At 40.7% G+C, this 57,671-nt stretch carries 50 protein-coding genes (1 of these 50 running past the window's edge); 27 read left to right on the top strand and 23 right to left on the bottom strand.

Annotated elements, in window-relative coordinates; all coding sequences use genetic code 11:
• From L0951_RS08985 to L0951_RS08940, 10 genes are all read right to left on the bottom strand, one after another.
• Nucleotides 1–1,607, bottom strand: partial view of a cation:proton antiporter gene (locus L0951_RS08985; protein WP_234110897.1) — the 5' portion only. Its footprint begins 655 nt before the window's first position; 1,607 of the gene's 2,262 nt are visible here — the first part of the coding sequence; the start codon lies at nt 1,605–1,607; its stop codon lies beyond the left edge, outside the window.
• Between the two features lie 201 nt (nt 1,608–1,808).
• A complete protein-coding gene (locus tag L0951_RS08980) occupies nt 1,809–3,773 on the bottom strand; it encodes a TonB-dependent receptor plug domain-containing protein (RefSeq protein ID WP_234110896.1) in 1,965 nt (654 codons plus the stop codon).
• Between the two features lie 79 nt (nt 3,774–3,852).
• On the bottom strand, nt 3,853–4,602 hold the full coding sequence (locus L0951_RS08975) for a hypothetical protein (protein WP_234110895.1): 750 nt from the start codon (nt 4,600–4,602) through the stop codon (nt 3,853–3,855).
• A 187-nt stretch (nt 4,603–4,789) separates the two neighbouring features.
• Nucleotides 4,790–5,368, bottom strand: coding sequence for a hypothetical protein (locus L0951_RS08970; RefSeq protein ID WP_234110894.1), 579 nt, complete (start codon nt 5,366–5,368; stop codon nt 4,790–4,792).
• Nucleotides 5,369–5,402: 34 nt separating this feature from the next.
• Nucleotides 5,403–8,090, bottom strand: a complete 2,688-nt coding sequence (mgtA, locus tag L0951_RS08965) for a magnesium-translocating P-type ATPase (protein ID WP_234110893.1) — start codon at nt 8,088–8,090, stop codon at nt 5,403–5,405.
• A 140-nt stretch (nt 8,091–8,230) separates the two neighbouring features.
• The gene (locus L0951_RS08960; RefSeq protein WP_234110892.1) at nt 8,231–8,713 is read right to left on the bottom strand and encodes a hypothetical protein; all 483 of its coding nucleotides are present in this window, start codon (nt 8,711–8,713) and stop codon (nt 8,231–8,233) included.
• Nucleotides 8,714–8,817: 104 nt separating this feature from the next.
• Nucleotides 8,818–9,525, bottom strand: a complete 708-nt coding sequence (locus L0951_RS08955) for an alpha/beta fold hydrolase (RefSeq protein WP_234110891.1) — start codon at nt 9,523–9,525, stop codon at nt 8,818–8,820.
• A gap of 96 nt (nt 9,526–9,621) precedes the next feature.
• Entirely contained in the window at nt 9,622–12,201 is a 2,580-nt protein-coding gene (locus L0951_RS08950) for a phosphatidylglycerol lysyltransferase domain-containing protein (RefSeq protein WP_234110890.1), read from the bottom strand.
• Nucleotides 12,194–12,814, bottom strand: a complete 621-nt coding sequence (locus L0951_RS08945) for an MFS transporter (protein WP_234110889.1) — start codon at nt 12,812–12,814, stop codon at nt 12,194–12,196. Before L0951_RS08945 ends, L0951_RS08950 begins: the two co-directional genes overlap by 8 nt.
• Nucleotides 12,815–12,860: 46 nt before the next feature.
• Nucleotides 12,861–16,298 carry a polysaccharide deacetylase family protein gene (locus L0951_RS08940; RefSeq protein ID WP_234110888.1) on the bottom strand — a complete coding sequence of 1,146 codons (3,438 nt, stop codon included), beginning with the start codon at nt 16,296–16,298 and terminating at the stop codon, nt 12,861–12,863.
• A gap of 229 nt (nt 16,299–16,527) precedes the next feature.
• On the opposite strand from L0951_RS08940, the gene L0951_RS08935 reads away from it, so the two are divergent.
• Nucleotides 16,528–16,839, top strand: coding sequence for a hypothetical protein (locus tag L0951_RS08935; RefSeq protein WP_234110887.1), 312 nt, complete (start codon nt 16,528–16,530; stop codon nt 16,837–16,839).
• A gap of 681 nt (nt 16,840–17,520) precedes the next feature.
• On the opposite strand, the gene L0951_RS08930 is transcribed toward L0951_RS08935, so the two are convergent.
• The 7 genes from L0951_RS08930 to L0951_RS08900 form a co-directional block, all read right to left on the bottom strand.
• On the bottom strand, nt 17,521–19,311 hold the full coding sequence (locus L0951_RS08930; RefSeq protein ID WP_234110886.1) for an acyl-CoA dehydrogenase family protein: 1,791 nt from the start codon (nt 19,309–19,311) through the stop codon (nt 17,521–17,523).
• 216 nt (nt 19,312–19,527) lie between these two features.
• A complete protein-coding gene (locus L0951_RS08925; RefSeq protein ID WP_234110885.1) occupies nt 19,528–20,709 on the bottom strand; it encodes an acetyl-CoA C-acyltransferase in 1,182 nt (393 codons plus the stop codon).
• A gap of 21 nt (nt 20,710–20,730) precedes the next feature.
• The gene (locus L0951_RS08920) at nt 20,731–23,124 is read right to left on the bottom strand and encodes a 3-hydroxyacyl-CoA dehydrogenase NAD-binding domain-containing protein (protein WP_234110884.1); all 2,394 of its coding nucleotides are present in this window, start codon (nt 23,122–23,124) and stop codon (nt 20,731–20,733) included.
• Nucleotides 23,125–23,577 (bottom strand): MarR family winged helix-turn-helix transcriptional regulator, encoded by a 453-nt coding sequence (locus L0951_RS08915; protein ID WP_234110883.1) that lies wholly within the window; start codon nt 23,575–23,577, stop codon nt 23,125–23,127.
• Nucleotides 23,578–23,740: 163 nt separating this feature from the next.
• Complete coding sequence (locus tag L0951_RS08910; protein ID WP_234110882.1) at nt 23,741–24,664, bottom strand: ABC transporter ATP-binding protein; 924 nt, start codon at nt 24,662–24,664, stop codon at nt 23,741–23,743.
• A gap of 46 nt (nt 24,665–24,710) precedes the next feature.
• Nucleotides 24,711–25,682 (bottom strand): iron ABC transporter permease, encoded by a 972-nt coding sequence (locus L0951_RS08905; RefSeq protein WP_234110881.1) that lies wholly within the window; start codon nt 25,680–25,682, stop codon nt 24,711–24,713.
• Nucleotides 25,683–25,753: 71 nt separating this feature from the next.
• Nucleotides 25,754–26,326, bottom strand: coding sequence for a TlpA family protein disulfide reductase (locus tag L0951_RS08900; protein ID WP_234110880.1), 573 nt, complete (start codon nt 26,324–26,326; stop codon nt 25,754–25,756).
• 32 nt (nt 26,327–26,358) lie between these two features.
• Here L0951_RS08900 and L0951_RS08895 point away from each other — a divergent pair, with 32 nt between their 5' ends.
• From L0951_RS08895 to L0951_RS08795, 21 genes are all read left to right on the top strand, one after another.
• Nucleotides 26,359–27,483, top strand: a complete 1,125-nt coding sequence (locus L0951_RS08895) for a 2Fe-2S iron-sulfur cluster-binding protein (RefSeq protein ID WP_234110879.1) — start codon at nt 26,359–26,361, stop codon at nt 27,481–27,483.
• Nucleotides 27,484–27,596: 113 nt separating this feature from the next.
• Nucleotides 27,597–28,217: a vancomycin high temperature exclusion protein gene (locus tag L0951_RS08890; protein WP_234110878.1), complete on the top strand. Its 621-nt coding sequence runs from the start codon at nt 27,597–27,599 to the stop codon at nt 28,215–28,217.
• A gap of 74 nt (nt 28,218–28,291) precedes the next feature.
• The gene (gene udk, locus L0951_RS08885) at nt 28,292–28,927 is read left to right on the top strand and encodes a uridine kinase (RefSeq protein WP_234110877.1); all 636 of its coding nucleotides are present in this window, start codon (nt 28,292–28,294) and stop codon (nt 28,925–28,927) included.
• Nucleotides 28,911–29,264, top strand: a complete 354-nt coding sequence (locus tag L0951_RS08880) for an FtsB family cell division protein (RefSeq protein WP_234110876.1) — start codon at nt 28,911–28,913, stop codon at nt 29,262–29,264. Before udk ends, L0951_RS08880 begins: the two co-directional genes overlap by 17 nt.
• A 107-nt stretch (nt 29,265–29,371) precedes the next feature.
• Nucleotides 29,372–30,538 carry a methylmalonyl-CoA mutase family protein gene (locus tag L0951_RS08875; protein WP_234110875.1) on the top strand — a complete coding sequence of 389 codons (1,167 nt, stop codon included), beginning with the start codon at nt 29,372–29,374 and terminating at the stop codon, nt 30,536–30,538.
• Between the two features lie 124 nt (nt 30,539–30,662).
• Nucleotides 30,663–31,808 (top strand): class I SAM-dependent methyltransferase, encoded by a 1,146-nt coding sequence (locus L0951_RS08870; protein ID WP_234110874.1) that lies wholly within the window; start codon nt 30,663–30,665, stop codon nt 31,806–31,808.
• A 74-nt stretch (nt 31,809–31,882) separates the two neighbouring features.
• Nucleotides 31,883–32,134: a hypothetical protein gene (locus L0951_RS08865; RefSeq protein ID WP_234110873.1), complete on the top strand. Its 252-nt coding sequence runs from the start codon at nt 31,883–31,885 to the stop codon at nt 32,132–32,134.
• Between the two features lie 312 nt (nt 32,135–32,446).
• The gene (locus L0951_RS08860; RefSeq protein ID WP_234110872.1) at nt 32,447–33,826 is read left to right on the top strand and encodes a dipeptidase; all 1,380 of its coding nucleotides are present in this window, start codon (nt 32,447–32,449) and stop codon (nt 33,824–33,826) included.
• Between the two features lie 74 nt (nt 33,827–33,900).
• Entirely contained in the window at nt 33,901–34,614 is a 714-nt protein-coding gene (locus tag L0951_RS08855) for an SDR family oxidoreductase (protein WP_234110871.1), read from the top strand.
• Nucleotides 34,615–34,863: 249 nt separating this feature from the next.
• Nucleotides 34,864–35,610, top strand: a complete 747-nt coding sequence (locus tag L0951_RS08850) for an electron transfer flavoprotein subunit beta/FixA family protein (protein WP_234110870.1) — start codon at nt 34,864–34,866, stop codon at nt 35,608–35,610.
• Between the two features lie 118 nt (nt 35,611–35,728).
• Nucleotides 35,729–36,676 carry an electron transfer flavoprotein subunit alpha/FixB family protein gene (locus L0951_RS08845; protein ID WP_234110985.1) on the top strand — a complete coding sequence of 316 codons (948 nt, stop codon included), beginning with the start codon at nt 35,729–35,731 and terminating at the stop codon, nt 36,674–36,676.
• Nucleotides 36,677–36,813: 137 nt separating this feature from the next.
• Entirely contained in the window at nt 36,814–38,196 is a 1,383-nt protein-coding gene (locus tag L0951_RS08840) for a sensor histidine kinase (RefSeq protein WP_262908477.1), read from the top strand.
• 126 nt (nt 38,197–38,322) lie between these two features.
• A complete protein-coding gene (locus tag L0951_RS08835) occupies nt 38,323–38,919 on the top strand; it encodes a bifunctional nuclease family protein (protein WP_234110869.1) in 597 nt (198 codons plus the stop codon).
• A gap of 15 nt (nt 38,920–38,934) precedes the next feature.
• Nucleotides 38,935–40,194, top strand: a complete 1,260-nt coding sequence (locus L0951_RS08830; protein ID WP_234110868.1) for a nucleoside permease — start codon at nt 38,935–38,937, stop codon at nt 40,192–40,194.
• A gap of 98 nt (nt 40,195–40,292) precedes the next feature.
• A complete protein-coding gene (locus tag L0951_RS08825; RefSeq protein WP_234110867.1) occupies nt 40,293–41,471 on the top strand; it encodes an acetyl-CoA C-acyltransferase in 1,179 nt (392 codons plus the stop codon).
• 45 nt (nt 41,472–41,516) lie between these two features.
• Nucleotides 41,517–41,906: a four helix bundle protein gene (locus tag L0951_RS08820; RefSeq protein WP_234110866.1), complete on the top strand. Its 390-nt coding sequence runs from the start codon at nt 41,517–41,519 to the stop codon at nt 41,904–41,906.
• A gap of 49 nt (nt 41,907–41,955) precedes the next feature.
• Nucleotides 41,956–43,431, top strand: coding sequence for an MFS transporter (locus L0951_RS08815; RefSeq protein WP_234110865.1), 1,476 nt, complete (start codon nt 41,956–41,958; stop codon nt 43,429–43,431).
• Between the two features lie 53 nt (nt 43,432–43,484).
• Nucleotides 43,485–43,709, top strand: coding sequence for a hypothetical protein (locus L0951_RS08810; protein ID WP_234110864.1), 225 nt, complete (start codon nt 43,485–43,487; stop codon nt 43,707–43,709).
• A gap of 153 nt (nt 43,710–43,862) precedes the next feature.
• Nucleotides 43,863–44,789 (top strand): mevalonate kinase, encoded by a 927-nt coding sequence (locus tag L0951_RS08805; protein WP_234110863.1) that lies wholly within the window; start codon nt 43,863–43,865, stop codon nt 44,787–44,789.
• A 51-nt stretch (nt 44,790–44,840) separates the two neighbouring features.
• Nucleotides 44,841–45,767 carry a UbiA family prenyltransferase gene (locus L0951_RS08800; protein WP_234110862.1) on the top strand — a complete coding sequence of 309 codons (927 nt, stop codon included), beginning with the start codon at nt 44,841–44,843 and terminating at the stop codon, nt 45,765–45,767.
• A 204-nt stretch (nt 45,768–45,971) separates the two neighbouring features.
• Complete coding sequence (locus L0951_RS08795; protein WP_234110861.1) at nt 45,972–47,069, top strand: pseudouridine synthase; 1,098 nt, start codon at nt 45,972–45,974, stop codon at nt 47,067–47,069.
• 96 nt (nt 47,070–47,165) lie between these two features.
• Here L0951_RS08795 and L0951_RS08790 read toward each other — a convergent pair whose 3' ends face one another.
• From L0951_RS08790 to L0951_RS08780, 3 genes are all read right to left on the bottom strand, one after another.
• The gene (locus tag L0951_RS08790) at nt 47,166–47,744 is read right to left on the bottom strand and encodes a DUF417 family protein (protein ID WP_234110860.1); all 579 of its coding nucleotides are present in this window, start codon (nt 47,742–47,744) and stop codon (nt 47,166–47,168) included.
• Between the two features lie 209 nt (nt 47,745–47,953).
• Complete coding sequence (locus tag L0951_RS08785) at nt 47,954–48,778, bottom strand: AraC family transcriptional regulator (RefSeq protein ID WP_234110859.1); 825 nt, start codon at nt 48,776–48,778, stop codon at nt 47,954–47,956.
• Between the two features lie 80 nt (nt 48,779–48,858).
• The gene (locus L0951_RS08780) at nt 48,859–50,238 is read right to left on the bottom strand and encodes a TrpB-like pyridoxal phosphate-dependent enzyme (protein WP_234110858.1); all 1,380 of its coding nucleotides are present in this window, start codon (nt 50,236–50,238) and stop codon (nt 48,859–48,861) included.
• 345 nt (nt 50,239–50,583) lie between these two features.
• Between L0951_RS08780 and L0951_RS08775 the strand changes: the two genes are divergently transcribed.
• Nucleotides 50,584–50,892, top strand: a complete 309-nt coding sequence (locus L0951_RS08775; RefSeq protein WP_410686314.1) for a hypothetical protein — start codon at nt 50,584–50,586, stop codon at nt 50,890–50,892.
• A gap of 43 nt (nt 50,893–50,935) precedes the next feature.
• Here the strand turns inward: L0951_RS08775 and L0951_RS08770 are convergent, their stop codons facing one another.
• Both L0951_RS08770 and L0951_RS08765 read right to left on the bottom strand, forming a co-directional pair.
• On the bottom strand, nt 50,936–53,152 hold the full coding sequence (locus L0951_RS08770) for an NADP-dependent isocitrate dehydrogenase (protein WP_234110856.1): 2,217 nt from the start codon (nt 53,150–53,152) through the stop codon (nt 50,936–50,938).
• A 413-nt stretch (nt 53,153–53,565) separates the two neighbouring features.
• The gene (locus L0951_RS08765; RefSeq protein WP_234110855.1) at nt 53,566–54,366 is read right to left on the bottom strand and encodes a helix-turn-helix domain-containing protein; all 801 of its coding nucleotides are present in this window, start codon (nt 54,364–54,366) and stop codon (nt 53,566–53,568) included.
• Nucleotides 54,367–54,798: 432 nt separating this feature from the next.
• On the opposite strand from L0951_RS08765, the gene L0951_RS08760 reads away from it, so the two are divergent.
• From L0951_RS08760 to L0951_RS08750, 3 genes are all read left to right on the top strand, one after another.
• Entirely contained in the window at nt 54,799–55,569 is a 771-nt protein-coding gene (locus L0951_RS08760; RefSeq protein WP_234110854.1) for a response regulator transcription factor, read from the top strand.
• 123 nt (nt 55,570–55,692) lie between these two features.
• Nucleotides 55,693–55,989, top strand: a complete 297-nt coding sequence (locus L0951_RS08755) for a hypothetical protein (protein ID WP_234110853.1) — start codon at nt 55,693–55,695, stop codon at nt 55,987–55,989.
• Between the two features lie 7 nt (nt 55,990–55,996).
• The gene (locus L0951_RS08750) at nt 55,997–56,614 is read left to right on the top strand and encodes a type II TA system antitoxin MqsA family protein (protein ID WP_234110852.1); all 618 of its coding nucleotides are present in this window, start codon (nt 55,997–55,999) and stop codon (nt 56,612–56,614) included.
• 96 nt (nt 56,615–56,710) lie between these two features.
• Here L0951_RS08750 and L0951_RS13710 read toward each other — a convergent pair whose 3' ends face one another.
• Nucleotides 56,711–56,842: a hypothetical protein gene (locus tag L0951_RS13710; protein ID WP_262908476.1), complete on the bottom strand. Its 132-nt coding sequence runs from the start codon at nt 56,840–56,842 to the stop codon at nt 56,711–56,713.
• Here L0951_RS13710 and L0951_RS08745 point away from each other — a divergent pair.
• The gene (locus L0951_RS08745) at nt 56,792–57,670 is read left to right on the top strand and encodes a tyrosine-type recombinase/integrase (RefSeq protein WP_234110983.1); all 879 of its coding nucleotides are present in this window, start codon (nt 56,792–56,794) and stop codon (nt 57,668–57,670) included. The two genes, L0951_RS13710 and L0951_RS08745, sit on opposite strands and share 51 nt — an antisense overlap.
• Nucleotide 57,671 lies beyond the last annotated feature (1 nt).

The following is a 57,671-nucleotide window of genomic DNA, read 5'->3' as shown; positions in this document are numbered from 1 at the left end:
GGAATCGTGATAAAGAACGAAACCTGTGTGGAAGCAAAACGGTCCAGGAAAAAGCCGAGGATTGCAATTCCGAAACCAATTCTGCAAATTTCGATGATGAGCAAAGGGCCTCTGTTGTATTTCTTTTTGGTCCATAAATCATGGTAGGCACCGGATTTTGGCCTTTTCATCATCAATGCCCATAAAAAAGGCAAAATGAAAAGAATCGGAATGGCATTGCCAATAATGTTCTTAATGTCATTGGACTCCAGGTTTTCATTGATTTTCGGAATGATGAATTTTGAAAATAAAAGATAAATCGCAATAATCACAATTCCGTTGATCATCAGAATTCTGCCGTAATTCTTGAGCAACGTTTGCCAGCTGTTTTCGGCCTGGATATTCTGGATGTTTGAGGAATATTTGTTGATCCTCTCAATGTATTTCGGGGGAATGATTTTCACAAGCCAATTATAGAGCGGCTCCGAAAGCTTTATCATATAGGGCGTGGTGAAAGTGGTTATCGCTGAAACGCCAACTGCCACAGGAAAAAGGAATGGTGAAATCACACCCAAGCTAAGTCCCAAAGTGGCCACAATGAATGCGAATTCCCCAATTTGAGCCATGCTCATCCCCACCTGAACAGATTGTTTTAAAGGCTGCCCGGAAATCAACGCACCCAAAGCCGAGCTGAAAAGTTTTCCAAACAAGGTCAAAAAAGTGACCGCCAAAATCGGAACTGCATAAGTGATCATATCGCTGTAGTTGATCATCATTCCCACAGAAACGAAGAAAACTGCACCGAAAAGGTCTTTCACAGATTTTAAGGTGTGTTCTATTTTTTCGGCAACGGTAGTTTCCGCAATGATGGAACCCATCACAAATGCTCCCAATTCTGCGGAAAATCCCACAGAAGTAGCAATCAATACCATTCCCAGGCAAAGTCCAATCGATAGAATCATCAGTATTTCTTCATCCACCAGATTTTTGATTCGCTTTAAAAAAGTGGGCAAAAGAAATATTCCCAAAAGAAACCACAAAATCAGGAAGAAGAGCAGCTTGGCAACCGTGTAAAGGATCTGTGTTCCTTCAAATTCTTTGGTAACCGCTATGGTAGAAAGCAAAACCATCAATAAAATTACCACAATATCTTCCACAACAAGCACACCGAAAACAGTTTTCGCAAAATTTTTGGTCTTCACTCCCAGTTCATCGAATGCCCGAATGATAATCGTGGTGGAGGAACTTGCAAGCATTCCGCCCAGAAACATAGAGTCCATCGTACTCCAGCCAAGCATTTTCCCAGTGAAATATCCGGCGATGGTGATAAAAATAATTTCCACAAAAGCAGTGATGGATGCGGAACCGCCCACATTCATCAGTTTCTTGAAACTGAACTCCAAACCTAAACTGAAAAGCAGGAAAATCACACCGATTTCTGCAAGCGTCTTGATGTTTTCGTTATCTACTACAGAGGGGAAAATCTTAAAATTGGGACTTACCAGAAATCCGGCGATAATATATCCCAAAACCAGCGGTTGCTTGATCCTCCTGAAAATTAAAACGACAAAAGCCGCTACAATTAAAATCAATGCCAAGTCTTCAATCAACTTCGGTAAATGTCCCATACTTCCTAAAAATCTCGATTTCTCCAAAAATAAAAAAATGCCGTGACAAATCAAAGCATTTCTTTCAATTTCAGTGGAAGATTTGGTCCGCTTCTTCCAAAAGCACCTGACCTGCTTCCATGTTTTTCATGGATTCATAGCCGTTTTCGATTTCTTTTTTTTATTTGCTGAAACCGACTTTGACATTCCCGCCGTTTAGATTCATAGTTTAAATTTTACCGAAAAGTTCACCACTCGTCCGTCAATCGGTGCCCAAAGCGGATTGAAAGTAGGGTTCAAAATACTTCCTGTATAAAGCGTCTCCTTTCTGCTCTGTCTAAAATCGAACAGGTTTTCGCAATTTAAAACCACCGTAAAATGTTCTCCCAATTCTTTGGAAACCATCGCGGCAGCGAAAAGATATCCCGGAGTTTCAGTATAATCCAGTCGGCGTTGTTTTCCGGTGTAGCTGGCTTCGATTCCCGCTTTCCAGGTTTTGAATTCTTTCAGCGCAGTCATGGCAAAACGGTTTTTCGGAGTTAACGGAATGAATTGGTTTTGACTTAAATATTTATTTTCAGCAATCGTGAAAGTGTATCCAAGATAAAGTTCCCATTCGTCCAAAGTCGCCCTCATGTAAGTGTCGAAACCTTTTGAGACTACAGGTTCCGTTTCATTCCGGAAATACACATTTCCATTGGAATCATAATTCGCAACAACTGGATTGTTGATCTGCGTTAAAAAGAAAGCCTGATTAATAAAGATCGAATTTTTTTCGCCGCTTTCATCTTCTGCAAAAGTCTTCCTGTAATTAATTTCGAAATTGCAGCCTGCCGATTTTTCCGCTTTCGTCGTCTGGATATTGATGGGCAAAAGTTTTTCTAAAGGATAATCGGTGATTTGCGGAGCTAAGGAATTCGGGACTTTATAACCGAAACCAACTCCTGCTCTTGTAGCCCAGTTTTCATTAAACCGATGAATTACCGCAACCTGTGGAAGGAAAAAACTTCCGTAATTTTTGGTAAAGTCATTTCGGATGCCGCTTTCAATGGTGGTTTTTTGAAGTTTTAAGGTGTTTTGAAGGAAAAGTCCGAAGCTGTTATTCTCAAATTTCGGAATCTGGAAATGTTTGAAACTTTCTGGCGTGAATTGATTTCCCTGAAAATCCGCTCCCAAAACCCAAATCATTTTATCCATCGGTTTTACGAAAGATAATTCCGAAAAATAATTTTGTTGACGGGCACTGAGATCGTTTTCATTCGAGCTCAATTTCCGGTTGAAGTCGCTCCAACTGTTTTTAAAATCCAGCTTGGATTTATCCGAAAATTTTTGTTGGAAAAGCAATTCGTAGGTATTGCGGCGGGTTTTGTTTTCCTCGAAATATTGGTGGTTTTGGTCCGGGTTTCCATGAATGACATTCATATCGCCACCAATATTTTTATCGAAACTGCCGCTCCATCCGATCGTAATGGTTGAATTTTGCGAAGGATAAAGAAATAGTCTTGGATGAAGTACAACTGAATTCTGTTTCGGAACGTCAGAAAAACCGTCTTTGTTCACATCCTGTGCATTTTGCGAAGTTCCTCCGACAAAGAAAGTATATCCGAAATTTGTGAATTTCTTTGCAGCAAAGATGTTTAGGTTTTTTTCATCTAATGTGGAGTAGTTCGCCAATGCCGTGAATTCCTGTTTGGAAATAGGTTTCCTTGAAATAATATTCACCAATCCACCAATTGCACCTCCTCCGTAAAGTGTGGAAGCCGAACCTTTGATCAATTCAATCTGCTGTAAATCCAGAGGTGGAATATTGAGAACGCCCAATCCGCCCGAAAACCCGTCGAACAAAGGCATCCCGTCTCTTAAAATCTGGGTATATCTTCCGTCCAAACCTTGAATTCGAACATTAGAATTCCCTGAAACTGCCGAAGTCTGTTGAATCTGAACTCCCGAAACATCGCCCAAAATACTTGCGATTCCCATCGGTTTGATGCCGCTTTCTTCCTGCATGTCCTCTTTTCCCAAAACTTCCACTTTCTGTGGCGAGTGTTCTATTTTTTGTTCGGTTCGTGAAGAAGCAACGATTACGACTTCGTCGATCTTTTTCTCCTGGGTGGAATCTATTGGTTTTTGCTGGGAAAATGCTGCTGAAAAAATCAGTGTAAAGATCGGAAAGATTAACTTTTTCATCTGTGATTTAAAGTACAAAGTTAGCTTCTTAAGCCATAAAATGATAGATTGAAAGATTTAAAAATTCATTAAAATCGCATTATGCACCTTCTTGTAAATGTTTTCTATGGGCTATAAAAATCAATACAGAAATGATGATGATTGAAACCACTGAAGCGTTCAGCGTTCCTAAATCCAGCCCACCTTTCGCCAAAGGTTTTGTAAGGAAATCCCCAAAGGTGGCACCAAATGGACGGGTGAAAATAAATGCGATCCAAAATAATAAAATGTGGTTGATTTTCGTATAGTAGTGCATCAATACCACGACCAGGATGATTGCACCGCAAATCACCGCACCGTTAAAGTAGGAGAATCCCAGATTGTCACCTAAGAAATCTCCAAATGCGGTTCCCAAAGAATTTGAAAAGAGAACGGCGATCCAGAAATACATCTCTTTTGAACGTTCGAAAATGGGATAAACCTCAAGGTTTCTGTGTTTTCTGTACCAGAGAAAAAGCGTGACAGCCAAACAGGTGACCAATATTGAGCTTCCTCCTGCATATCCTATTTTCAAGGTTCTATCGATGAAATCTGAAATCTCTGTTCCGAAAGTCGTGGTTCCGATAATAACCAGCCAAAAAACTGCCGGAACATATTTTTTAACGGAAAGTTGCATTGCCAAGAAAATCAGGAAAAGAATTGCCGTCACACTGATTCCGACATAATAACCCAGGTTCAGCGTTTGCGAAATGAAATCGCCCAAGGTTTCCCCCAAAGTTGTGGCAACAATTTTCATCAGCCAGAAAATCAAGGTGATTTTTGCGACTTTGTTGAAGGTTTGGTTTTCCATTTTTTTTATTTTTAAATGATTTGGGTGCTTTCGAAATAAAGTCTTCAGCCAGAAATTCTATGGATTAGGAATTAAGGATCATGAAATTCATTGGATGTAGGGACATCTTCAATTTCAAATATTTTCTGGGGCTTTTCAATAAAAAAACAGAAGCGAAATCACTCCTGTTTCTTGGATTTCAAAAATTTTATTCCTCAGAACAGACCACGGTTCCATCTTCCTTGAATACGACTTCTTTTTTTTGCTGTCCTTTAGTTAAATCTACTTGATAGTTTATGGATTGATCGGCCAGGATGAGTTTTTCGGCATTTTGATCTGGCGTAGAATCTTTAAAACGTGTAGTGAGTTGATTGGATACAGCTTTTGGAAGTTCACTTAAACTGATATCGCTTTCCTGCTGCAGAAATTGCCCATCTATCTTAAAAATGAGGGAAAATGAGGGAGAGTCGGGCTTTTCCACGGTGACGTCTATGGCTTCCAATCCGGAACAAAGGGGGTCTTTTACTGCGCTGATCATTTTGTATCCGGGATAATTGGTAGAAATAAATTCCTGTATGCTTGCCGGCAAGGTGTCCAGGTTAATGTTCTCGCCTGGATATTCTGCGGCTTCTGCACCTTGTTTTACGCTGAGTGCTTCATCAGATGATTGCTGCTCCGAAGTTTGTTCGGTCATTTCATGCTGTTCGTTTTCTTTACTCTGTTTGCATGCCTGGAAGGTCAGTAAACCGACCGCTGCAAAAACGGTGTATACATTTGTTGTTTTCATTTTTTTGGTCTATAAATATTCGTTGATCAGAAGCTTATAGCCACTCCTTATATTTCTTGATGTACCAATTTTTCACCAGTTGTGTAAGCAAACAATACGTAAGCAAAATTCCCGCCAACCATGGAAAATAGGCGATAGGAAGTGCCTGCATTTTAAGCGATTCCGCAATAGGGGTAAAGGGAAGTGCGATTGCAATCAGCATGATCAGTGAGGTGACCGCAGTTAGCGGTGCTGAAGCCCAGCTTTGAATAAACGGGATTTTCCGCGTCCGGATCATGTGCACAATCAGTGTTTGAGAAAGAAGTCCTTCCACAAACCATCCGGTTTGAAACAAAGACTGATGTTCCGGACTGTTGGCTTTAAAGATGAAAAACATCACAGCAAAGGTCACATAATCGAAAACCGAACTGATGGGACCAATCCACAACATAAACCGCTGAATACTTCCGGCTTCCCATTTTTTCGGTTGCTCCAGAAATTCTTCGTCCATGGTATCCCACGGAATTGCCGATTGCGAAAAATCATAGAGCAGGTTTTGGGTGATAATTTGCAATGGAAGCATGGGCAAAAATGGCAGAAGCGCACTTGCTCCTAACATGCTGAACATATTTCCAAAATTAGAACTTGCCGCCATTTTAATGTATTTGACAATGTTTCCAAAAGTCTGCCTTCCTGCCAGAACACCTTCGTGCAACACCATCAAATCTTTCTCGAGCAGAATAATATCTGCACTTTCCTTAGAAATATCAACCGCCGAATCCACAGAGATCCCCACATCAGCTTCCTTCAGTGCGGCTGCGTCATTGATGCCATCACCTATAAAACCGACAGTATTTCCAGCTTGTCGGAGAAGATTTACAATGCGCAATTTCTGCATCGGGTTGATTTTTGCGAAAATCACGGTTTCGATGAGTTTTTTCTGAAGTTCTTCATCCGCATGGTTTTCCAACTCTTCACCGAGCATTATTTTATCAGTTGGTAATCCCACGTCTTTCCCCACTTTTTTTGCAACCAAATCATTGTCACCCGTAATTATTTTCACTTCTACTCCCAGTTGGTTCAAAGCATCAATACTGGGACCTGCAGAAGGTTTGGCAGGATCCAGGAATCCTATGAATCCGGTCAGAGTGAGTTCTGATTCCTCTTTTTTGGAATAATTTGCCGGGTGATCTTCTCCGAATTCACGAATGGCGATGAGTAAAACCCTTAATCCTTCCTCATTCATTTCTTTTGAAATATTGAGTATTTTCTTTTTCACATTTTCATCTAACGGAATCTGCGCGTCCTGTTCAATATGAAGTTCTTTGTCCGGACCGGGATCAAATGATTTGGTACATAAACCGATGGTTTCCTCTACTGCGCCTTTGCAGATGAGCAGTTGTTTTCCGTTCTTCATTTTCAGAATGACAGACATCCTTCTTCGCTCGAAATCAAAGGGAATTTCGTCCACTTTCTGAAAATCGGACTCCAGGTTAATGAGGTCTTGCACTTCAGTGTGCTTTAGCACAGCTTCGTCCATCAAATTCCGGAGCCCGGTTTGAAAATAACTGTTGAGATAAGCCCATTTTAGAACTTCTTTGTCATCATTTCCGTCGGCATTGAGATGCTTTTCGAGCTCGATTTCATTTTTGGTGATGGTGCCCGTTTTGTCACAGCACAAAATATTCATGGCACCAATGTTTTGGATGGCATCCAAATGTTTCACGATGACTTTCTTTTTGCTCATTGCGATAGACCCCTTGGAAAGATTGGCGGTCACAATCATGGGCAACATTTCGGGAATAATCCCCACGGCTACTGCTATTGCAAAAAGTAAAGCTTCCATCCAATTTCCTTTGATCAGACCATTGGTCAAAAAAATGAGCGGAACCATAACCAGCATAAAACGGATCAGAAGGTAACTCACCTTGTTTACTCCTTTTTCGAATTCAGTTTCAGAACCTTTTTCACTGATTTTTTCACTGATTTGCCCGAAATAAGTTTGAGCCGCCGTTTTCAAAACCAAAGCAGTTGCTGATCCGCTTACAATGTTCGTTCCCATGAAACAAAGGTTTTCCAGCATCAAGGGAATTTGTGTGGTCGCATTTGGAATGGCCTGAAAAGATTTTTCATTGGGCATTGCTTCACCGGTCAGCATTGCTTCACTGCAGAATAAGTCCTTGCTGTGGATGATTCGGCAATCTGCAGGAACCATGTCTCCGGCGGAAAGTTTGATGATATCTCCCGGCACAATCTGCGTCACCGAGATTTCTTCAGGTTGCTTATTTTTCCTTTTCACCGTGGTGGAAGTGGTGACCATTTTCTTCAGCTGTTCCGCTGCACGATTGCTTCTGAATTCCTGCCAAAACCGAAGCAATCCACTGAATACCACCATGATGGAAATAATGATCACCGTGCTTGGATCCTTTTCATTGGCTGCAGCCATTACATTATCCACAAAATAGGAGATCACCGCGATTACCATAAGGATAAAGGTGAACGGATTCAGAAAAGCATTGAGCAGCTGTCGGTACCATTTCGGGGCTTTCTGGTAATTGGATTCGTTGGGACCATACTCTTGTAAACGGATTTGTACAGCTTCGGCCGAAAGTCCGTCGGGACTGGTTTCCATCTTCAAAATAGCTTCTTCGGGCGAAACTGAAGAAATTTTTTGTAACAGCATTACATGGTCACCCGAACTGATTTTCGGTTGGATGATTTTGGTTTTGAAGAAGAGTTTCATCAGTTGGTGTCCTCAAGTGTTTGGATACGAAGAATATACAAAATTACAGTTTTCCAAGGGTGATTTCTGAAAAAACGATTGTTTTTTCAATCAAAAAAATCAAAGCTAAAAGGATTGCTCATTGTAAACCGTGATGCAATCTATTTTCCATTTTGAGGTTTAAAATCTTGGTTAGAATATGGTGGAGCGGTAGGAATGGTGATCACATTATATTCATGTTTTGTTTTCTGATGGCAACTATTGCAGGTATTGGTCAGAATCAAGTATTCGTCTCCGAAATCTTTGGTACTTTGTTTTTTGATGGCGGTTTTCAGGTTTTCCAGAGGCACGTCAATCATTCCGATAGATTTCGTTTCCGGCCGGTCTTTGCAGAATTTTTTGAGGTCGGTTATATTTTCCTCAATTTCCGTAATTTCAAAATCTGCCAATTTCCAGTTTTCATTTTTTCCGGCGAACCACAGTTTATTATGATGAACCTGGATGCTGCTCATAAAATCGCCAAATCCAGGTTTGTAGGCATTTGCCTGAAGACTGTCGATTTGGTTTTGCAGATGTTCTGTTTCACTATTTTGCTTGCTGCAGGAGCATAAAAGCATGATCGAAGTTAGAACTAAGTATTTCATTGCGGAGGGTTTTTGTACTAGTTATTTTGTGAAAAACGTTTTTTTTAGTGATACGGCCATGTTCGGAAAAAATTGTGGATTCAGTTTTAAATGACCTGTTTTACTCAATTTCCACCATGCTCCATCTTCACTTTTTTATTCAAATTAGCATTCACGAACGCTGCAAGTCTTTTGGTGTCGCCACCGTAATGATGGTCGCCGTGAAGGTGAAGCAAACTGTAATTTTTCAGCATGATTTGCGAAATAGGGAAGTGGTAAAACTCAAAATCACTCACAATCAAAGTAAATGGAACGTTTCGCACATTGTTGATTTCATTCAAAACGCTGAATCCGTATTCTTTTTCGCCGGTTACATATTCGGCGAGGTGAATTTCAAAATCATTCACTTTGGAAGGTCCGATGATGACCAGGTTTTGAATATTTTTCTTAAAACCTGCATCAAATCGGTTATAGATAAATGGTGCCACATCAGCGCCGTAAGAAAACCCAACGATAATGATTTTTTTATTGGTGCGCTTGGCAGTAATTTCCTTCAAAAATTTCTCGGTATCTTCTGCGGCACTTTCGGGAGTTCGTTTGGTCCAGAAATATTTCCGGGTGTTCAAGGCGAAAACGTCATATCCAAACCGATGCATATTTTGCCCGAAATTTTTCGAGAAGGAGTTGAATCCGGCATCTCCGCTGATGTAGAATAACACAGGTTTTGCGTTATTATTACTATTCCATTCTGCCACCGGAAATTCGTTCTTATTCCCACAGGAAATGAGGAAAAAAAAGGAAAGGAGTGATAAAATTTTAATTGGATTTTTCATTGTTTATCAGTTTTCAGCAGGTTTTGCCAGTGGCTATTCAAATGAAGACTTTCCTGATTTATCTGGTGCAAAGTCATTTTTCATACTTCCTTTTCTTTATGGAGCCGGTTTCATCACTTTGTTCAAAGCCGCCGGAATACCCACTAAATCAAAATCGCTGCCATAAATTAGGTATTTGTTTTCCCAGGTGTCTGCGTATTTTTGTTTGAAGTCCCGCAAGCTTTGATAATGTTTGAAACTCCCGATCCTGTTATAGACAAATTTCAGGATTTCTTCCGCAGTATTGTCCGGCATTTTATCACCCCCTAAAGGAGTAAGTCCCAGATTGATGTATTTGAAATCCTTTGATTTTGCATATTCCACCAGTTTCACGATCATTGCGTCCATACTTCCGTTGGGTGTTGCGGTAGTTCGGCGAATCAAATCGTAGGTACATTCTTGTGGCGCGAAATCCGGAATGATGTTCAAAAATGCTTCAATTTCATCATGATTGTTTTTCAGTACGATAAGGTCTTGGTTCCTGATTTCTTCCCTATTGAACATTCCTTGGGAGAAAACCATTTCCGATTTTTGGAATTCGTTTAACCATTCATCAGAAATTTTTTGGATTTGGTCTAAAAGTGTTTCATTTTGCGGTGCACTGAGTATCTCTGTTTTGTAACCTTTTTTGCTCAGCGAACTCAGTCCGTTTCGCAGTGATTTTCTATCCTTTCCTTCAAGTTTGAAAGCATCCACTTGCATCAACGCTTCCTGCCCTACAAAGAGTCTCTGTTTTTTTAGGCCGTTAAAAAGATAGAGACTTCCTTCGTCAATTCTATAATAGATGGGTTTTATTCCAATTTTTTTGCAGTAATCCTCAAATTCCTTAATCAGTAATATTTTGTGGGGTGGAGCACAAACCGGTTCTTCCAGCACCACAGCGAAATTGTTCGCAATACGGAAAGAAATGAAGCCATCCTCAACTTCAGAGAAGAAAAGCTGTTTCTCGCTGGAAATTTTAAAAAAATCAAGAGGCGAATTTCCAAAAAGATGCACCAGGTTTCTGGCTTGCTCAAAATCGTCGGAATCTTCCCTCGAACCAGGAATTTTTCTGACATTGAAAAGGGAAAATATCAGCAATATCCAAAATGAGAGCCCTAGAAAATAGTTCAGGTATTCAAAATCACGTGCAAATCCTGTCTTGGGCAAAAGATTATTTTCCTTAAAGAGCAGAAAATTTTGGAAAGTGTAATAAAGTGCCTGTTTCCAGGTGAAATCAATACCGAAATGGCGTTGGTCAATAAAATAAAAACTCAGGAAATTGAAAGCCACAAGTGCTACCAAAATCCCCATAATCCATGAAAACCCTGTTCTGAAAACTTTTCTGCTGGTTTTCAGCACATAATCCTTTCGGGTGAAAACCAAAATTAAAATAATGATTAACGCTACTGTGGCTTCCTCATAATCAAGTGCCTTCAATAGGTTCCCGGCAAGTGAAACAATGGCAAGGAAGAATGCGAAATACCATCCCCGTTTCAATCCACGGATTAGATATGCTGAGGTGACGATGAGCGAGATTCCGGCAATCAGGGTGAGGATTTTTGAAAAATGCAGAATCCCTTCCGAAAAATACAGTTGCGAAAAATGCAACCTTTCCTTTAAAGGCGGAGTAATCACGGAAATAACGTTGATGAGCCCCAAAAGGAAAATTGCCACTGCCGGCAAAATTCTGGCAATCAATTTTCTGCCGTGCCAAAGAAATGCAAAAATCCCTAAAACCAGCGGAAGCCAAAACTCGAAAATTCGATACAGCAAAGTGATTCCCAATCCCTGACTGTGCGAAAAGCCGAAATTGGCGAGAATATAGATCAGCGAAAATTCCACTGCGCCTAAACCGCGCAAAAAGGGCGAAACCAACATCAGCAAGACCGAAATCGTGTATCCTACTGCGGCAGCAGAAAACGATCCTTCACCGCCAAACGCATACATGGCAATCAGCAAATGGAAGATTCCGCAAAATTCTATGAGGACTGAAATAAAAATAGTCACATAAAAACCTTGTGGATTGATTTCACTGCCGAAAATCTCATCGATATCGTCAATTTTTTTTGGGAAATATTTTTCGGTGAGTTGATAAAGAATTCCCTTTGTCCTTAATGAATTAACGAGCAAAAAAACCAGTGCGACAAAAATCCCGACGAAGATCAGCCAAAACCAGGATTCGCCAAAATTTTTTTTCATCACCGCTGCGTAACCGATCACTGGAATTCCTACCAAAAAAACGGTGAAAATTCCGATGAAGCCATAAATTGCACTCGCTTTATGGATATTTTTTTTGTCGAAAATTTTCCTTTGTATCGGTTTAGGTGTGAATGCCAGTGATGAAATTCCACCTGCCGGAAGAAAAACGCTCAGGAAGTTTCTTTTCAGGAAAAGTTCGATTCCGTCAAGGAGCGAAAGTTTCGTTCCCACCGTGTTGAAGCTTGCCACATACATCAACGCCTGCAAAACTACATACAAAAACGTGAGCAAAATCCCGATGACGATCCAGAGAGAATTCGCTTGTTTGATTTGAGGAATGATGGATGCCATCTCTTTTTGCTCACTTCGGAAAAAGACGAAAGCGAGAAAAAGGATGAGTACCGCGAGAATCTCTTTCCAGCGGATTTTGGAAATGATGTTTTTTAGCCTATCCAATTTTCTTCTTTTTTATTGAAATGATTAATGAAATCACTGCCGCCAAAATCATATATATTCCCCCTGTGAAAAGGGTTTTCATCATTGCTCCATGAAAAAGGTTTTTAGTGATAAACGCCAAAAAGAATGCGGAAAATGCTTGCGGAATCACCGTGGAGAAATTGAAAACCGAGTAGAATTTTTCGCTTTCCTCATCGGGTGCCATTTCACCGACCAACAAATATGGTGTCGTGGAAATACTGCTCCAGGCAATTCCGATGAATACAAAAGACAAAAGCAATAGCCATTTTGAGTGAATGAATTCCATGGAAATCATTCCAATTCCGCCAAAGAGCAGCGCCAATGCATGAACACCATATTTTGGATTCTTCTTCAGGATTTTATGTAAAGTGAAAGTGAAAGTTGCTCCCAAAAAGCTGTACAGCGCAAAACAGATTCCAACCCAGGTGGTGCCTGATTCATAATCTATTATTCCGGGTGTTTTGGCCACAAAAAAATAAGTTGAAATTACCGGAGTTGCATAAATCCAAAGCGAAAACAAACCGAGCCAGGTGAAAAACTGCACCAGGAAAAGTGGGAGAAGTGGAAGGTATTTTTTCAAGTTCTTCAACATTTTATGACGTGGTTTACAAATATTTCAAATCCAGAATCCCAAATTTCTACGCCGTCGTCACATTTCCCGTTCGTTTCAGGACACCCCAGCTTTGGATTTCACCTTTCACGGCTTTTCTGATGGATTTGAACAAAATATAGTACATCAGCTGCCGGTAAACCAACCGCTGTGGAATCATCCAGACCAATTTCCTGAAATCTTCTTTTTCGAATGCGAAAGCCAGGGCGGCTCCAGCAATATCTATCAAAGAAAAAATGATATAATACGCGATGATGTGGACTGGATCTGCCACAATTAATCCTAATCCAGACAAAATCAAGCTCAGTACCAAAAGCAAATCTGCAAGCGGAGCCAAAAACGGCAAGAGAATTTGGTACAGCAGAATATTGGGCAAAGCAACCCTTCCAAAATTTTTGTACCGTTTTCTGAAAATCGCATCCCGGTGTTTCCAGAAACTCTGCAGAATTCCGAAACTCCATCTGAATCGCTGTTTCAGAAATTGCCCGATGGTTTCCGGCGCTTCGGTATAAGAAATTGCGGCATTGCAGTTTTCAATGATGTAACCTTCTTTGTGGAGCCGCATCGTTAAATCGCAGTCTTCCGCCAAAGTATCGGTGGTAAATCCGCCCGCCTCCAAAATTGCCTTTCTCCGGAAACCGCCAATTGCACCCGGAACCACGGTAATACAGTTCAGCAGCGAAAATGCCCGCCGGTCAAAATTCTGAGAGGTGATGTATTCAATGCTTTGCCACTTGGTGATCATGTTGATTTCGTTTCCCACCTTCACATTTCCGGCAACTGCACCCACTTCTGCCGGTTTTCCCTGAAGGTAAAATGTCTCGATCAATTTGGTGACGGCATCCGTTTTTAGTTGGGTATCAGCATCAATGCACACCACAAACTCAGCATCGCTTTTCTGGATTCCGAAATTTAATGCAGACGCTTTTCCGCCGTTTGGTTTCGTGAAAACTTTCACTTTCGGGTTCCCTTCAAACGAATTTTTCACGGTTTCAAAAGTGGAATCTTTGCTTCCATCATCCACAAATATGATGTCTAAATATTTGTAATCCTGCTGCAACAGGGATTCCACGGTTCTCACCGCATTCACTTCCTCGTTGTATGCCGGAACAATTACGGAAACCGTCAATCCAGCTGGAATTCCCCTAAACGCTGACCACAATCTCTTCTCTCTTTTGGTCTGAAACCAAGCGAGAACTGCCATGAAAAACATTCTGCCAATCGACAGCACAATTCCGATTAAAAACAGCGAGTAAATGATTTGACCCAACCAATAACTCGCCGAAGCGAAGAAAAAGTTCACGTCGTTTTTCCAACTTCGTTTTACCGGCGGCATTAACTGGGATTCGGGAACTTTCATTAAATCGGCAACTGTGGTGAATTTGCAGCCCTTTTCCTTAAAATATTTGATGATTGCGGGAAGCGCGTCCACAGTCGGTTGCCGGGTATCTCCACCGGAATCGTGCAGCAAAATGATGCTCGCATTATTTTGGTTTGCAAACCGAATGGTTCGGTTGATGATGGAATCGGCATTCATTTTGGGGTCCCAATCATTGGGGTCAATGCTTTCTCCTACTGCGATATAGTTGTCCTTTTTGCTTTGCGCCAAAGGTTCCAGTTCTTCATAAGTTTGGGGTTCGGAATCCGCATTGTATGGAGCCCGGAACAAAACCGTGGATTTCCCGGTGATGGCTTCGATTAATGATCGCGTGGTTTTCAGTTCCAAAGCCGCTCTTTCCGGAGACATTTTCGCCAGATTTCCGTGGGTGAAAGTATGGTTTCCTATTTCGAAACCCAGACGGTTGATGCGCTGAACAATCGGAATATTGGCTTCCGCATTTTCCCCGATGAGGAAAAAAGTTGCCGGGACTTTCTCCTTTTCTAAAATGTCTAGAATTTTCGGGGTGTATTTCGCATTCGGCCCGTCATCAAAAGTAAGAATGATTTTGTGACCCGGACCTATTTTCGTGCTGTCTTCAGCGAATTTCTCGTACAAAAATCCTGATGGAAGTTGATTGTAGCGCTGTTCTGCAATCAGGTTTTCGTTTTTGTCCAGGGTGATTTTGGTGCGTCCCTGTTCCGGGGAATAAAGGATATTGATGAGCTCGCCGCTTCCAATTGCAGTGGGTTTGGTATTGAAGTTTGGCGGCATCATCTCAAGCAAAGTGTAATTAAATGGCTGTTTTTTCAGGGCATCGGAACTTAAATCCCTGCCATAAAAAGTCCATATTCTGGGGTCTTCACTTCCTAATCTCCACAGTGCTGTTCCGGCGTTTCGGTAGTCGTCGGAAAATCTCACGATGTTGAAAGCGGTTGCGGCATCGGTAAACCACACGTCGTTTTTGGAAGCAAAATCATAGGCGCTTCCCGCAAAATCGTATGCATAATGCAGGTTGTAGGAATTATTATCAAAACTGATTTCCGCTTTTGAAATTTTCGCGCGGTCAATGGCCTGGCTATAGGTGATGTCTTCAGTTCTGGTGCCATTTTCATCCTGGATCCACTGTCTTCCATAGGCTCCGATTCCTAAAATCAATTTTTCCGAAGGCACATCTTTTGCGATGGCATCCATTTGTTTTTCAATCCATTTCTGGTCTGCAATCGGGCCTGCTTGAGATGGATCATTAAACTGGTCATAAGCCATCACGATGAAATAGTCTGTATAATCTTTCAGAAACTTCACATTGTAGTCAGCGTTATCGGCCATAATATCTATGGTGACGGTGAGTCCGTTTTGCCTGAACTGGGTATAAAGATTTTTCATAAAGGCATTCAGGAACTCGTCTGAATTTTCCTTCATTTCCTCGAAATCAATATTAATTCCCTGGAGCTGGTTTTGTTTTAAGGTAGAGATAATCTGCGCAATCAGGTTGTTCTGAATCTTCTGGTCATGCAGTACGGTATGAAGCAGGTCTCCGCTGAAATTCCCCTGTTTTCCGGGAATGCTGATGAAATTGTTGAGAATCGGTTGAACACTCAAACCATAATGTTTCATCACGGAAAGTGCATCCCTGTCAATTCTGGAATCGAGTTGAAAGGTTTTTGGATTGATGAAAAACCATTCGGGATAAATGGTGTTCAGTTTTCCGCCATTGGATCGCAAATCCAGTAGCGAAAGTGGACTCCACGGCGTATAGAATGCTGCTCGGATCAGTTTTGCGTCAACATGCTGTTTGTTGCTTTCTTCGTAAGCGATTCTTTTGTTGAGGAAATCTTTGAACCCTTTGAATTTTTTGTTTAATGGCGTGCTTAAAGTGAAGGCATTGGAAGGGTCGATTTTGGATTTATAGGAATTCCCGATTGTTTTCATCAGGGGCATTGTTGGGTTTTTTCCCCTCCACACGGTGATTACTACTACTGCAGTGATGAAGATCAGGATTGCTCCTACAATACGGAATGTCCATTGGGTGGCTTTGTATCGTTTTGCGTTTTCGGTCTGGAAAATCTGTCGAGATTTATCGGGCATAAAACTGAATTTTTTTTGCAAAGTTCATCAATAAACACTCCAAGCAACACGGTGTCAATTAAATTTTGATTAAAATTTGGCAGGCCATGATCACTTAATTCAAGCACAAGTTACGGAAAATCAGGTAAAAACAATTTAAGAATTAGGAGTTTTGTCCTTTTTTTTTGAAATCTGAAAAGGATATTTTTATAGAAAATCAGTATTTTCGCAAAGACAATGATCAAATAAAATGAATCTCTCTCCCGAAGGACAAAAATTATTCAACCTTCTGATTGCCGAAATGCTGGACGACGGCTTCGAGCGGATCAGTGAAAATACCTTCTACAAACGTTTGGGGAATATCACCGTTTCATTGGGTGATCAGGCCCTGAATATCATGCACCAGGGAAAATTATACGGCATTATTCCCGAAAGAGAGTTTCTGAAATTGGCCAACAGTTTTGAACCTCTTCTCCTTCAAATAAAATACCTGCTCGCTTTCTCGATGCGGCAGGACATGAACCGTGTGGTGAATTTTTTCACACATTTCTTTTTGAACTGAAAAGTTCGCCGCGGTTTCGGACCCGGTTCGGATAAAATACCTCTTCTATGGCTTCACCGCTTTCGTGCCTGATGATTTTTTTTAAAAATTAAACGAAGAATACCTCCGGAATTCCATACCTAAAAGGAAAGGAGCTTCTATGTATTTTGCTGTAACCTTCCATCCCTATTCGCTAATTTCCCTCTTTTTTTGGTCTTAGCTTTAAAGCGAAAAAAATATCTTAAAAGTTCAGAAGACCGTCATTCAGCTGAATACTGCCACGGATTTATCCGTAACAAAAGATATAAAAGCCTGTGAATAGACTGACCCGGATTTGAACAGAAGTTCAGCACTTATAAATATCAGTCTTAGGCTATATTTTATATGTTTAAAGCTGTAATTTATATGGCTAAAGCATAAGAAAATATAGTTTAAGTATAAAAAAATATAGTTTAAGCACAAAAAATGACGTTTAAAGCATAATAAATGACGTTTAAACCATAAAAAATTACGTTTAAAGTATAAAAAAATATGTTTAAAGCATAAAAAAATATGGTTAAAGTATAAAAAAAGATGGTTAAAGCATCGACAATGATGTTTAAAGCATAAACTTATTTCTTGTTAACCGTCTGATGGTTTAGATTTTATTAAAAGAAACGCCCCGGTTTCCCGAGGCGCTTCACTATGATACCGAAACTATTTTCAGTAAGCGTTTTTCTCTATGAAATGTGCCGCTATTTTTTCGGTGAGCGCTACCACATTCGGCATGTTGGTGTATTTCGTGAATCTTCGCAATCCGGAAAGCATCATTCGCTGCTCGTCACCTTCTGCAAAGGAAACGATTCCTTCTTTTGCCGCCACAGTGATTTTTTCCACGGCTTTGTAAAGATTCAGCTGAGCCATCGCCGCTTCTGGTGAATCCGCATTGAAATGTTTTTCTGCTCTTAAAATTGCAGATTCTGCCAGATAGATTTGATTCAGGATTTCGGAAGCATTCAACAGCAGATGCTGCTGCTTTTCAATATCCATCATGTATTTCTGTAGTGCAGCTCCGGAAACCATCAGGAAGACTTTCTTCAAATTATGGATGATTGCTTTTTCCTCAGACATGAATTCTGAATAATCCGGTACTTCGAAAGAAGGGATTCCCATCAGTTCTTTTCCGATAGCCATTGCCGGTTTCAGCAAGTCCAGTTCGCCTTTCATGGCTTTCTTGATCAACATTCCCACGGCAAGAAGTCGGTTGATCTCATTGGTCCCTTCGTAAATTCTGGCAATTCTGGAATCTCTCCAAGCCTGTTCCATAGGTGCATCTTCGCTGAATCCCATTCCGCCGTAGATTTGGATGCCCTCATCTGCTGTAAGCTGGGTCAGATCCGAAACAAATACTTTCAAAATGGAACATTCCACCGCAAATTCTTCCACACCTTTCAATTCTGCCTCTTGGTGATTCATGCCACCTGCAATCAGTTCTTCAATTTTGTCCTGAATATTTTTTGCCGCACGGTAGGATCCGGCTTCAGAAACGAAAATTCCCGTCGCCATCTCGGCAATTTTTTTACGGATTGCCCCAAAAGTGGAAATCGCAACTCCGAACTGTTTTCTTTCGTTGGCATAATTGATGGCAAGCGAAGTAATTCTTCTCTGTCCATCCAGATTTGCAGCAGCCAATTTAATTCTGCCCACGTTGAGCGCATTCAAAGCAATCTTAAAACCATTGTTCCTTTCTCCCAAAAGGTTTTCCACAGGAACTTTCATGTCGTTGAAGAAAACCTGTCTGGTAGATGATGAGCGGATTCCGAGTTTATGCTCTTCTTCCCCGAAAGTCATGCTTTCCGGATTTTCAAGTTCACTCCGGTTGATGACGAAACCTGTAATGTTTTTATCATCATCAATTTTTGCGAAAAAGGTGAAAGTGTCTGCAAAACCGGCATTTGAAATCCACATTTTTTGTCCGTTGATGATGTAGTGTTTTCCGTCTTCGGAAAGTCTTGCTTTGGTTTTGCCGGAATTAGCATCGGAACCTGCATCTGGTTCTGTGAGGCAATATGCGCCGAATTTCGTTCCTGCCGCCAGATCCGGAAGATATTTTTTCTTCTGCTCTTCGGTTCCGTAAAGCAAAATCGGCAAAGTTCCAATTCCGGTATGTGCGCCATAAGCGGTTGCCAGTGAGCCGTTTGCTCCGGAAGCCATATCGCAAGCCATCATGGTAGTCACGAAATCCATTCCAAGCCCGCCGTATTCTTCAGGTACAGCGATTCCGAGTACGCCCATTTCACCGAGTTTACGCATCATTTCTTCAGTTAATGCATAGTCCTTGTTCTCGAATCGTTCCCTTTTCGGAACGACCTCTTTGTCAATAAATTCTTTGATGGAATCCCGGAGCATTTTCTGCTCTTCGGTGATTTCTTCAAGGGTGAAGATTTCCGAAGCAGGGGTATCTGTAATCAGAAATGCTCCGCCGACCAAATTTTTCTTAATTGTATCTGACATTGTTTTAATATTTTAACTTTTAGATAATAGAACAAAGAGAAAAGAAAACAGACTTAAAATTGGAGTTGTATTGCTCTTTTAGATTTCATCTTCCTTTATCCTTTGTTTTAGATTTTAATGCTGGATAGATTGGCTACAGATTTTACTTATGCTGCAGCTTTTTCAGATTTACTGAAAGCAGACTTTGTAAATCTGTGTTCTTTTCTATTTTCTCTTTTAAAGAAGTTCAAAGATTGAAGCCGCTCCCTGTCCGGTTCCTACACACATGGTCACCATTCCGTACCTGTTTCCGCGTCTGCGCATTTCGTCTATAAGCTGCACGGTCAATTTTGTTCCTGTACATCCCAGTGGATGTCCCAATGCGATGGCGCCGCCGTTTACGTTGAGGATTTCCGGATTCAGGTTGAGTTCTTTTTTAATGGCAACAGATTGAGAAGCGAAAGCCTCGTTGAGTTCGATGAGCTCGATATCTTTTAATTCCATTCCGGCTTGTTTCAAAGCTTTTGGAATCGCGTAAATCGGTCCCATTCCCATGATTCTCGGTTCCAGACCTGCAGCAGCATAAGCAACCAATCTTGCTTCTGGTTCCAGACCCAATTCTTTCACCATCTCTTCGGACATCACCAGTACGAAAGCCGCTCCATCACTCATTTGAGAAGAGTTTCCGGCAGTTACCGAACCGCCGTTTGCGAATACCGGGCGAAGTTTTGCCAAACCTTCCAGAGACGTGTCTTTTCTCGGACCTTCATCCACCGTGAAATCGAATTTCTTGGTCTGCATTTTTTGGTTTTCATCCAGGAAATTATATTCTACCGGAATTGGAATGGTCTGATTGGCAAATTTTCCTTCTGCAATAGCTTTCAATGCTTTTTGATGGGAATTGAATGCAAATTCGTCTTGCTCTTCGCGGGAAATTTTATACTGATTTGCAACGGCTTCTGCAGTGTAACCCATTCCCCAATAATAATCGGGGTTAGATTTCGCCACATCGGTTTCCGGAACCGGTTTATAACCGCCCATCGGAATATAACTCATGGATTCTGTTCCACCGGCAATGATGCAATCTGCCATTCCTGCCTGAATTTTTGCCGAGGCAATCGCAATCGCTTCCGAACCGGATGCGCAATATCTGTTCACGGTAACTCCCGGAACTTTATCCGTATTGAGTCCCATTAACGAGATTAGTCTTGCCACATTCAGGCCCTGTTCTGCTTCCGGCATGGCATTTCCCACGATCAGGTCATCTATTCTGTTTTTGTCCAGTTGAGGTACTTCCGCCATCAGTTTTTCGATGACGGTTGCCGCCATTACATCAGGACGTGTAAATCTCAAACTACCTTTCGGTGCTTTGCCGACGGCGGTTCGGTAGCCTTTTACTATATATGCTGTTTTTGACATTTTTATCTAAATTATTAGTGATTAGTTTCTCAGCGGTTTACCATTCTGTAACATATACTGAATTCTTTCCAAAGTTTTTCTTTCGCCGGTCAAGGATAGGAAAGTTTCCCGCTCAAGATTCAATAAGTATTGTTCAGTCACCAAAGTTGGTTCGGAAAGATTTCCGCCTACCATTACATAACCGAGTTTGTCGGCGATTTTCTTGTCGTGTTCGGAGATGTATTTTCCGGCGAGCATCTGGTCGGTTCCTACATAGAACATTCCGAGCGCGTCTTTACCCAAAACGGTAACTTTCTGTTCGATGGGTTGCGTGTAACCTTGTTCGGCAAGCATTTTCGTTACTTTTTTGGCTTCAGCGATCTGACGGTTTTTATCTACCACCACGATGTCTTTGTGGTTCTGGAGAATGTGCATGTCAAAAGCTTCGTAAGCGGAAGTCGCTACTTTACCCATCGCAATATTCATGAAAGCATCACGAAGTCGGTTGGTTTTCACGTCGTCTTTTTCAAAATCTTTGCAGGTTCTCAAGGTAAGTTCTTTGGTTCCACCACCGCCAGGAATTACGCCGACTCCGGTTTCGACGAGCCCGATGTAGGTTTCTGCTGCTGCAACCACCCGGTCTGCGTGCATTGTCATTTCGCAACCACCACCTAAAGTCATTCCGAAAGGTGCAACCACTACAGGAATAGAGGAATAGCGAACCCGCATCATCGATTTTTGGAAGTAGGCAATGGCCATATTCAAATCGTCCCAATCCTGATCAATTGCCATCATCAGGATCATCGCCAAATTGGCTCCAACAGAGAAATTAGCGCCTTGATTTCCAATCACCAAACCGTCGTATTCTTTTTCGGCAAGGTCGATGGCCCGGTTCAATCCATCCAAAACTCCACCTCCGAGAGAATTCATTTTGGAACGGATTTCAAAGTTGATGATTCCATCGCCTAAATCCAGGATCGCGGATTCGGAGTTGCTCCAAAGCGTTTTATCTTTTCGGATATGATCAAGGATAATGAACGATTCCTGTCCCGGAATGTTTTCGTAATTCGATTTGGTTTGGTCGAAGAAAATTTTGTGGCCTTTTTCATTTACTTTGTAGAAAGATTCCACATTCTTCACCCAATCGGAAACTTGGTAACCGGCTTCTTCTACCAATTCGATCCCTTTTTGGATTCCCACGGCATCCCAAATTTCAAACGGTCCGTTTTCCCACCCAAAACCTGCGCTCATCGCATCGTCTATTTTGTAGAGTTCATCGGAGATTTCTGGCACTTTATGAGAAACGTAAGCGAACAATGCACCCAGAGATTTTCTGTACAATGCTCCGGCTTTGTCTTTTCCACCGATTAAGACTTTGAATCGGTCAATAGGTTTATCGATATTTTTCGTGAGTTCGAGAGTAGGGAAGTTGGTTTTCGCCTGAAGTTCGTACTCCATCGTATCTAAATTCAAGCCCAGGATTTCGGATTTTCCGTCGGCATTGGTCACTTTCTTGAAGAACCCCTGTCCGGATTTTGAGCCCAACCAATTGTTATCGACCATTTTCTGGATATAGTCCGGCAATGCGAAAACATTGTTGAAGTTGTTGGTTTCGGCACCGCTTTGTCGAACGCCGTTTGCTACGTGAACCAAAGTATCCAGTCCGACAACATCCGCGGTTCTGAAGGTCGCTGATTTCGGACGACCAATAACGGGGCCGGTTAATTTGTCAATGTCGGTCACATTCAGGCCTAAACCTTTCACCTCATGAAGCAGGTTCATCATGGAGAAGACCCCGATTCTGTTGGCGATAAATGCAGGAGTGTCTTTAGCCAAAACGGTGGTTTTGCCCAAGAATTTTGAACCGTAATCCAGATAGAATTTCACGATTTCTGGATCGGTGTATTTTGTTGGGATGATTTCCAAAAGCGGCAAATACCTCACCGGGTTAAAGAAATGAGTCCCCGCGAAATAATGTTTGAAATCATCACTTCTTCCTTCTATGAGCATATTGATCGGAATTCCGGAAGTGTTGGAGGAAACCAAAGTGCCCGGTTTTCTGAACTGCTCGATTTTTTCGTACACCGATTTTTTGATGTCCAGTCTTTCAACTACAACTTCGATGATCCAGTCGGTATTCTTGATTTTTGGTAGATCGTCATCGAAATTTCCAACTTTGATTCTGTCGGCAAATTTCGGGTGGTAGAGTAGCGCAGGACTTGCTTTTTGAAGTTTCGCAAAATTTTCCTGTGCTATTCTGTTTCGTACTGCTTTGTCTTCTTTGGTAAGACTTTTTTTCTGTTCCGCTTCCGTGAGTTCGAACGGCACAATATCAAGAAGAAGAACCTCAACGCCGATATTTGCAAAATGCGCGGCAATTCCACTTCCCATAATTCCCGAACCAAGCACGGTTACGTGTTTAATACGTCTTTTCATTTATTTTTTCTTATTTAGATCTGAGGTAATTTTCTGGATTTCCGTCATGACTTCTTTGAAGACCTCTAATTTCTCATGTGGAATTTTTTCCATGATCGTTTTATTGAAATTCACCACCACTTCTTTTGACATATTTCTGGAATTCAGTCCTTTATCGGTTAGTTTGATGATGACTTCACGTTTGTCGTTCGTGGTTTTTTCCTTATAGATATATCCGTTGTCTTCCAGTAGTTTGATGATTCTGGTCAAAGAGGTGGGTTCTATAGCCATTTTAGGACCGAGGTTGGTGCTCCTGGTTCCTGCTTTCGGATCTATTTTCAGAAGCGTAAGTGCTTGCACTGCAGTAGCATCGTGATCTTGCGCCATTTCCGAATACATTTTAGAAACCGCTAACCAAGTCGATTTCAGAATCAAATCAACATTCTCAACTTTTTCGGTTTTTGTTTTGTTCATAACTTTGGTAAATGTGGTCAAGACAAATGTAACCAAAAAATACTATGCATGCATAGCATTTTTGATAATTAATGTAAATGATTGACATACAGAATATTAATTAATATGATTTACATAATACTATGCATGCATAATAAACTAAACAATCCGTCGAAATGCAGAATTAATGAAGCTTTTCAATTAAATCTGCAATTTCTGTAAAGGAAGTACATTTTTCTTGAATGGTATCAGAAGAAATCTCCCAAAAACCATCCTTGAACTTAAACTGGAGGTTTTCCAGATTTTTTCTGAAGTTTTTTTGAAGAAAAGAGTAGAGCATTTCTTTGGGTAAATTCGGGGCCAGAATGTGCGGCGCCACAAATCGCTCATCGAAATTGAAAAGATGTGGATTGGTCAGTTCGTCGTTGTTCATCAAGATGTCTTCAGTGATTCCCCCGGATAGTTTTTGGTCTTTCACAAACCAGATTTTATCTGAGAATTCCTTTGCCAATCGCCAATCATGTGAAGAAAAGAGAATTAATTTTTTTTGTTTTTTAGCGAGATTTCTGAGCAGTTTCAAAATGGCGATTTTATTTTCCTCATCCAGATGTGTGGTGGGTTCGTCCAAAATAATCATGGGTGAATTTTGCGCTAAAGCACGGCCGATCATCGCTTTCTGAAGGTTTCCGTCGGATAGTTTCTGCAGTGGAAAATCCCTATATTGAGCCAGATTTAAACTTTCAATAATTCCGTGTACTTCGATTTTGTCAGCTTCGTTTAACTCGAAATAATAGGGATAATGAATGTATTTTCCCAAAGAAATCAAGTCGGTCAACGTGTAATTCGCAGGAATCTGAGCTTTAGAAAAAACCACCGCGATTTGCTCGGCAATCTCCTTATTGGAAAGGGTTTTTATGTTTTTCTGATTGATATAAATTGCTCCGCCCAAAACTGGATTTTGATGGAGTATGGTTTTAATTAAAGTGGTTTTCCCCACACCATTGTTCCCGATGAGCAGACAGATATCGCCTAAATCCAATGAAGTTTCAACACCTTTAATTAAAGGTGTTTTGTATCCGATGGTTGTATTTTTTAGTTCTAAAAACATATTTTTAATACTACTAATACACGAATTTGCTCACTTTATCTGAACATTAGTGCCCATTTTTCTTTAGCATCATCGTCAGAATTACCGGTATCCCAAACAACGAAGTGATCACATTCAGCGGAAATTGAGTAAGTTCTGAAACCGATGAAAAAACCAGCATAATTAAGATTCCCAGAAGCATATTTAAAATCCACTGTTGCCAAAGTTTTGCAGGGTTATAAATCATTCGGCAAAAATGTGGGACCACAATTCCGATAAACAAAATCGGGCCCAAAAATGCGGTCACAGAAGCAGAAAGTAATGAGGAAGCTATGATGATCAATATTTTCAAGCCGTTTAAATTCACTCCCAAACTCTTTGCGTAAACTGTTCCCAAGGCATTTCCAATCAACGGTTTGATGGTTTTAAAACTAAAAAACAGTCCGATCAAAACAATGACCGAGAGAATAAAAATCTGGTTTCCCGAAACCGAATTGTTTGCACCAAAACTCCATAAAACATAGTTTTTTAGACTTTGGTTATCCGCATAAAACTGCAGCATGGAAACAATTGCTCCCGCTAATGCCGAAACCAGAAATCCGAAAATAATCAGAAAACTCTTGTCCTGAAACCGGTTCGAAAATCCAATCAAAACCAGCATTAACAATAAGCTTCCGATGATCGCGGAAATGCTCAGCAAACTGTTTTGTAAAAACTCAGGAAGCAACCAGTTTTGCGAGAAAAAGATGTAGAAAGCTACACTCAGACTTGCTACGGAAGTGATTCCCAAAACCGAAGGTCCTGCCAATGGATTCTGGAAATATTCCTGCAGGAGAAATCCGGAAGTAGGAATGGAAATTCCTGCCAAAATCATTACCCAAACACGGTTAATGCGGAGTTGTGCAATCTGGGAATTTGGGTTTTCAGTGAAAAAGTCGGCGAAATTTAATTTCAAAAAACCAATGTTTAGATTGATGATTACCGAAATCACAGTTCCGATAAAAAGCAGTAAGCAAAGGACTTTGAAAAATTTGGACATTTATTCTTAATCGTGGAAAATTCGTTTGTTGGTATCGTGAAGTCCACTTTTTCTGGATTTGAAATCTCGTTTTATTGAAACGATTTTATTTTTGAATCCAGCATTTCCGCGCTCATCATTCCCACGGTTTCGTCGGTTTTGTCGCCTTTTCTCATCAAGGTAAACGGAATGGATCCGCCGTCCCACTGTTTGAAATTCTGGTGAAAAAATTCGGGATTCAAGTTCATTGCATCCACAAGCACAATGTGTTTGGAAAGGTTGTTTTCTTCTGCAAACGCCTTTACTTTAGTATTCCAGACCTCTTTTTCGTCCAGACTTACAAAAGTGAATTTTACCGGTTCTGATTTCATTTCCTGGATTTTTTCCTTGAAATGAGGCATTTCGCGCATACATGGACCGCACCAGGTGGCGAAGAAATTCGTCACATACAAAGTATCGTTGTCTTGTTTACCCAACATTTTGGAAGTCTCTTCTGGCGTCAGTTCAATTTCTTTGAATGGAATGATCTCTGCGGAAACTTCATCGGATTCTGGAGTGACTATGGAGTCATTTTGAGTTGTGTCAGAATTTTCGGTGACATTTGTTTCCTTTTTGCAGGCAGTAAGCAGGCTGAAAACCAAGATGCCCAGAATTAATTTTTTCATTTATTTTTTATTATTTTTGAATTTGAATTGATATGGAAAATCTTTTACCTAAAGCAAAACAGGCCGAATTTCATCTGCTAAAATTAGCGAAAAAGCAGGAACTGACCAAAAACACCTTTACATTGGAATTTGAGATTCCAAAAAATCTGAAGTCCCAATTTAAGTTTGAAGCTGGGCAGTATGTTACTTTGAAGTACCCTTCCAAAGGAAAAATGTACTACAATGATTTTTCCATGACCTCCGCTCCTTATGAAAAAAATCTCTCCTTAGGAATTAAGATTAATCAGGAAGAAAGCTCCACAAAAGATTTATTCCATGATTTTGAGGTGGGGGATTTTGTGGAAGTTTCCACCCCGAAAGGAAGATTTACACTGGTTTCCAAACCCGATGAATTCCGCACCATCATTGGTTTTGCAGGCGGGATTGGAATTACGCCCATCTTGAGCCATTTCAAAAATATTCTGCACAATGAGCCCAGAACCAGACTTTTTCTTTTTTATGGAAACAAAACCCGCGACGGAGTTCCCTTTAAAAAAGAAATCGATGAACTGGCAGAACAAAACAAATCGCGCTTCCATGTCCATTATTTCTATTCTCGTGAAAAGGTGGGAAATGCATTCCTGGAAGGTAGGCTGGATGAGAAAAAAGTTGGACTGATTATTAACCAATTGATGATGATAGACGATACCGACGAAGAATCCAGACTTTGGGATTCTGTGGATGAAGTCTTGATTTGTGGCAAAGGCGAAATGATCAGATCACTTGCAAACGCCTGTTTCAACCATGGGATTCCGAAAAAGAACATCCATTTTGAACTGTTTGAAGAATACAATGAGGATATCTATCCACAAGAAAAGGAATTTCCCGTCATGGAGGATATCGAGGTGGAATTCAGACTTTTTGATCAGGAGTACAAAACCACGTTGAAAAACAACAGAATGCGTCTGCTTCAGCAGCTGCTGATTCAGAAATATCCGGTTCCGTATTCCTGCAAATCCGGAATTTGCGGCAGCTGCGAATGTATTTTGGAAGAAGGCGAAGTGGAACTGCTGGAAAATGAATACCTTACCCAAAAAGAAGAGAAATCCGGTAAAATTTTGGCGTGCATGTCGGTGGTTTTGAGTAAGAAAATAAAGGTTAATTTTGATATACTTTAAAAAATAGCGAATAGAGCAAAGAAAATAGACGTATTGTTACATTTCAGATAATTGGGAATAATACGCGTTAGATTGAAGATTTGAAAAATGGGTGAACTGATGGCATTCTAAAAATGAAAAAAATCCTGGACCTCCTAAAAACATTTTTCAACCTGGTTGAAATAGGGATTTTGCTGATGATTTTGGCAAATGTCTGGGTTTTTGTTTTGACCAACGGAAGGACTTATACCAAAATTTCTAAAGTTCCTCCGCGTGAAACTGCGCTTGTATTGGGAACTTCACCCAAAATGAAGTCTGGGATTTCCAATCCGTATTTTGTCTCAAGAATGGATGCCGCCGCTCTTCTTTACCATCACGGAAAAGTGAAACGTATTATTGTCAGCGGCGAAAAAAGTTCCGGTTACGACGAACCCAAAGCCATGAAAAATTATTTGGTTTATGAAGAGGGCGTACCGGAAGAAATCATCACAGAAGACCCGAAAGGATTCAAAACGCAGCTCAGCATCAAGAATTGTAAAACGGTTTTCAGGCAGAATGATGTGATCATTGTTTCGCAGGGATTTCACAATTTGCGTGCGCTTTTTTATGCCCGGAACAATGACATGAATGCGCTCGGTTTTGATGCTCAGGATGTTTTGACCAACCGAAGTTACTATCGGAACCAGTCGCGGGAATTTTTTGCCAGAGTGGTCGCGGTGATTTATTTTGTATTAAATATCGAACAGCATGGGTGATTTTTGCTCAATAATTGGCTGTAAAAAATACAAGTAATACCGTCAAAACCTTATCTTTGTAAAAAAGTAAATTTATGCTCGTCATCGGAATTGCAGGCGGTACCGGCTCGGGAAAAACCACAGTGGTTAATAAAATTCTGCAGCAGTTGAATGCGGAAGGGGTGAATGTTCTTTCACAGGATAATTATTATCATGATAATCAACATCTTACATTATCCGAGAGAGAGCAGTTGAATTATGACCATCCAAAATCAATCGACTTTGACCTTTTAATCCAACATGTGAAAATGTTGAAAAATAATGAAAGTATCGAACAGCCGCTTTACTCTTTCGTGACCCATTCCAGAACGGGAGACCATGTGACGGTGGAACCTAGAAGCGTTTTGATTGTGGAAGGAATTTTGGTTTTGACCAATAAAGAGCTGCTCCATGAATATGATTTAAAAGTCTTTGTTCATGCGGATTCAGACGAAAGATTGATCAGAAGGATTCGCAGAGATACCCAGGAAAGAGGTCGCGATCTGCAAGAGGTTCTTCACCGTTACCAAACCACGCTGAAACCAATGCACCAGGAATTCATTGAACCCTCTAAAAATGAGGCAGACCTGATTGTTCCAAACATGAGGCAAAATACGGTCGCCATTGATTTTCTTTCCACTGTGATCAATAACACTTTAAAGAAACCTGCAAAAAATGAAAGCGTTAATTAAGGAAATAAAGCCGAAGTCGCCTTCTTTCAAGTTCGTCCAGAATTATCTTTTGAACAAATATTCGGTCACAATCTTTTTGTTCCTGGTGTGGATGATTTTTTTTGACAGCACCTCTTTTTTGGTGGTGAACGAATTAAATGGTGAAATCAAAAAATATGAGGCGCAACTGGCGTATTATCAGTCAGAATACAAAAAGAACGACGATTTCTATAAAAAGTTGATGAACAACAAATCAGAAAAAGAAAAGTTCGCCCGGGAAAACTATTTCATGAAAAAACCCAACGAGGAGATTTTTATTTTGGTGGTGGATTCCACCTCTTTGAAAGGTGCGAAATAAGCAGATCGTTGATTGGAGCAATTTTTTAGTGGTTTAGGTTCCATACCTCTGAACAGATTCAATTTATTTTCAGAACGGTTTAAAAATAATCAAACAAACTTATTGTCATGTTTACCAAGACCTCGCTTTCCGACTGGGAAAGTTTAGTGCAAAAGCAGCTGAAAACCGAAGATATCTATTCCGTACTTTCAAAAGAAAATCTGGAAGGAATCGAGGTGAAACCTTATTACGATTCGGTTCCGAAACCGTTGAAAAATCTCCCGAAAGTGGAGGAATCTACCCAGTTGGTGGCGAAATACCACCGGGATTTGGAAGAAAACGTTTACGCTTTTCTGCTGGATGAAAATGTGGAAGGACTCCAGGAGAAGGTGATTTTCGTGAACAATAAGGATTTGGCGGAACATATTTCGGCAGATGAAAGCAACCGTTATTTTTCATTAATTGATATTTTCTCAGACGATTCAAAAGGGATCATCTTTGAGCAGCTCGGAAAAGAACTGCTGGCGAAAGATTTTTCAAGATATATTTGTGTGGATGTCTCGCTGCATCAAAATTCCGGCGCGGCAATCGGTCAGCAGTTGGGAATTGCACTGGCGAAAACCAAAGACTTAACTGAAGTTTTCGGTGCTGAAATAATAAAGAAATTGATTTTCAGAATTGCGGTCGGTGGAAACTACTTCTTTGAGATCGCCAAAATCCGCGCATTTAAACTCCTTTTCAACCAGTTGTCAAGGGAATTCGGATTGGATGAGATTCCATATATTTTTGCGGAAACTTCAATGAGGAACAAATCGAAAAACGATGCCGAAAACAATTTGATCCGTTCTACGCTCGAACTTTCTGCCGCGATGATCGGCGGTGCAGATGCCGTCTTTACCAATGATTTCAGAATTGAGCATTCGGATGCGCTTTCCGAAGAAATTTCCTTCAAACAGCAAATCGTTTTGGCTTATGAAAGTATTATTAATGTTTTTGATGATGCCGGAAACGGAAGCTATTATATCGAAAACATTACGCAACAGTTCGCCGAAAAATCATGGAAGCTTTTCCTGGAAATCGAAGAAGGGGGAGGTTACTGCGAACTGCTGAAAACCGGTTGGATACAGAAGAAGATCTATGAGCATGCGATTCTGGAACAAAAATGGGTGGAAGAAGGAAAACTGAAACTGATTGGGGTAAACCTTTACCCGAAATTGGAACAGACCAAATCGGTGGATGAACTCTATTCGGAAAAAGAAATCAAACCAGTTCGTTTAGCCGAAATGTTTGAGTGATTTTCCGGGAATTCACCAATGCTTTTCATTAATTTTGTTGTGCGCAATTTCAGAACTTGATGCCAAATTCAATAAAAAATTCGTGCATTTTGCTCATTAAAATTCTACTCAAAGAAGTAAAGTTGTGTTCATACTAAGTAAAGAAATCCAGGACTTCATTCAAGTTAATCTAAAAAGCGATTTGCATGCTTTGTTGTTGAAGAAGTCGCCGTTTTCGGGAGTTTCCATGCAGGAGATCGTACAGCAGATCAAAGGCAGAAAAGTAGCAGAAAAAAAGTTCCCGTTTTTATTAACAGACGGAATCATTTTCCCGCCGAATCTCAATCTGGAACAGTCTTCGTCGCAAAATACAGCAGAATTTAAGGCCCAAAATCTACAGGGAAAAAAGTTCCTCGATTTAACTTTGGGTTTCGGAATCGATGCCTATTTTCTTTCAAGAAATTTTGAAGAAATTACCTTGGTCGAAAAAAATCCTGAACTGCTGGAAATCGTGGAACACAATTGGAGAACTTTGAATAGAAAAGCGAGTTTCGTGAATGAGAATCTGGAAGCGTTTTTAGCGCAAAATAAAGAAAAGTTCGATTTGATTTACCTGGATCCCGCGAGACGCGACGAGCATAAAAACAAGAAATTCCTGCTGGAAGATTTGTCGCCTGATTTGCTGGAAATCCAGGAAAAACTTCTGGAAATATCAGATAAAATCATCATCAAACTTTCGCCTTTGATCGATATTTCTTACCTGATTTCGACATTGAAAAATATTTCAAAAATCGAAATCATTGCCGTGAAAAATGAGGTGAAGGAATTAGTGGTCTTCATGGAGAAAGACCATGGAAAAGACAGTGTGGAAATTTTCTGCATCAATTTGGAAAGTGGGGATTCTGTTTTCAACTTTACATTTAAGGAAGGAAAAAATGCTGTAGCAGCATATTCCGATGTGTCGGATTTTCTTTTTATTCCTAATAATTCCGTGCTGAAATCTGGCGCTTTTAATTTGGTTTCAGAAAGGTTTGGGTTAAAAAAACTGCATCCAAACACGCATTTTTACACTTCGGACCAGGTCATCGAAAATTTTCCGGGCAGAGTTTTGAAAATTGAAACGGTTGATTCCGGGGAAATCAAAAAAGGGGAGAAGTACAATATCATTTCAAAAAATCATCCATTAAGTCCCGATGAAATCAAGAAAAAATACAGGATTTCAGACGGCGGGAATCGATATTTGATTTTTACCCAATCTGAAAAGGGAAAAGTTATTTTGAAATCGCGCTAAACTTTTGGCATAAATCGTAATATTTCTTACTTTTGGGCAATCTTTTGAAATTCAAATAAAATCGAAATTTAAATATGAAGAAAATTGTATTGGGAATCGCTTTGACAGGTTTGGTCATCAGCTGCAAAAAAATCCAAGCCGGTTCAAATAAAGGTGTAATCAAAATGGAGCAAGGCGCTGAAAGATACAGCGATATTGAAATCGGTTCCAATCCGGATGCATTCAAAGCAGCAGAAACTGAAGCTTCCGGAGCGGTGAAGGATTCCGCAGCTACTGTGGAGATCAAAGAAACAAACATCAAAGCCGACACGGTAAAAGCGAAATAGCAAGATTACCAAGCGAACAAAGTTTTCTTTGTTTCATTAATAAATGAAATGTCTTGTTTTCGCGGGACATTTTTTTATTTTTACAAAGATGAGCGGAAAGAGATATCCTGCTGCATGAGTTTCTTAGGAAAGTCCGATTTTTGTAGTCTTGATAGTACTCACCAATTTCTGTAAAAAAAAATAGTACTTAATTAGAACTTAGAAAAAGAAGAAAAGAAAAACCCCAGCGTTTTTAGAAAAGCAAATTAATGCGTAAAGTCTATGCGCAATGATCTTTTCTCTTTTCTCTATGTTCTCAAAAACCAATAAATAATGCAAGAAACCCTAAACTACATCCAGGAAAATAAACAACGATTCGTGGATGAACTTTTTGAATTACTTAAAATTGCTTCCATTTCTGCAGATCCGGCTTATAAAAACGAAGTGTTGAAATGTGCAGATGAAGTAGCAAAACACCTGAAAAATGCGGGAGCTGACCAGGTGGAAGTCTGTCCCACGAAAGGAAACCCAATCGTTTATGGCGAGAAAATCATCAATAAGGATTTACCCACGGTTTTAGTTTACGGACATTACGATGTGCAACCGGCGGATCCGCTCGAATTGTGGACCAGTCCACCATTCGAACCAGTGATCAAGAAAACGGAACTGCATCCGGAAGGAGCGATTTTCGCCAGAGGTTCCGCAGATGACAAAGGCCAGTTTTTCATGCATTTGAAGGCATTTGAAGCAATGATGAAAACCAATGCATTGCCTTGTAATGTGAAATTCATCATCGAAGGTGAAGAAGAAGTGGGATCGGAAAATCTGGGCGTTTTCGTCAATGAGCATAAAGAAAAGCTTTCCTGTGACGTAATCTTGATTTCCGATACGCATATTTATTCCAATGATCAACCTACTGTAACTACCGGTTTGCGCGGACTGAGTTATGTGGAAGTGGAAGTGGAGGGTCCGAACCGGGATCTTCACTCCGGACTTTATGGTGGTGCAGTTCCTAATCCTATTCATGTTTTGAGCAGGATGATCGCAAAACTGATTGACGAAGACGGACATATTACCATTGATGGTTTTTATGATCATGTAGAGGTGGTTTCAGATGCAGAAAGAGTGGAAATGAACAAACTGAAAGACGACCCGGAAGGTTTCAGAAATTCAATCGGTTTGAATGGAGTGGAAGGCGAAAATGGCTACACAACTTTGGAAAGAACTTCGATCCGGCCAACTTTGGATTGCAACGGGATTTGGGGCGGATACACTGGTGAAGGGGCAAAAACCGTAATTCCTTCAAAAGCATTTGCCAAGATTTCAATGCGTCTGGTTCCGTATCAAACACCCGATGAAATCACTGAGAAGTTTACCAAATACTTCGAAAAAATTGCTCCTGCAAACGTGAAGGTGAAAGTAACTCCGCATCACGGGGGAATGCCCTATGTTTTGCCGAGCGACACCAAAGAATTTTTGGCCGCGAAAAAAGCGATGGAAACTGCTTTTGGAAAAGAGGTTCTTCCTTACAGAAGCGGCGGAAGCATTCCGATTACAGCAATGTTTGAGCAGGTTTTGGGAGCAAAATCAGTATTGATGGGATTTGGCTTGGATTCCGATGCGATCCATTCGCCAAACGAACATTATGGATTATTCAATTTCTACAAAGGAATTGAAAGTATTCCTCTGTTTTTCGAGAATTATGCAAAATAACAATAGATAAATACTTTAGAAAATGTCCCGGTTTTGGGGCATTTTTTGTAAATTTAGAACTAAAAATTTTAAAAATGGAAAACAAGGTAGCATACATTACAGGCGGAACCAAAGGTATTGGTTTTGGAGTGGCAGAAGTCTTACTGAGAAATGGGATAAAGGTCGCCGTTTCGGGAAGAAATAAAAAAGACGCCGAAAAAGCGGCAGGACGCTTATCAAATGAAGACTCCAAGGTTTTTGGAATTTCTTCTGATGTCAGAAATTTTGAAGATGAAAAAAACGCAGTTTCGGAAATCGTCAAGAAATTTGGCAGACTCGATTATGTGATTGCCAATGCCGGGGTCGGAATTTTCAGGCCGGTTGATGAATTGACCATGGAAGACTGGAACAGCATGATTGAAACCAACCTTTCAGGACTGTTTCACACAATGAAAGCCTCCGTGGAGGAACTGAAAAAATCCGAAGGCTATTTTATTTCAATTTCAAGTCTTGCCGGGACTAATTTCTTTGAAAGAGGTTCCGGTTACAACGCCTCGAAATTTGGTGCGGTAGGATTTACACAGGCGGCAATGATTGATTTAAGGAAATACGGGATCAAGGTTTCCACCATTATGCCTGGTTCCGTCTCCAGTCATTTTAATGACAATGATCCTTCGGAAAATGATTCCTGGAAAATTCAACCGGAAGACATCGGGGAACTGGTGATGGACATTATCAAAATGAATCCGAGAAGCTTACCCAGCAAGATTGAAGTGAGACCGCTGAAACCGGAGCCAAATAAATTTTAATCGCCGAGGAAGCATTCGTTTGACTTAATTATGTGTGAAATAGAAATTTATATATATACTATGCATGCATAATATATTTTTTATTTATCTTAGCAAAAACCAAACAGAAGAGCCGAATATTATGAGAAATCTTTATTTAAAAGGGTTTGATGATGAAACGAAGTGGAAATTTTTTTTCCACATTCATTAACGAAGTTGGCGCTGCGTTGGTTTTTAGGGGAAATAAACATTATTAAATATTAGAAATAAATGAAAATATTAGTTTGCATCAGTAGTGTTCCGGATACTACCTCCAAAATTAATTTCACGGCAGACAAATCTGCTTTCGACAAAAACGGAATTCAGTGGGTGATCAATCCGCTGGATGAATTTGCTTTGACAAAAGCCATTAAACTGCAGGAATCGCAAGGAGCTACCGTTACCGTGGTGAACGTGGGAGACGCTTCCACAGAACCTGTGATCAGAAAAGCATTGGCAATCGGGGCAAATGATGCGGTGAGGGTAAATGTTGAACCCAAAGACAGTTATTCCACCGCCAGGGAAATTGCGGCAATCGCTCAGAATGGCGGTTACGAATTAATTCTTTGCGGAAAAGAATCGATCGATTATAATGGCGGTTCGGTTCCGGGAATGGTTGCACAATTATTGGATCAACCTTTTGTCAATGCATGCGTTGGGTTGGAAGTGAATGGAAATGAAGCCACTGCAGTGCGGGAAATCGAAGGTGGAAAAGAAACCATCTCTGTAAGACTTCCGGCTGTGATTGCGGGTCAAAAAGGAATGGTAGATGAAAAAGATCTGATCATCCCGAATATGAGAGGAATCATGTCTGCAAGAACAAAACCACTTCAGGTACAGGAGCCTACTTCCACAGAAATTAAAGTGGAAGGTGTTTCCTATGATTCCGTTCCGGCCAGAGCCGCAGTGAAGATGGTCTCTGCAGATAATCTGGATGAACTGGTAAGATTGCTTCACGAAGAGGCGAAAGTTATATAAAATCGTGAATTCGCTTCGCTGCCAATTGATTTCGCAGTGCATAGTGAATTTTCAGTATTTTCATTTTGTAGGGACATATCCATTCCTGTCCTGATTAAAAACCTTAAACAAAACCTTAATTATGATATTCGTATACGCAGAAAATATCAACGGAGTTTACAAAAAAGCAGCTTTCGAGGCTGTTTCCTATGCAAAGTCCATTGCAGATAAAGCGGGAGATACCGTGACCGCCATTTCAGTAAACCCATCCGATTCTTCAGATTTATTGTATAAGTATGGAGCGTCAAACGTTATCCACATAAAGGATGACGGCCTTAAACAATTCAGTGCGAAAGCTTACGCAAAAGCAATCAGCGAGGTAGCAAATGGAAACATAGTGGTTTTTCCACATACAACAGATGCGTCTTCAGTGGCGCCGATGCTTGCCATTTCTACGGGAGCCTCGCTCATCACCAATGTGCTGGAAACCCCCGAAAACCTTTCTCCTTTCCAGGTGAAAAGAAGAGCATTTTCAGGAAAAGGATTCATGCATGCAAAAGCTGATGCCGCAAACGTGATTCTTACCGTTTCTCAGAATGCATTTGGAGCAAAAGAAAATCCAGTTTCCGGTTCCGAGGAAGTGAAAAATCTTTCGGTGGTCAATGATGATACGAAAGTGATTTCCCACGAACAAAGCTCCGGAAAACTTGATCTTAAAGAAGCTGAAATCGTGGTTTCTGCGGGACGTGGCATGAAAGGTCCAGAAAATTGGGGAATGATCGAAGATTTGGCCAATGTTTTGGGAGCAGCAACGGCTTGTTCCAAACCGGTTTCGGATATCGGTTGGAGACCGCACGCTGAACACGTGGGACAAACCGGGAAAGCCATTTCGCCGAACCTTTATGTAGCAGTGGGAATATCGGGCGCTATTCAGCATTTGGCAGGAGTGAATTCCTCCAAAACCATTGTGGTGATCAACAGTGATCCCGAAGCTCCTTTCTTCAAATCTGCAGATTATGGAGTGGTGGGAGACGCCTTCCAGATCATCCCCGCTTTGACCGAAAAAATCAAGGCACTGAAAGGATAACCCTGAAGAAAATCATATGCAGGCATAAAACACTGGTGGAAAATCAGTGTTTTTTTATGCAAAAAATCATTCAAAAAAAATTTCCTGATTCGAAAAATCACTAATTTTACTAGGTCTTAAAACTAACAGTTCTATCGATGTCGGAATTTATTTGGAGCATGTCCATATCGTTTCAATTGCTGTTTATCATAGTGAGTGGCGTTCTTTATCTATATTTAAAGTTCAAAAGCTTCAAATTTTATTCGTTTTACAACATTTTTTTGCTGGGGTATGTTTTAAGCAGACTGGACGCAAATTATTATGCAGCAGAAGATTTTGTGGCCACTTTTTTGGGCGGGAAAAATGCGGAGATTTTTGTGGCCATACTTTGTCTGTATATCCAGATCGGCTTTTGTAATTTCTACACGGTATTTGCACTTTACTTCCTGGATTTGCATAAGCACACAAAGAAATTTTTCGCTGCGGTCATCAATATTTTAAAAAGTCTGGCAATTGGCTTCTTTATTTTTGGGGTTTTTTCTTATTTGATCAAAGATTACTCATTTTATGTAAGCCTTTTCACATTCATCTATATTCCGGTGATGTTGGCCGTTTTCATGCCTTCAGTGTTTCTGGCCATGAAATATTCTGCGGAACATAAATATTTTTTCCTTACTGGAGCCAGTATTTTCGTGGTCTTTTCATTAATTGCTTTTGCGGGCAGCCGCATTTCTTCATTAAATATGAAAAATCCCATTATGTTTTTCTACATCGGAACGATTCTGGAGACTATTTTTTTCAGTTTGGGACTTGCTTTTAAAGTGAAAGTCTTCAATGAGGAAAGGGATAAAGTCCGCGCAGAAATCACCCGGCACAAACATCAGCAACAGATCAGCCGGTTCCAGGGCTTGCTGCAGGGTGAGGAAAGGGAGCGGAAAAGAATGGCCGAAGAACTGCATGATGGCATTGCCGGTGATCTCACTGCGATCAAGTTTCAACTTTCTACTTTCAATAAAGAGGAAGCCTCCCCGAAAAACCGGAATATCATCGAGGAAGTGTCCAAAATCATTGATAATTCCTATGAGCAAATCCGGGAAATTTCACATAACCTGTCGCCTTCTTCCATCATCAATTATGGTTTGATCTATACCCTGGAAAGTTTTTGCCAGAAGATAGAAAAGAATTTTCGAATTAGGTTTAAGTTTAATTTTTCGGGTGAAAAACCAGATTTAAGTAAAGCGGTTCAGATCCATATTTACCGAATTATCCAGGAACTGGTGAACAATATGTTGAAACATGCCCATGCAACAGAAGGAAGTTTGGATATCTTTTATGAAAAGCCAAAAATGAGGATTATTTTGGAGGATAATGGTAAAGGTTTTTCTCAGGATCCCACTTCAAAAGGGATTGGCTTAAGCAATATCGATTCCAGGATCCGGTTCCTGAACGCGAGGTTGGTCAAAGAAAATACCAAAGCTGGAACCAGGTTCATCATCGAGATCAACACCAACCTGGTCCCAGATCACAACAGCTTCTTCTAGGATACAGACCGTGGAGAAAATGGATTCCAATTTGGACGGGTATTATTCCCGATGTTTTTGCTTAATTCGGTTAAAAAAAAACAAATTTCAAATTCCGAATTTAAAAATTAAAGTATATTTGTAGTTATGGATTATAAAAGATTAATCATACGTGGAATTTCCTATAGCCAAACGCAATCCGGTGCATACGCACTCCTTTTGGAACATGAAGAAACCCAGGTGAAACTTCGCATAGTAATCGGTAATTTCGAAGCACAATCCATTTCTCTGGGTCTGGAGAAAGACATCCATCCGCCTCGTCCGCTCACCCATGATCTGTTCAGCAAATTTGTAGTTTCCGCAAACTATGAGCTTACTTCCGTAATCATTTACCAGATTGTGGATGGTGTTTTTTTCTCCAACATCAATTTTCAAAACAAAGAAACCAAAAACGAACTGATTTTGGATGCCAGAACCTCTGATGCGGTTGCGATGGCAGTGCGTTTTGATGCTCCGATCTATACCACACAGCAGGTTTTGAGCGAAGCCGGGATTCTGTTGGAACTGGAAGAAGCGGCTAAAGAGGAAGAAGCCCTGGAAATGGAAGAAAAAGAAGGCGATTTGTCTGCGCTTTCCAATGCGGAAATCCAAAAAATGCTGGATGACGCTGTTCGTGAGGAAGATTTCGATGCCGCACTTGAACTTCAAAAGGAAATCAAAAGAAGAAACAAAAAAATAGAATAATATTTTAGCAACTATATGAATTTAAAATTTAGATTGACAGTACTGTCATTTCTCCAGTTTTTCGTTTGGGGAGCGTGGCTGATCACCATCGGTGTTTACTGGTTTGGAACCAAGCAATGGGGCGGGGAAGAGTTTGGGAAAGTGTTCGCAACTTTGGGAATCGCCTCGATCTTTATGCCCGCTTTAACCGGAATTATCGCGGACCGATGGATGAATGCGGAAAGATTATACGGAATTCTGCATATTCTTTACGGGATTACTTTGTTTTTTCTTCCTTCGGTGACTTCTCCCGAAAATTTTTTTTGGGTCATGCTCATCGCAATGTTGTTTTATATGCCAACGATTTCCCTGTCGAACTCTATCGCGTATTATGTACTGAAGAATAATAATTTTGACGTGGTGAAAGAATTTCCACCGATCAGGGTTTGGGGAACAATCGGCTTTATTGTGGCGATGTGGATTACCAACCTTACCGGAAACAAAGACTCTGGTTTTCAGTTTGATATTGCGGCCGTCTTTGCCATCGTTTTGGGAATCTATGCATTTACTTTGCCTAAATGCCCGCCGCAAAACCTGATTCCAAAAGATGCAACTTTAGCTGAAAAACTCGGATTCAACGCTTTTTCTTTATTTAAAGACTACAAGATGGCGTTATTCTTCCTGTTCTCCATGTTTTTGGGTGCTGCGCTTCAGCTGACCAATATGTATGGGGATGTTTTCCTTTCCGATTTCGGTAAAATCCCGGAGTATGCCGAGAGTTTCATGGTGAAACGCTCCACGATCATCATGTCCATTTCGCAGATTTCTGAAACACTGTTTATTCTTGCGATTCCTTTCTTCTTAAAAAAATATGGAATCAAAAATGTGATGCTGATTTCAATGTTTGCGTGGGTTTTAAGGTTTGGGCTGTTCGCGTTCGGCGTTCCGGTAGGATTCGGTTTGGGACTGATTATTCTTTCCTGCATCGTCTATGGCATGGCCTTCGATTTCTTCAATATTTCAGGTTCTCTTTTTGTGGAAACCACTACTGATTACAAGATCCGATCATCTGCACAGGGTTTGTTTATGATGATGACCAACGGTTTCGGAGCGGTGATGGGAAGTTTGGTGAGTGGTTGGCTGATTCAAAAGTATTTCACCCTTCCAAACGGCGACAAAATGTGGCATGAAATCTGGCTGTTTTTTGCAACATACGCATTAGTGATTGCGATCCTATTCGCCATTATGTTCAAACACAAGCACAATCCTGAGGAATTGGCAGAAATCAAGCACTAGTTAACTTTTATAAAGCAAAACACACTTTTTATCGGGTGTGTTTTTTTTCGTAATTTGGCAAGGTTAAAATCCACAGTTTCTAATTAAATAAAATCATAATGAAAGAAGTATTCATCGTATCTGCAGCAAGAACACCCATGGGAAGTTTCCTTGGAAGTTTGGCAGGAGTTCCGGCCACAAAATTAGGTTCCACCGCAATCAAAGGCGCATTAGATAAAATCAATCTCGACCCGAATCTGGTGCAGGAGGTTTTTATGGGAAACGTTCTTCAGGCAGGAGAAGGACAGGCGCCCGCGCGGCAAGCAGCTTTGGGAGCAGGTTTGTCCAATAAGGTTCCAGCAACAACCATCAATAAGGTTTGCGCATCGGGAATGAAATCCGTGATGTTGGCCGCCAATTCCATCAAAGCAGGCGACCAGCAAATTGTCGTTGCAGGCGGAATGGAAAATATGTCATCGGTTCCTCACTACTACAACGCAAGAAATGCAACAAAATTAGGGGATGTGAAAATGCAGGACGGTATGGTTCTCGACGGTTTGACCGATGTTTACAACAAAGTCCATATGGGAGTTTGCGCCGAAAAATGCGCAGCAGAATACGGACTCACCAGAGAAGACCAGGATAATTTCGCGATAGAATCTTATAAACGTTCCGCAAAAGCCTGGAGCGAAGGAAAGTTCAAAGAAGAGGTTGTTCCCGTGGAAATCCCACAAAGAAAAGGCGAGCCAATCATTTTCAGCGAAGACGAAGAATACAAATCCGTCAACTTCGACCGCATCGGAACTTTGCCAACCGTTTTCCAGAAAGACCATGGAACCGTAACTGCTGCAAACGCCTCCACCTTAAATGACGGTGCTTCTGCGTTAATCTTGATGTCCGGGGAAAAAATGGAGGAACTCGGTTTGAAACCTGTGGCAAAAATCGTTTCCTACGCAGACGCAGCACAGGAGCCGGAATGGTTTACCACCGCCCCTTCAAAAGCGCTTCCGATTGCTTTGGAAAAAGCAAATCTCCAGATTTCAGACATCGATTTCTTTGAATTCAATGAAGCGTTTGCAGTGGTAGGTTTGGCCAACAACAAAATCCTCGGTTTGGATGCCTCCAAAGTAAACGTCAATGGTGGTGCTGTTTCACTGGGACATCCACTCGGAAGTTCAGGTTCCAGAATCATCGTAACCTTAATCAATGTCCTCAAACAAAACAACGGAAAATACGGTGCTGCCGCCATCTGCAATGGTGGAGGAGGAGCAAGTGCGATTGTCATAGAAAATATGTAGTTTCAGTTTTCATGTTTCAAGTTGATACATTAAAAATGCACGAATGTGGCTACCATTAAAAGGTTTGAGGATTTGGAAATTGGGCAAACCGCTGGAAAGCTTTGTGTTAATGTTTTTAAACCTTCCAAAAAGAGCAGTTTTAATAATGATTTCAAATTTCGAAATCAAATATTTGCATCTTCAGGTTTGGTGATGGACCCTATTGCAGAAGGTTGCGAAAGAGATAGAAACAGTGAGTTTGAGCAGTTTCCTTCCATTGCAAAAGGTTTTTGCGGAGAAACAAAATCTCAATGGTACCGTGCTTTTGATTTTGAATATATCCTTGAAAAAGATGTTAATCAGCTGCTGGAAGAATATCAGTGCCTCAGTGGAAAAATCAAAAACTTTATTGTTTATTTGCAAAATTCCGAAATTAAAGGAAACAACTTCAAATAAGAGCTGGACTCAACTTGAAACTTGAAACCAGAAACCTGAAACCAGAATTATGAAACCCGAAACATCGATTAAGAACAACCCCAGAATAATGAAAGCGTGGGCGCTTTATGATTGGGCAAATTCCGTTTATTCATTAGTAATCACTTCCACGATTTTCCCGATCTATTTCTCGATTCTCACCACCATTCGGGAGAAGAGTGAATTCGTGCAGGAAACCGGAAAATGGATCAAGGTTCCGGAACGCTACACCATCAATATTTTTGGCACGGAATATCAACCGGATGCGGTTTATGGCTATTCACTCACCATTTCTTTTCTGATTGTGGTGGTATTGTCACCGATTTTGTCATCTTTGGCAGATACAATTGGGAACAAGAAATCTTTTCTGCAGTTTTTCTGCTATCTTGGCGCGACTTCCTGTATGGGATTAGCGATGTTTACGGGCATGCAGAACGTTTTCCTGGGATTGTTGTTCAGTATTACGGCAAGTGTGGGATTTTGGGGGAGTTTGGTGTTTTACAACTCGTTCTTACCTGACATTGCGACACCGGACAAGCAGGATGCACTTTCCGCAAAAGGTTATGTTTACGGGTATATCGGTTCGGTGATTTTGGTGATTATATGTCTGGTCATGATCCAGGTCCTGGCGAAAGATGCGGAACAGGCAAAAATCTATACCCGAATTTCTTTCCTGTTGACAGGGGCATGGTGGTTTGGTTTTTCGCAATATACATTCAAACATTTGCCGCAATTCGGGAATGTGAAGGACCAGCTTCCGAAAGACTTGGTCTTGCTGAACTATAAAAATATTTTCAAAAAACATGAAGAACAGGGTGGATTCTGGGAAGTGTTGAAAGATAATGTCGCTTTCTATATTGACATTACCAGGCAAAGTTTCCGCGAATTGTTCAAGGTTGGAAATAAATTGTTCAAAGACAGAAACCTGAAATTCTTCCTTTCCAGTTTCTTCTTTTACAGTGTGGGAATGCAGACGATTTTCCTTATGGCGACGCTTTTCGGGAAAAGTGAGATCAATATGGCGCAGGAAAAACTGATTATGACACTTTTAATCATCCAGATCATTGCAATTGTAGGTGCGGTGATTTTCTCCAGGCTTTCCCGAAAGATCGGCAACAAAAATGTGATTTCAATCGCGGTTATCCTTTGGATTGTAGCGTGTTTGTCTGCGTATTATCTCAAGAAAGAAAACCCGAACGTGGAGTACCAGTTTTACGGAATAGCCGGGATCATCGGTTTGGTGATGGGCGGCTTGCAGGCAATGTCGCGTTCCACCTATTCCAAACTGCTTCCTGAAGACGGAATGGACAATACTACGTACTTCAGTTTCTACGACGTCCTCGAAAAAATTGCCATTATCTTGGGAACTTTCATCTTTGCCACCATGATTGAGAAATACCACAATATGCGTTACTCAGCATTATCAATGTCGGTGTTTTTCTTTGTGGGACTGCTTTTGATCCGGTTTGTCAAGTTGAAAGTGGTCAAGGAGAAGGAGGTGGATTAGGAATTTAAGAATGATCCTTATTTATTTTTTAAATTGGTTCTGAATTCCAATTGATGGAAACCTTAATCATCCCGTCTGATTCGTCCCTCAAGGAAAAATTGACGGATATTTTAGGACTCTTTTTTCCCCATCTGAACATGCGATTGGGAAAATCTGAATCATGGGCGAAATTTTCCGGGAAAATGTTAGAACTGAATGGCGGATATGGGAATTACGGTATTTCAGCAGAATCCATCATGAAATTTGGCGGGAATTTCCATAGAAAGGTTATCGAATAATTTTCATGTTTCATAAAAATGAAATCAAAATGTATGGGTTTTATAAATGGAAAGAGATATTGAAGATGTAATTGATTTTCCGGAATACGGAAACTTAGTTCAAACAAATTTTTCCGTATCTTTGCCCCATAAAATCAAGAGGTTAATCGAAATATGACCAATCCTTTGTTTTACGCTAAAATCCTGCTGTTCGGCGAATACGGAATCATCGAAGATTCCCAGGGTTTGACCTTGCCTTACAGTTACTACAAAGGCACGCTGAAGTTTTCGGATTTGGCGAATGATTTCGAGAAGAAGTCGAACTCATCTTTGCAGAAATATGCGGATTATCTGAAAAATCTTGAACTTACCGAAAAATTCAAACTCCATATTTCTGCGTTCCAAAATGATATCAATAATGGTCTTTTCTTCGATTCCAATATTCCGCAAGGTTATGGAGTTGGAAGTTCCGGTGCTTTGGTGGCAGCCATTTTCGAGAAATATTCGGTGAACAAGCTTCAACCGGAAACCATTTCCAAAGACGAGCTGAAAGATTTGAAAAAAGTTTTCGGCGAGATGGAAAGCTTCTTCCATGGAAAAAGTTCCGGAATTGATCCGTTGATCTGTTATATGAACCTTCCGATTCTTATTGAAAATAAAGAGAATGTGGACAAAGTTTCCATCCCGGCAAGTGCGGAGGGAAAAGGCGCGATATTCTTGATCGACTCCGGAATGACTGGTGAAACCGGACCCATGGTGCAGATTTTCTTTGAAAAAATGAAGACCGAAGGATTCAGAAAAACCTTGAAAGAAGAATTCATCCGTTATAACAACGCATGCATCGACGCATTCCTGAAAAAAGAAATGAATCCGCTGTTCAGAAACCTGAAAAACCTTTCGGTTTGGGCATACGAACATTTCAAGCCGATGATCCCGGAAAGCATCGTCAATATATGGAAAGATGGCCTCGATACGAACGCCTATTACCTTAAACTCTGCGGAAGCGGCGGCGGCGGTTATATTTTGGGCTTCACCAGAGATTACCAGAAAGCCGAAAAAATGCTGGAAGGTTTCAACAAGGAAGTGATTTACCGATTCTAACAATTTAAGTCGAATCAACTTTATTCATTATTTAATTTGTTCGGCTTAAAAATGAAAAATCCCATGGTTTACAGAATTTCGCAATTTGTTGGTTTCCTGTTGGGAGCCAGAGTTTTTGTGGCGGTTCTGCTCACTTTCGCGCTGTATGTTTCCACGTTTTTCCTTTTTAACCAGGAGGAAAGTCTCCGGAATTTTGTGTTTGATTTCCGGGTTCATGGAATTATTTTTTGTGCGGTGCTTAGCATTTTGGCGGGCGGAATTATCAACCAGTTTTACGACAGGGAAAAAGACCGGATCACCAAACCGTTCCGAACAAGACTTCAAACCTTCCTGCAGCAGAAATATTTCCTCTACGCCTATCTGCTGCTGAATACGGTTTCACTCACTATAGCATTTTTGATTTCGACCCGGGTTTTCTTCTTTTTCCTGATCTACCAGTTTGTGATGTGGTTTTACAGCCATAAGCTGAGTAAGATTTTGATGGTAAACAATTTCACTTTTGTGAGTTTAACGCTTTATCCTTTTTTCGGAATGTTGGTCTATTACCAGACTTTTTCCATGAAAGTCTTTCTGATGGCAGTTTTTCTGTTTCTGATGCTTTTAATCATCGACATCATCAAAGATACTTTGACAAAAAATGTAGATAGGGTCTTCGGTTATACCACAATCCCCAATTTCTTTAGCAGGAAAGTAACTCGGTTGATGGTGATCTCGCTGCTCATTTTGGCGCAGATAATTTCGGCGTTAATCGTTACCGAAAAGGGTTTGCACAGTATCCTGAGTTATTATTTTGCCGCCAGTATTTTCGTGCAGATTCTTTCAGTGTATCTGATTCTCCATCAAACGAAATATTCCAAATTCTTTAATCTGAATATTTTGCGGATCTGGATGCTGGTAGGAATTTTTGCGATGTTAGCAGATGGAATCCAACAGAAATATGAATTAAGAAATACGAATTACGAATTGCGATCCCGATAACTATCGGACGGAATTACGAGATCTGACTTCCGAAAGGAAGATGGGAAATACCTATGATTAATGAAAGAGCTAAATTTTGAATGGCGGGTGAACTCTTTGGAAAAACATCTTTCAGGTATTTTCAATGCGTACGTCAAATTACCTGTTTCCAATTTCGTACTTCGCAATTCCTAAAACCCTATCTTTGCAAAAAATTTTCAGAAAATGAGCCGAGACCAAGAAAAACCTAAAAGACCGAGAATAACTTCTTCCAGACCAGCAAGACCAACCGGTGGAAGTTCGCGAACTGCTTCCTCTCGACCAAAAAAATCTGAAGATTCAGAGGAAACCAAGCCATCCAAATCCAAAAGAGAACCAAGACTGTTGTCCCAATCTGAAGCAAAGACTTTCGAGAGATCAATTGAAAGAACGGCAAGAAAACCAGCCGGGAAAAGAACCGGCAAATCTTTTGATACCCGGGATAAATACGAAAAAGGCGACCGAAAATTCGGGCCGAAAAAACCATTCAATAAATTTGACGATAAAAACGAGGACCGCGCAAAATCTTTTGTTCAAAGGAGAAAACTGAATAAGATTGACAAGGATTTGCACAAAGACACGATTCGTCTGAACAAGTACATCGCCAATTCCGGAATCTGTTCCAGAAGAGAAGCCGATGAGTTAATCACCCAGGGATTGGTCCAGGTGAATGGAGTAGTGATCACCGAAATGGGGTACCAGGTTCAGAAAACAGATAAAGTGGTTTTTGACGGACAGGGAATTACCCCCGAAAAACCGGTTTACGTTTTGCTGAATAAGCCGAAAGGTTATATTTCTACCACGAAAGATGAAAAAGCCAGAAAAACAGTGATGGACTTGGTGGCAAACGCTTCACCATACAGACTTTTTCCAGTGGGAAGACTAGATAGAACCACCACCGGTGTCATCCTTTTGACCAACGATGGACATTTGACCAAAAAGTTGACGCATCCATCGTTTAATATGAAGAAAATCTACCATGTCACTTTGGATAGAAAACTCGACAGAGCCGATCTCAACGCTATTGCAGAAGGTATCCGACTTGAAGAGGGAGTTGCCGAAGTGGATCATATCTCCTATATCGACGGGAAACCTAAGAATGAAGTGGGCATCGAAATCCACATCGGTTGGAATCGTGTGGTGAGAAGAATTTTCCAGAAGTTGGGTTATGAAGTGGAAGCGCTCGATCGGGTGATGTTCGCGGGATTGACCAAAAAGAACGTAAAACGTGGCTATTGGAGAATTCTGACCGAATTGGAAGTGAACAATTTGAAGATGCTCTAAAAATCGCTGAGTTTAAAAACAAAATTTCCCGCCTGTGCAGCGGGAAATTTCAATTAATACTAAAAAACTAAACTATGAAAAATTTGAAATCACTTATTAAGCCACTTCTCTTCTGAACTTTATTCTTTTTGCTGATTCCGATGCCACTACAAGACCTGCTCCCATCATAATCACATCCTTCACAACCAGTCTTCCTGCTGCCGATAAGTACGGGAATCCGAAATCAGGACCACCCAAATTCGGGACCCAGGTTTCCGGAGTGGTAATCAGGAAACTCAGCGTAACGATGGACATTCCAAAAGTTAAAATTCCACCCCATATACCGATTTTCGGAAACCAGATTCCGAGCAGAACCAAAATTCCCAAAACCACAATCACGGTGCCCAAACCATAAGAGAAAACGTAAGTTCCGTTGGCTTTATGCCATTGGATATTTTCGGGAATCACTTCACCTTCCTTGTTTTTGTGCAGTTTGTAATTGTCTACATCGCTTACCTTACTCTTGAGCATGAAGCTCATGAACGGCGAGTTGGCCACAAACGGAATAATGCCGTCCGCTTCGTATTGAAAGGCTTTTAAACCGCCGATCCACGCCATGACGATGAATATTCCGATTCTTAAAAAATTGATGAATGGTCTCTGTAAACCTGCTAAAAGATCAATGATTTTTTCCATAATACTTAAAAAACATTGCAGCAAAAAATTGTTCTGCAAATGGAAGCAGTTTTTTTACTTTTTGGATTTTCCTTCAAACTGCTTTGCAAAAGTAATGCGGTTCAGCCTCAAATAGAATGGAAAAAACTTCCTGTTTCATAGACAGAAATGGATTTTTTAGCTGGGTTCAGATTTATGGATAAATGTTTATTGTAATCTCGGAAAAAACATCAAAGATCCGCAACAATTGAAATTCCGCCCTCTTCGCGAAATTTGGTTGGCGAAATTCCCGTGTATTTTTTAAAGTATTTGCTGAAATAGAATTCATCTTCAAAATGGAGTTCTGCTGCGATTTCCTTAATGGATTTTCTGGTCAGATGAATCTGTTTTTTTGCTTCCAGAATGACCCGTTCCTGAATGATTTGCGATGGAGTTTTATGGAATTCCGCTTTTATTTTCTTGCTTAATGTATTTGGTGAAATATGAAGCAAACCGGCATAAAAGGCTGGGCTTTTTTCTCTGCTGTAATACGTTTCTACTAAACTTTGAAAGGTTTTCAGTTGAGCCAAATCCTGCTGAACCAGATTGGTTTTAGGCAATAATTTGCTTTTCTCTTTGCTCGAAATCGCTAAAATCAGTTGGAGGTATGATCTCAATACGGCGCCCGAAAATTCTTCCGCAGGATCTGTTTCTTTAATTTTGGAAAAATATTCCGAAATTTCATCATACGTTTTTGTGTTTAAATTAAGGTGCGGGAAATGGTAGATGTTGTTGAAAAGAAGTCCGTTACAGGCAACTTCCTTTTTATGGTATTCGATGCAGTAAAAGTCGCCATGGAAACTTAAGTTCTGAATGGAAATATGATGATCCGGCAGAATCTGGATGTTTTGAAAAGGGGACGTGAAGAAAACCGTTTTACCTTCAAATGCAAATTCCACAAAATCAACTTTTATTTTTCCTTTTCCTTCAAAGAGAAAAATGTGGTAAAACTCATCGCTGAAATCGTTTTGAAAATCAATTGATTCTTGTTGGCTGAGAGAAAAAAGCGTTTTCATATCCACAAATTTAAAATAAATAAAACTTCCCGAATTTCAGCATCTCTGATTCGGGAAGTATCATTAAACTTCTCTCGCATTCATGCAAGCTCTGCAACATCCGGTTGCAATACCGATATCTTGGAAATACTTTCTTCTATTTCCTCTGAACTCAGCTGATGTTCTGCCAGATTCCCATTCTGGAAATCGGAATAAGCCATCATGTCCACAAAACCATGTCCGCTTAAATTAAAAAGAATGGTTTTTGATTTTCCTTCCTTTTTTGCCAGTTCCACTTCCCGCAAAACCTGTGCTATGGCGTGATTGCTTTCCGGAGCGGGAATAATTCCTTCGTATTTTGCAAACAGGCTTCCTGCCTCAAAACACTCGATTTGCGGAATCGCACTCGCTTCAATAATTCCATCCTTCAAAAGTCGCGAACACAAAACACTTGCGCCGTGATAGCGCAATCCACCTGCGTGAATCGATGCCGGTTCGAAATGATGTCCTAAAGTGAACATCGGTAAAAGCGGCGTATAACCTTGCGTATCGCCGAAATCATACATGAATTTCCCTTTCGTCAGTTTCGGGCACGAACTCGGTTCCACTGCAACGCATCTCACTTCCTTCCTTCCCTGAAGTTTTTCCCTTAAGAACGGAAAAGAAATTCCCGCGAAATTGGAACCACCTCCTAAAGGCGCAACAATTACATCTGGGTAATCTTCCGCGATTTCAAACTGCTTTAGTGCTTCTTCGCCGATAATGGTTTGATGGAGCAGAACGTGATTTAATACGGATCCTAAAGAGTATTTGGTGTTCTCCTCCTGCACCGCCATTTCCACCGCTTCAGAAATTGCCATTCCCAAACTTCCGTTGCTGTCAGGATTTTCTGCGAGAAAATTTCTCCCCGCCTGAGTTCTGTCACTCGGTGATGGGTACACATTCGCACCAAAAGTATTCATCATGATTTTGCGGTAAGGTTTCTGGTTGAAACTGGATTTCACCATATACACATCGCACTCGATTCCGTATTGTGCACACGCAAAACTCAGTGCCGTTCCCCATTGTCCGGCTCCTGTTTCTGTGGTGATTTTCTTTACCCCGGCTTTCGCGTTATAATACGCCTGAGGAATTGCGGTGTTGGGTTTGTGGGATCCGCTCGGACTTCCGCCTTCGTATTTGTAGTAGATTTTGCAGTCTGTTCCGAGTGCCTTTTCCAGTTCAAATGCCCTGATCAAAGGGGATGGACGGTAGATTTTGTACTTTTCCTGAACTTCTTCCGGAATCTCAATGAATCGTTCATGCGAAACTTCCTGTTTGATGAGTTCATCGGGGAAAAGTGGCGAAAGCATTTCTGGACTGATGGGTTCTTTGGTTCCGGGATGAAGTGGCGGAAGGGGTTTGTTTTCCATATCTGCCACAATGTTATACCAGAATTTCGGGAGGTCCTTTTCTTCAAGGATGAATTTTTTAATCTTCATTTTTTTAATGATTTTAATGGTTAAGGAATTATATTTATTGAAATTTTATTTGCGGAAAAGACACAAAAAAACCGCCTGCAAATACAGACGGTTGGTACAAAATATTGTAATATTCTTTTAAAAGTTCAATTCATCAGATCATACAATAAGGGTGCAAATCGCCTGTAGAAAACGATTGCCACCACCAGTTGTTATTTGAGAATTGCTTCATGAATTGCTTGATTGTTCTGCAAAAATAGAAATTATTTTTGATTGGCAAATTTATTTTGATGAAATTATTTTTGATATGGACAGAATGAAAGGAATGTTTTTTGATGGTTTCTTATCAAAATTAATGTGATGGTAGTGGAAAAAAATAAATCCCAGGAAAGACAACTCGAGAATATGAATTATCCTCCCGGTGAAGATATTTTCAGCCAGGAAGAACGTGTTTCCATCGATGGAGACGGCGTTCCGGAAACCGCAGAAACACCAGTTACCAAAAATTTGGATGATGGATTGGATGTTCCCGGTTCCGAATTAGACGATGAACAGGAACAGATTGGTGAGGAGGATGAGGAAAACAATTACTGGAGTTTGGGTGGTGAAAATCATGAGAACCTGGAAGAGCCCGAAAATCAATCTGCCAAAAAAAACCGCTTCAAAATGCATTGAAGCGGTAAAATTTTATATATCGGAGAGGGATTTAGGGTAATTTTTAAATCCCGTTAATAATCGTATCCAGAGTAATACTTGGGCGCATCGCTGCATAGGTTTTGTTGGAATCCGGTTTGTAATATCCGCCGATATCCTGTGGTTTTCCCTGTGCACCGATTAACTCGGAATTGATTTTTTCTTCGTTTTCCTGCATTGCTGCTGCGATGGGTTTGAATTTTTCTGCAATTTCAGCATCTGCAGTTTGCTTGGCCAAAGCATCTGCCCAATACATCGCCAAATAGAAGTGCGAACCTCGGTTGTCGATGCCGCCCACTTTTCTTGCCGGAGATTTGTCAGTCGCTAAGAATTTCGCATTCGCCTCGTCCAAAGCATCGGAAAGCACTTTCGCTTTTGGATTATGCTGCGTTTGAGCCAAATGCTCCAAACTGGCCTGCAAAGCAAGGAATTCACCTAAGGAATCCCATCTCAGATATCCTTCATGGATGAATTGCTCGATATGTTTCGGTGCGGAACCACCCGCGCCGGTTTCAAACAATCCGCCGCCATTCATCAAAGGTACGATGGAAAGCATTTTCGCGGAGGTTCCCAGTTCCAGAATCGGGAACATGTCGGTCAAATAATCCCGCAACACATTTCCGGAAACCGAAATCGTGTCTTTTCCTTCGCGTGCTCTTTTCAGGGTTTCGAGCATTGCGTCTTTCACGTCCATAATTCTGATGTCGAGTCCGGTCAAATCATAATCTTTCAGATATTTTTCAACTTTCTTAATGATTTGCGCATCGTGTGCTCTACCTTTATCCAACCAGAAAATAGCCGGTGTATCTGAAAGTTTTGCCCTGTTTACTGCGAGTTTCACCCAATCCTGAATCGGAGCGTCTTTCACTTGGCACATTCTGAAAATATCGTCCCGCTCTACTTTTTGTTGAAGCAGGGTTGCTCCGTTTTCGTTCTCCACTTTCACGGTTCCTTCTGCAGAAACCTGGAAAGTCTTGTCGTGAGAACCGTATTCTTCGGCTTTTTGAGCCATTAAACCAACGTTCGGAACCGAGCCGAAAGTTCTTGGATCGATGGCGCCGTTTTTTTTCATATCATCCACGATGGCTTCATAGAAACCGGCATATGTTCGGTCCGGAATGATGCAAACCGTGTCTTCCTCTTTTCCTTCTTTGTTCCACATTTTGCCGCCACCACGAACGAGCGCAGCCATGGAGGCATCCACGATCACATCAGAAGAAACGTGGAAATTAGTAATTCCCTGGTCAGAATTCACCATCGCGATTCTGGGTCCGTTTTCCATTGCACGCTCCAGGTCGGCTTTGATTTCTGCCTCTTTCGGTGTTCCTGCAATTTTTTCGTAAAGAGTGGCCAATCCGAAGTTGGGATTGATGTCCAGTTCCTTGAAGGTATCTTTATATTTTTCAAAAACGTCTTTGAAATAAGTTTCCACCACTGCACCGAAAATAATCGGGTCAGAAATCTTCATCATCGTTGCTTTTAAATGGGCGGAAAGAAGTACGTTTTTCTCTTTCGCCTCATTTATTGCACTTTGTACAAATGACTTCAGCGCTTTCATGTTCATCACCGATGAGTCGATGATTTCCCCTGCTTTCAAAGGAGCATAATCTTTCAGAACTTTTTCAGAACCGTCATTTCCATAGAAAACGATCCGGAATTTACCTTCATGTTCCACCGTCATTGAATTTTCGGTACCATAAAAATCACCGTGATCCATGTGCGCCACTGAAGTTTTGGAGTCTGCGTTCCAAATTCCCATTTTGTGTGGATTTGCTTTTGCGTAATCTTTCACGGATTTCGGGGCGCGCCGATCTGAGTTTCCTTCTCTCAATACTGGATTCACTGCGCTTCCCAGAACTTTTGAATATTTTTGGTTGATCGCTTTTTCCTCCTCATTTTTTGGTTCTGCCGGATAATCCGGCAATGCGTAACCTTTGGATTGCAACTCGGCAATGGCTTCTTCCAATTGTGGTACAGAAGCTGAAATATTCGGCAATTTGATGATGTTTGCTTCAGGTTTCGTGGCCAGTTCACCCAATTCCGTTAATGCATCCGGAACTTTTTGGTCATCGCTTAAATATTCAGGGAAGTTCGCCAAAATCCTTCCCGCCAGTGAAATATCCGGAACCTGGATTTCGATATCTGCGGAATGGGTAAACGCTTTCACGATGGGTAAAAACGAATGGGTAGCAAGCATTGGCGCTTCGTCCGTCAATGTGTAGTAAATTTTTGCCTGTGACATTATTGAGATTTTTTATTCAGAATTATGGTTGACAAATTTAGTGAAAATTTAGGTGTTTACGGTAATGCACAGTTGATTTCAGTGTCTCGGGGTATGATTTTTCGATTTTTGGGAGGTAAGGTGATCCCATGAAAAATGGAAAGCATTTGCAAAGAAAAAAACCCCGCCGTGGCGAGGTCCCTTCTCAATTGGAGTATTCGTGGATACTGGTTTTTTTAGTTGCTCGTTAATAGTTTTTTACCCAATTTGCTGTTGATTTTTTGAATTTTTAGCAAAGCAAAATTAGAACATACATTATTTCTAAAATTGTAAAAATGGGAACTCGGGAATAGATTGCGGTTGGATGAGTGAAAAACAGAATAATAAAAAAATCACCACAGAAGATAAGCACTGGAGTTCCGCAGGAAATCAGGTTATTTGAATAGCCAGATGGTTTCCTGTTCGGTATCTACTTTTTTGAAAAAAGTGGCAGGATTGATTTTTGTTAATGCTTTGAAATCCTTGATGAAGTGCGATTGGTCGTGATAAGCGTTGATGTAGGTAAGATCGGTGAGGTTTCTGGCCTTTTTGTATTCCTGCAGTGCTTTTCTGAATCGGCAAATTTTGCGGTATTCAGAAGTTGATTTTCCCATATATTTATGAAAAAGTTTGTTTAGATATCGTCTGGTAATTTGGTTTTTATGTGCGATTTCCTCAATTTTCATGGTGCTTTCCACATCATTTAGAATCGTGCAGATCATTCCCAGATCAGGATCTGCAAATTGTGAAATCCAGTATTCTTCGATCATATCCCTTTGTTTTTCCCGATTGGTTTCGGCGAAAACCGACCTCATAAAATCGGCATAATTTTCCTGCGGCCAAAACTCACCGTTTTCCATTTGCGAAAAGTTCAGGTTTGGAATAAAATAATGGATTCCCAGCGGCTTGAAGACCACCGTGACTTCATTCACAAGTTGCTCATAAGAAATTTCAAGTGGCACGTTGTAGCTGAATACAAGCCGCGAATTAATCTTTTTTTCTGCGGAGGGTTTGATGTGTAACTTATGATTCAGGTATTCCACATCACTGTCTTCTTTCACAGAGTGGATGCTCCAGTTGTTGGGGAAGGTCAGGTATTTGGTAGGTTCCGAGTCCCGTTTCTTGGCAATGAAATAATATCCGTTCATGTATTTTTGCAGGATCTCATTTTTTGGGATGTAAAAATCTGCTATCATTCTTGTTGACTGGTTTTCAATACCCTAATTTACAAAAAAGAATTAAAAGTAAGTTCTTTTTTCCACGCAGTTTTCGATGATGTTTTTAAAGGTTTTGGTGAGGTATGGTGTACTATGCTGCTTAAAATGTCATCCGGGAGCAACACAGTTTGGAAACCTGAGGTAAGAACTTAAAGTTGTGCAGCAGCTGCATTGGGTATAAACTGCAAGTTGCATCAACGTGCTCCTGGAACGAGCTTTTTTTAATCATTTGTGTTTTTAGGCAGACAGGGATTGATGGGATTAGAAACCCGGACCAATTCCTGTTAATTCCAGGCTGTAAATTTTGTTAAAATTTTGTTACCATACAATACCCTTTTTGAGGTATTTGTTAAGAAAAATTTATTACTTTTACCCCATTCATGTTAAAAACCGATACAAAGTTCATATTTTATGTCAAAAAATCAACACCTGCTCATTAAAGTTTGGAATACCCATCCGGGATTCTTGAAGAGCGAAAGCCAAGTTTATCGGTCGCCTTCCATCGACAAAATCATGGCAGAGATTTTTTCTGTGGGCGAATACTATCATTATACGATTCACCTGCCCGACAGCAGCCTTAGCAATCATCACCCGAACCTCGGAAAAATGCACGGATTTGAAGCTCCGCCGCAGAATCTGGGCGATATCATCGAGCTGGTGCATCCTGACGATATAAATTTTGTGCAGGAAGCAGAACTGATGACCGTGGAAAAGATGAAGGAAATAGGCTTCGAGCACATGATGCATCTGAAATCCAGTTACTGTTTCCGCATGCGGATGGCTTCCGGAGCTTATGAGATGTTTCACCACCAGTCAATACCGACCGTGAGGTCGGAAGAAGGGGAGTTTTTGGAAGCCGTAAACATTCATACCCATATCCATCACCTGGCTCCCAAAAATAATTACCATGTGGTGGTTTCCGGCATCGGTGAAAGAAATGATTTTCACAAGATGCAGTGGCCTCCAAATTTAGAACTTCATTCAAAACCGCATGGGCTTTCCAGACGTGAAACAGAAATCATCGCACTTTTGGCCAAGGGTTTCAACACCATGCAAATCTCGGAGAGGCTTTGTATTTCTATCCATACCGTGCGAACCCACCGGAAAAACATTCTTCAAAAAACCAAATGCAGAAACTCTTCGGAACTCATAGGAAAAGCCTTTGAGGGCGGATATTTGTAGAATGTCCGCGATTGGGAAATCCACCCATCAATTGAAGGTTCTGGTATTTTGGTCCAACTCCAGTTCCGGAGTTTCCTGCGGGATTCAAAAGGCTTTTTTCTCGCATCCAAATTCAGTAAATTCTTGTCTTTCACACAAAACGAAAGTTTAGTTATTGTCAGCAGAAACGTAAACACTCAAACTTTGGTGGATTTGGAGATTACGCCAAAACAAAGAGAAGAATATCTTGGAAAAATTGTTTTGGAGGATTATTCTGAAGGTCCACTTGAAAATGATCAGTACGGTACTGAACCGATGTGGGTTTTCGGTAAAATAATCAATGCAAAGGAAATATACATAAAAATTACAATCACAGAATTGAATGTAATATGTATCTCTTTCCATACCTCACAATATCCTATGAATTATCCATTTAAGTGAGAAAATTATGAAAAGTTCTTTTACAGGAAAAGAAATGAAACTTATCAGTGAGATACAAACAGTAAGTTTCAAAAAACAGCAAATCGAGTACGTACATCGAACTTTTTTATGCGAAGAATCTGGTGAGAAATTTACCACTACCGAATTGGATGAGTTGAATCTTAAGCAGATTCAAAATGTGTACAGGGAATTGAATAATATTCCTTTTCCTGATGAGATTAGAAATTTAAGATCAAAATATGGTATTTCTGCTGCCAAAATGAGCGATCTTTTTGGTTTTGGTCCCAACCAATATACATTGTATGAAAATGGGGAAATACCTAGTTCGTCGAATGCAAAGGCCTTAAATCTTGCTTTGGATCCGCTTGTGTTTAAGAAAATGCTGGAGGAAAACAAAGACTTGTTCAAAGATAAAGAATATTTAAATCTTCATGCTAAGGTCATGCAGGAAATGTCTTTTGACCCTTGGGATATTCTTGAGGATTATTTAATGGGAGAAAGCAAGCCGGATAGTTTTTCAGGTTTTAAAATACCTGATTATGAAAAGTTGGCTAATATGGTTGTTTTTTTTGCTAAAGAGATTGAGCCTCAAAAGACAGCAATGAATAAAGATTTGTTGAACTAAACCTCCGGTAGCTTTTCCCATTCGCCGTTTTAGTAATTTTGTTTTTTTTAACAATCAAAACATTACTATGGCTACAAAAAAAAATCTACTGAGGATTTAAGAACGAACAAATTCCTCAACCGTGCTTCGAGCGAAGTTAACGGTTTTGCCGAACTCCTGCAACGCTTTGAAAGAAATATTTCCATCCTGGGCAGAAGCAAACGCACCTTTGATAATTACTCGCGGCATGTCGCAGCCATGGCGCTGCACTTCAAAACGCTGCCCACCGAACTGGATCCCGAACAGGTCAAAGATTACCTTTTTGAACTCCAGCAGCGTTCCAAAACACCTTCCCAGTCGTACTTCAAACATACCGTTTACGGACTCCGCTTTCTGCTGAAAACAGAAGGTCTGCCCTATAGTTTTCTGCATCTTCCCTCCATTGCTAAAGTGAACAAACTTCCTGTGATCCTGAGCCGCGAAGAGATCTGGCGCATGCTTCAAACCGCCGAACTCCTGAAACATAAACTGCTCATCGGACTGATCTACGGCTGCGGACTGCGCTGCATGGAAGTCCGGAATATCAAACTTCAGCACCTGGATTTTGACCGGAAGATGCTGCATATCGTTCAGGGTAAAGGTAGCAAGGACCGCTATGTACCTTTGTCGGAGCATTTAATCAGAGGCTTAAAAACCTTTATTAAAGTTGAAAATCCGGTTCAGTATTTATTCAACGGAAATCAAAACAGGAATATTGAAGAAATTGACCAGCCGGGTGCTGGAAGACCGGATTTCGATTCCCGCTACAGCCAGCGCGGCGTTCAGTGGGTCATCAAAACCATTTCCAAAAAAGCCGGCATCACCAAAGACGTTCACACCCATACTTTGCGACACAGCTACGCCACACATCTGCTGGAAGACGGCATTCCGATCATCATGGTACAAAAACTTCTGGGTCATGAAAGAATTGAATCGACCATGGAATATTTGCATGTCTGTCAGCTGTCGGATCAGAAACCGCACAGTCCTTTGGATACCGTGTTTGCTTTATGCCGCAAAAATGGAAACCCGAACTAAG

This window comes from Chryseobacterium sp. R2A-55, from assembly GCF_021401085.1.
GTDB lineage: Bacteria > Bacteroidota > Bacteroidia > Flavobacteriales > Weeksellaceae > Kaistella.
The sequence above is the reverse complement of the archived record's forward strand: the minus strand, read 5'-3'. Positions and strand labels throughout refer to the sequence as shown.

What these genes read in the sequence shown, in the direction of transcription:
- L0951_RS08980 (WP_234110896.1), bottom strand. Translation starts at nt 3,773, where the DNA reads ATGAAAAAGTTAATCTTTCCGATCTTTACACTGATTTTTTCAGCAGCA.
- L0951_RS08975 (WP_234110895.1), bottom strand. Translation starts at nt 4,602, where the DNA reads ATGGAAAACCAAACCTTCAACAAAGTCGCAAAAATCACCTTGATTTTC.
- L0951_RS08970 (WP_234110894.1), bottom strand. Translation starts at nt 5,368, where the DNA reads ATGAAAACAACAAATGTATACACCGTTTTTGCAGCGGTCGGTTTACTG.
- mgtA (WP_234110893.1), bottom strand. Translation starts at nt 8,090, where the DNA reads ATGAAACTCTTCTTCAAAACCAAAATCATCCAACCGAAAATCAGTTCG.
- L0951_RS08960 (WP_234110892.1), bottom strand. Translation starts at nt 8,713, where the DNA reads ATGAAATACTTAGTTCTAACTTCGATCATGCTTTTATGCTCCTGCAGC.
- L0951_RS08955 (WP_234110891.1), bottom strand. Translation starts at nt 9,525, where the DNA reads ATGAAAAATCCAATTAAAATTTTATCACTCCTTTCCTTTTTTTTCCTC.
- L0951_RS08945 (WP_234110889.1), bottom strand. Translation starts at nt 12,814, where the DNA reads ATGTTGAAGAACTTGAAAAAATACCTTCCACTTCTCCCACTTTTCCTG.
- L0951_RS08940 (WP_234110888.1), bottom strand. Translation starts at nt 16,298, where the DNA reads ATGCCCGATAAATCTCGACAGATTTTCCAGACCGAAAACGCAAAACGA.
- L0951_RS08935 (WP_234110887.1), top strand. Translation starts at nt 16,528, where the DNA reads ATGAATCTCTCTCCCGAAGGACAAAAATTATTCAACCTTCTGATTGCC.
- L0951_RS08930 (WP_234110886.1), bottom strand. Translation starts at nt 19,311, where the DNA reads ATGTCAGATACAATTAAGAAAAATTTGGTCGGCGGAGCATTTCTGATT.
- L0951_RS08925 (WP_234110885.1), bottom strand. Translation starts at nt 20,709, where the DNA reads ATGTCAAAAACAGCATATATAGTAAAAGGCTACCGAACCGCCGTCGGC.
- L0951_RS08920 (WP_234110884.1), bottom strand. Translation starts at nt 23,124, where the DNA reads ATGAAAAGACGTATTAAACACGTAACCGTGCTTGGTTCGGGAATTATG.
- L0951_RS08915 (WP_234110883.1), bottom strand. Translation starts at nt 23,577, where the DNA reads ATGAACAAAACAAAAACCGAAAAAGTTGAGAATGTTGATTTGATTCTG.
- L0951_RS08910 (WP_234110882.1), bottom strand. Translation starts at nt 24,664, where the DNA reads ATGTTTTTAGAACTAAAAAATACAACCATCGGATACAAAACACCTTTA.
- L0951_RS08905 (WP_234110881.1), bottom strand. Translation starts at nt 25,682, where the DNA reads ATGTCCAAATTTTTCAAAGTCCTTTGCTTACTGCTTTTTATCGGAACT.
- L0951_RS08900 (WP_234110880.1), bottom strand. Translation starts at nt 26,326, where the DNA reads ATGAAAAAATTAATTCTGGGCATCTTGGTTTTCAGCCTGCTTACTGCC.
- L0951_RS08895 (WP_234110879.1), top strand. Translation starts at nt 26,359, where the DNA reads ATGGAAAATCTTTTACCTAAAGCAAAACAGGCCGAATTTCATCTGCTA.
- L0951_RS08890 (WP_234110878.1), top strand. Translation starts at nt 27,597, where the DNA reads ATGAAAAAAATCCTGGACCTCCTAAAAACATTTTTCAACCTGGTTGAA.
- udk (WP_234110877.1), top strand. Translation starts at nt 28,292, where the DNA reads ATGCTCGTCATCGGAATTGCAGGCGGTACCGGCTCGGGAAAAACCACA.
- L0951_RS08880 (WP_234110876.1), top strand. Translation starts at nt 28,911, where the DNA reads ATGAAAGCGTTAATTAAGGAAATAAAGCCGAAGTCGCCTTCTTTCAAG.
- L0951_RS08875 (WP_234110875.1), top strand. Translation starts at nt 29,372, where the DNA reads ATGTTTACCAAGACCTCGCTTTCCGACTGGGAAAGTTTAGTGCAAAAG.
- L0951_RS08865 (WP_234110873.1), top strand. Translation starts at nt 31,883, where the DNA reads ATGAAGAAAATTGTATTGGGAATCGCTTTGACAGGTTTGGTCATCAGC.
- L0951_RS08860 (WP_234110872.1), top strand. Translation starts at nt 32,447, where the DNA reads ATGCAAGAAACCCTAAACTACATCCAGGAAAATAAACAACGATTCGTG.
- L0951_RS08855 (WP_234110871.1), top strand. Translation starts at nt 33,901, where the DNA reads ATGGAAAACAAGGTAGCATACATTACAGGCGGAACCAAAGGTATTGGT.
- L0951_RS08850 (WP_234110870.1), top strand. Translation starts at nt 34,864, where the DNA reads ATGAAAATATTAGTTTGCATCAGTAGTGTTCCGGATACTACCTCCAAA.
- L0951_RS08840 (WP_262908477.1), top strand. Translation starts at nt 36,814, where the DNA reads ATGTCGGAATTTATTTGGAGCATGTCCATATCGTTTCAATTGCTGTTT.
- L0951_RS08835 (WP_234110869.1), top strand. Translation starts at nt 38,323, where the DNA reads ATGGATTATAAAAGATTAATCATACGTGGAATTTCCTATAGCCAAACG.
- L0951_RS08830 (WP_234110868.1), top strand. Translation starts at nt 38,935, where the DNA reads ATGAATTTAAAATTTAGATTGACAGTACTGTCATTTCTCCAGTTTTTC.
- L0951_RS08825 (WP_234110867.1), top strand. Translation starts at nt 40,293, where the DNA reads ATGAAAGAAGTATTCATCGTATCTGCAGCAAGAACACCCATGGGAAGT.
- L0951_RS08815 (WP_234110865.1), top strand. Translation starts at nt 41,956, where the DNA reads ATGAAACCCGAAACATCGATTAAGAACAACCCCAGAATAATGAAAGCG.
- L0951_RS08810 (WP_234110864.1), top strand. Translation starts at nt 43,485, where the DNA reads ATGGAAACCTTAATCATCCCGTCTGATTCGTCCCTCAAGGAAAAATTG.
- L0951_RS08805 (WP_234110863.1), top strand. Translation starts at nt 43,863, where the DNA reads ATGACCAATCCTTTGTTTTACGCTAAAATCCTGCTGTTCGGCGAATAC.
- L0951_RS08800 (WP_234110862.1), top strand. Translation starts at nt 44,841, where the DNA reads ATGAAAAATCCCATGGTTTACAGAATTTCGCAATTTGTTGGTTTCCTG.
- L0951_RS08795 (WP_234110861.1), top strand. Translation starts at nt 45,972, where the DNA reads ATGAGCCGAGACCAAGAAAAACCTAAAAGACCGAGAATAACTTCTTCC.
- L0951_RS08790 (WP_234110860.1), bottom strand. Translation starts at nt 47,744, where the DNA reads ATGGAAAAAATCATTGATCTTTTAGCAGGTTTACAGAGACCATTCATC.
- L0951_RS08785 (WP_234110859.1), bottom strand. Translation starts at nt 48,778, where the DNA reads ATGAAAACGCTTTTTTCTCTCAGCCAACAAGAATCAATTGATTTTCAA.
- L0951_RS08780 (WP_234110858.1), bottom strand. Translation starts at nt 50,238, where the DNA reads ATGAAGATTAAAAAATTCATCCTTGAAGAAAAGGACCTCCCGAAATTC.
- L0951_RS08770 (WP_234110856.1), bottom strand. Translation starts at nt 53,152, where the DNA reads ATGTCACAGGCAAAAATTTACTACACATTGACGGACGAAGCGCCAATG.
- L0951_RS08765 (WP_234110855.1), bottom strand. Translation starts at nt 54,366, where the DNA reads ATGATAGCAGATTTTTACATCCCAAAAAATGAGATCCTGCAAAAATAC.
- L0951_RS08760 (WP_234110854.1), top strand. Translation starts at nt 54,799, where the DNA reads ATGTCAAAAAATCAACACCTGCTCATTAAAGTTTGGAATACCCATCCG.
- L0951_RS08750 (WP_234110852.1), top strand. Translation starts at nt 55,997, where the DNA reads ATGAAAAGTTCTTTTACAGGAAAAGAAATGAAACTTATCAGTGAGATA.
- L0951_RS13710 (WP_262908476.1), bottom strand. Translation starts at nt 56,842, where the DNA reads ATGCCGCGAGTAATTATCAAAGGTGCGTTTGCTTCTGCCCAGGATGGA.